General features: G+C 68.9%; 59 protein-coding genes, 2 tRNA genes and 1 pseudogene. 26 read left to right on the plus strand and 36 right to left on the minus strand.

Annotated elements, in window-relative coordinates:
- From TY25_RS22380 to pgsA, 3 genes and pseudogenes are all read right to left on the minus strand, one after another.
- Positions 1-101: pseudogene (locus tag TY25_RS22380) on the minus strand (helix-turn-helix domain-containing protein); the annotation flags it as partial.
- 115 nt (positions 102-216) lie between these two features.
- Positions 217-756, minus strand: a complete 540-nt coding sequence (locus TY25_RS22385) for a CinA family protein (RefSeq protein ID WP_042259036.1) — start codon at positions 754-756, stop codon at positions 217-219.
- A complete protein-coding gene (gene pgsA, locus TY25_RS22390) occupies positions 753-1,412 on the minus strand; it encodes a CDP-diacylglycerol--glycerol-3-phosphate 3-phosphatidyltransferase (RefSeq protein ID WP_088606693.1) in 660 nt (219 codons plus the stop codon). The genes TY25_RS22385 and pgsA overlap by 4 nt, the downstream gene beginning before the upstream one ends.
- 134 nt (positions 1,413-1,546) lie before the next feature.
- Between pgsA and TY25_RS22395 the strand changes: the two genes are divergently transcribed.
- From TY25_RS22395 to TY25_RS22405, 3 genes are all read left to right on the plus strand, one after another.
- Positions 1,547-2,113 carry an amino-acid N-acetyltransferase gene (locus TY25_RS22395; RefSeq protein ID WP_081869018.1) on the plus strand — a complete coding sequence of 189 codons (567 nt, stop codon included), beginning with the start codon at positions 1,547-1,549 and terminating at the stop codon, positions 2,111-2,113.
- Positions 2,114-2,136: 23 nt separating this feature from the next.
- Positions 2,137-2,421 (plus strand): YciI family protein, encoded by a 285-nt coding sequence (locus tag TY25_RS22400; protein ID WP_042258991.1) that lies wholly within the window; start codon positions 2,137-2,139, stop codon positions 2,419-2,421.
- Positions 2,422-2,557: 136 nt separating this feature from the next.
- On the plus strand, positions 2,558-3,100 hold the full coding sequence (locus tag TY25_RS22405; RefSeq protein WP_042258993.1) for a hypothetical protein: 543 nt from the start codon (positions 2,558-2,560) through the stop codon (positions 3,098-3,100).
- Here TY25_RS22405 and TY25_RS22410 read toward each other — a convergent pair.
- Complete coding sequence (locus tag TY25_RS22410; RefSeq protein ID WP_042258994.1) at positions 3,082-4,086, minus strand: TerC family protein; 1,005 nt, start codon at positions 4,084-4,086, stop codon at positions 3,082-3,084. The genes TY25_RS22405 and TY25_RS22410 overlap by 19 nt on opposite strands.
- Before the next feature lie 133 nt (positions 4,087-4,219).
- Between TY25_RS22410 and TY25_RS22415 the strand changes: the two genes are divergently transcribed.
- The 3 genes from TY25_RS22415 to TY25_RS22425 all read left to right on the plus strand — a co-directional run bounded on the left by TY25_RS22415 (position 4,220) and on the right by TY25_RS22425 (position 6,135).
- Entirely contained in the window at positions 4,220-5,044 is an 825-nt protein-coding gene (locus TY25_RS22415; RefSeq protein ID WP_042259039.1) for a class I SAM-dependent methyltransferase, read from the plus strand.
- Positions 5,045-5,145: 101 nt separating this feature from the next.
- On the plus strand, positions 5,146-5,778 hold the full coding sequence (locus TY25_RS43245; RefSeq protein WP_162184219.1) for a hypothetical protein: 633 nt from the start codon (positions 5,146-5,148) through the stop codon (positions 5,776-5,778).
- 282 nt (positions 5,779-6,060) lie between these two features.
- Positions 6,061-6,135: transfer RNA gene (locus TY25_RS22425), tRNA-Leu, on the plus strand.
- Between the two features lie 5 nt (positions 6,136-6,140).
- Here TY25_RS22425 and TY25_RS22430 read toward each other — a convergent pair.
- Together TY25_RS22430 and TY25_RS22435 are read right to left on the minus strand one after the other, a co-directional pair.
- A complete protein-coding gene (locus TY25_RS22430) occupies positions 6,141-6,983 on the minus strand; it encodes an alpha/beta fold hydrolase (RefSeq protein WP_042258996.1) in 843 nt (280 codons plus the stop codon).
- Positions 6,984-7,098: 115 nt separating this feature from the next.
- Positions 7,099-7,587 carry a YkgB family protein gene (locus TY25_RS22435; RefSeq protein ID WP_081869019.1) on the minus strand — a complete coding sequence of 163 codons (489 nt, stop codon included), beginning with the start codon at positions 7,585-7,587 and terminating at the stop codon, positions 7,099-7,101.
- A gap of 121 nt (positions 7,588-7,708) precedes the next feature.
- Between TY25_RS22435 and TY25_RS22440 the strand changes: the two genes are divergently transcribed.
- Positions 7,709-8,275: a CGNR zinc finger domain-containing protein gene (locus tag TY25_RS22440; protein ID WP_042258997.1), complete on the plus strand. Its 567-nt coding sequence runs from the start codon at positions 7,709-7,711 to the stop codon at positions 8,273-8,275.
- On the opposite strand, the gene TY25_RS22445 is transcribed toward TY25_RS22440, so the two are convergent.
- The 3 genes from TY25_RS22445 to TY25_RS22455 form a co-directional block, all read right to left on the minus strand.
- A complete protein-coding gene (locus tag TY25_RS22445) occupies positions 8,272-8,460 on the minus strand; it encodes a hypothetical protein (RefSeq protein ID WP_042258999.1) in 189 nt (62 codons plus the stop codon). The two genes, TY25_RS22440 and TY25_RS22445, sit on opposite strands and share 4 nt — an antisense overlap.
- The gene (locus tag TY25_RS22450) at positions 8,448-8,726 is read right to left on the minus strand and encodes a hypothetical protein (RefSeq protein ID WP_042259000.1); all 279 of its coding nucleotides are present in this window, start codon (positions 8,724-8,726) and stop codon (positions 8,448-8,450) included. Before TY25_RS22450 ends, TY25_RS22445 begins: the two co-directional genes overlap by 13 nt.
- An 86-nt stretch (positions 8,727-8,812) precedes the next feature.
- Positions 8,813-11,179: a DNA translocase FtsK gene (locus TY25_RS22455; RefSeq protein ID WP_226887235.1), complete on the minus strand. Its 2,367-nt coding sequence runs from the start codon at positions 11,177-11,179 to the stop codon at positions 8,813-8,815.
- Here TY25_RS22455 and TY25_RS44785 point away from each other — a divergent pair.
- Complete coding sequence (locus TY25_RS44785) at positions 11,178-11,402, plus strand: hypothetical protein (protein ID WP_226887234.1); 225 nt, start codon at positions 11,178-11,180, stop codon at positions 11,400-11,402. The genes TY25_RS22455 and TY25_RS44785 overlap by 2 nt on opposite strands.
- A gap of 232 nt (positions 11,403-11,634) precedes the next feature.
- Here the strand turns inward: TY25_RS44785 and TY25_RS22460 are convergent, their stop codons facing one another.
- Positions 11,635-12,258, minus strand: a complete 624-nt coding sequence (locus TY25_RS22460) for a TIGR03085 family metal-binding protein (RefSeq protein ID WP_042259003.1) — start codon at positions 12,256-12,258, stop codon at positions 11,635-11,637.
- 208 nt (positions 12,259-12,466) lie between these two features.
- On the opposite strand from TY25_RS22460, the gene TY25_RS22465 reads away from it, so the two are divergent.
- Both TY25_RS22465 and TY25_RS22470 read left to right on the plus strand, forming a co-directional pair.
- Complete coding sequence (locus tag TY25_RS22465; RefSeq protein WP_014986857.1) at positions 12,467-12,820, plus strand: DUF4189 domain-containing protein; 354 nt, start codon at positions 12,467-12,469, stop codon at positions 12,818-12,820.
- 15 nt (positions 12,821-12,835) lie between these two features.
- On the plus strand, positions 12,836-13,402 hold the full coding sequence (locus TY25_RS22470) for a WKL family lipoprotein (protein ID WP_014986858.1): 567 nt from the start codon (positions 12,836-12,838) through the stop codon (positions 13,400-13,402).
- Positions 13,403-13,479: 77 nt separating this feature from the next.
- On the opposite strand, the gene TY25_RS22475 is transcribed toward TY25_RS22470, so the two are convergent.
- Both TY25_RS22475 and dapA read right to left on the minus strand, forming a co-directional pair.
- Positions 13,480-15,522, minus strand: a complete 2,043-nt coding sequence (locus tag TY25_RS22475; protein ID WP_042259004.1) for a ribonuclease J — start codon at positions 15,520-15,522, stop codon at positions 13,480-13,482.
- Positions 15,519-16,427, minus strand: a complete 909-nt coding sequence (gene dapA / locus TY25_RS22480) for a 4-hydroxy-tetrahydrodipicolinate synthase (RefSeq protein WP_014986860.1) — start codon at positions 16,425-16,427, stop codon at positions 15,519-15,521. The genes TY25_RS22475 and dapA overlap by 4 nt, the downstream gene beginning before the upstream one ends.
- A gap of 147 nt (positions 16,428-16,574) precedes the next feature.
- On the opposite strand from dapA, the gene TY25_RS22485 reads away from it, so the two are divergent.
- Complete coding sequence (locus tag TY25_RS22485) at positions 16,575-17,018, plus strand: hypothetical protein (protein WP_042259005.1); 444 nt, start codon at positions 16,575-16,577, stop codon at positions 17,016-17,018.
- Positions 17,019-17,027: 9 nt separating this feature from the next.
- Here the strand turns inward: TY25_RS22485 and TY25_RS22490 are convergent, their stop codons facing one another.
- The 7 genes from TY25_RS22490 to dapB form a co-directional block, all read right to left on the minus strand.
- Positions 17,028-18,227: a winged helix-turn-helix domain-containing protein gene (locus TY25_RS22490; protein WP_042259006.1), complete on the minus strand. Its 1,200-nt coding sequence runs from the start codon at positions 18,225-18,227 to the stop codon at positions 17,028-17,030.
- Positions 18,228-18,286: 59 nt separating this feature from the next.
- Entirely contained in the window at positions 18,287-19,306 is a 1,020-nt protein-coding gene (locus TY25_RS22495) for a DUF8320 family protein (RefSeq protein WP_042259007.1), read from the minus strand.
- Positions 19,299-20,621, minus strand: coding sequence for an ATP-binding protein (locus tag TY25_RS22500; protein WP_226887233.1), 1,323 nt, complete (start codon positions 20,619-20,621; stop codon positions 19,299-19,301). Before TY25_RS22500 ends, TY25_RS22495 begins: the two co-directional genes overlap by 8 nt.
- A complete protein-coding gene (locus TY25_RS22505) occupies positions 20,585-21,274 on the minus strand; it encodes a response regulator transcription factor (protein WP_014986865.1) in 690 nt (229 codons plus the stop codon). Before TY25_RS22505 ends, TY25_RS22500 begins: the two co-directional genes overlap by 37 nt.
- 168 nt (positions 21,275-21,442) lie before the next feature.
- Positions 21,443-21,898, minus strand: a complete 456-nt coding sequence (locus TY25_RS22510) for a flavodoxin family protein (protein ID WP_029899153.1) — start codon at positions 21,896-21,898, stop codon at positions 21,443-21,445.
- 9 nt (positions 21,899-21,907) lie between these two features.
- Positions 21,908-22,417, minus strand: coding sequence for a hypothetical protein (locus tag TY25_RS22515; RefSeq protein WP_042259009.1), 510 nt, complete (start codon positions 22,415-22,417; stop codon positions 21,908-21,910).
- Positions 22,418-22,442: 25 nt separating this feature from the next.
- The gene (dapB, locus tag TY25_RS22520; RefSeq protein WP_042259043.1) at positions 22,443-23,189 is read right to left on the minus strand and encodes a 4-hydroxy-tetrahydrodipicolinate reductase; all 747 of its coding nucleotides are present in this window, start codon (positions 23,187-23,189) and stop codon (positions 22,443-22,445) included.
- A gap of 133 nt (positions 23,190-23,322) precedes the next feature.
- On the opposite strand from dapB, the gene TY25_RS22525 reads away from it, so the two are divergent.
- The gene (locus TY25_RS22525) at positions 23,323-24,144 is read left to right on the plus strand and encodes an alpha/beta fold hydrolase (RefSeq protein ID WP_162184220.1); all 822 of its coding nucleotides are present in this window, start codon (positions 23,323-23,325) and stop codon (positions 24,142-24,144) included.
- On the opposite strand, the gene TY25_RS22530 is transcribed toward TY25_RS22525, so the two are convergent.
- From TY25_RS22530 to TY25_RS22545, 4 genes are all read right to left on the minus strand, one after another.
- Complete coding sequence (locus TY25_RS22530; protein WP_052383120.1) at positions 24,145-24,570, minus strand: type II toxin-antitoxin system VapC family toxin; 426 nt, start codon at positions 24,568-24,570, stop codon at positions 24,145-24,147.
- Positions 24,567-24,842, minus strand: coding sequence for a type II toxin-antitoxin system Phd/YefM family antitoxin (locus TY25_RS22535; protein ID WP_042259011.1), 276 nt, complete (start codon positions 24,840-24,842; stop codon positions 24,567-24,569). Before TY25_RS22535 ends, TY25_RS22530 begins: the two co-directional genes overlap by 4 nt.
- 200 nt (positions 24,843-25,042) lie before the next feature.
- Entirely contained in the window at positions 25,043-26,155 is a 1,113-nt protein-coding gene (locus tag TY25_RS22540; protein ID WP_042259012.1) for an alcohol dehydrogenase catalytic domain-containing protein, read from the minus strand.
- A gap of 51 nt (positions 26,156-26,206) precedes the next feature.
- Complete coding sequence (locus tag TY25_RS22545; RefSeq protein WP_081869022.1) at positions 26,207-27,508, minus strand: DUF418 domain-containing protein; 1,302 nt, start codon at positions 27,506-27,508, stop codon at positions 26,207-26,209.
- 203 nt (positions 27,509-27,711) lie between these two features.
- Between TY25_RS22545 and TY25_RS22550 the strand changes: the two genes are divergently transcribed.
- The 4 genes from TY25_RS22550 to TY25_RS22565 all read left to right on the plus strand — a co-directional run bounded on the left by TY25_RS22550 (position 27,712) and on the right by TY25_RS22565 (position 31,300).
- Complete coding sequence (locus TY25_RS22550) at positions 27,712-28,359, plus strand: response regulator (RefSeq protein ID WP_042259013.1); 648 nt, start codon at positions 27,712-27,714, stop codon at positions 28,357-28,359.
- Positions 28,356-29,438 carry a sensor histidine kinase gene (locus tag TY25_RS22555; protein WP_042259015.1) on the plus strand — a complete coding sequence of 361 codons (1,083 nt, stop codon included), beginning with the start codon at positions 28,356-28,358 and terminating at the stop codon, positions 29,436-29,438. Before TY25_RS22550 ends, TY25_RS22555 begins: the two co-directional genes overlap by 4 nt.
- A gap of 139 nt (positions 29,439-29,577) precedes the next feature.
- Positions 29,578-29,973: a VOC family protein gene (locus TY25_RS22560; RefSeq protein ID WP_042259046.1), complete on the plus strand. Its 396-nt coding sequence runs from the start codon at positions 29,578-29,580 to the stop codon at positions 29,971-29,973.
- Positions 29,974-30,169: 196 nt separating this feature from the next.
- On the plus strand, positions 30,170-31,300 hold the full coding sequence (locus TY25_RS22565; protein ID WP_146153910.1) for an SGNH/GDSL hydrolase family protein: 1,131 nt from the start codon (positions 30,170-30,172) through the stop codon (positions 31,298-31,300).
- Between the two features lie 3 nt (positions 31,301-31,303).
- On the opposite strand, the gene TY25_RS22570 is transcribed toward TY25_RS22565, so the two are convergent.
- Positions 31,304-32,707: a hypothetical protein gene (locus TY25_RS22570; RefSeq protein ID WP_042259017.1), complete on the minus strand. Its 1,404-nt coding sequence runs from the start codon at positions 32,705-32,707 to the stop codon at positions 31,304-31,306.
- Positions 32,708-32,851: 144 nt separating this feature from the next.
- Here TY25_RS22570 and TY25_RS22575 point away from each other — a divergent pair, with 144 nt between their 5' ends.
- From TY25_RS22575 to TY25_RS22585, 3 genes are all read left to right on the plus strand, one after another.
- On the plus strand, positions 32,852-33,259 hold the full coding sequence (locus tag TY25_RS22575) for a hypothetical protein (protein WP_042259018.1): 408 nt from the start codon (positions 32,852-32,854) through the stop codon (positions 33,257-33,259).
- A 117-nt stretch (positions 33,260-33,376) separates the two neighbouring features.
- On the plus strand, positions 33,377-34,309 hold the full coding sequence (locus TY25_RS22580; protein ID WP_042259019.1) for an FAD-dependent oxidoreductase: 933 nt from the start codon (positions 33,377-33,379) through the stop codon (positions 34,307-34,309).
- Positions 34,310-34,476: 167 nt separating this feature from the next.
- Positions 34,477-35,838 (plus strand): ABC1 kinase family protein, encoded by a 1,362-nt coding sequence (locus tag TY25_RS22585; protein WP_042259047.1) that lies wholly within the window; start codon positions 34,477-34,479, stop codon positions 35,836-35,838.
- Positions 35,839-35,842: 4 nt separating this feature from the next.
- Here the strand turns inward: TY25_RS22585 and TY25_RS22590 are convergent.
- Positions 35,843-35,915: transfer RNA gene (locus TY25_RS22590), tRNA-Gly, on the minus strand.
- Positions 35,916-35,989: 74 nt separating this feature from the next.
- Positions 35,990-37,210: an MFS transporter gene (locus tag TY25_RS22595; RefSeq protein ID WP_042259048.1), complete on the minus strand. Its 1,221-nt coding sequence runs from the start codon at positions 37,208-37,210 to the stop codon at positions 35,990-35,992.
- 93 nt (positions 37,211-37,303) lie between these two features.
- Between TY25_RS22595 and TY25_RS22600 the strand changes: the two genes are divergently transcribed.
- Entirely contained in the window at positions 37,304-37,636 is a 333-nt protein-coding gene (locus TY25_RS22600; RefSeq protein ID WP_042259020.1) for an ArsR/SmtB family transcription factor, read from the plus strand.
- A 16-nt stretch (positions 37,637-37,652) separates the two neighbouring features.
- Here TY25_RS22600 and TY25_RS22605 read toward each other — a convergent pair whose 3' ends face one another.
- The 4 genes from TY25_RS22605 to TY25_RS22620 all read right to left on the minus strand — a co-directional run bounded on the left by TY25_RS22605 (position 37,653) and on the right by TY25_RS22620 (position 43,104).
- Positions 37,653-38,948: a M16 family metallopeptidase gene (locus TY25_RS22605; protein ID WP_042259049.1), complete on the minus strand. Its 1,296-nt coding sequence runs from the start codon at positions 38,946-38,948 to the stop codon at positions 37,653-37,655.
- Between the two features lie 86 nt (positions 38,949-39,034).
- On the minus strand, positions 39,035-41,326 hold the full coding sequence (locus TY25_RS22610; protein ID WP_042259022.1) for a polyribonucleotide nucleotidyltransferase: 2,292 nt from the start codon (positions 41,324-41,326) through the stop codon (positions 39,035-39,037).
- A gap of 375 nt (positions 41,327-41,701) precedes the next feature.
- Positions 41,702-41,971 carry a 30S ribosomal protein S15 gene (gene rpsO, locus TY25_RS22615; RefSeq protein WP_014986888.1) on the minus strand — a complete coding sequence of 90 codons (270 nt, stop codon included), beginning with the start codon at positions 41,969-41,971 and terminating at the stop codon, positions 41,702-41,704.
- Positions 41,972-42,135: 164 nt separating this feature from the next.
- Complete coding sequence (locus tag TY25_RS22620; protein ID WP_042259023.1) at positions 42,136-43,104, minus strand: bifunctional riboflavin kinase/FAD synthetase; 969 nt, start codon at positions 43,102-43,104, stop codon at positions 42,136-42,138.
- A gap of 280 nt (positions 43,105-43,384) precedes the next feature.
- Here TY25_RS22620 and TY25_RS22625 point away from each other — a divergent pair, with 280 nt between their 5' ends.
- Entirely contained in the window at positions 43,385-44,053 is a 669-nt protein-coding gene (locus TY25_RS22625) for a metal-dependent transcriptional regulator (protein WP_178075606.1), read from the plus strand.
- Between the two features lie 35 nt (positions 44,054-44,088).
- On the opposite strand, the gene TY25_RS22630 is transcribed toward TY25_RS22625, so the two are convergent.
- Both TY25_RS22630 and TY25_RS22635 read right to left on the minus strand, forming a co-directional pair.
- On the minus strand, positions 44,089-45,165 hold the full coding sequence (locus TY25_RS22630) for a tartrate dehydrogenase (RefSeq protein ID WP_042259024.1): 1,077 nt from the start codon (positions 45,163-45,165) through the stop codon (positions 44,089-44,091).
- Positions 45,162-46,631 (minus strand): NAD-dependent succinate-semialdehyde dehydrogenase, encoded by a 1,470-nt coding sequence (locus TY25_RS22635; protein WP_088606690.1) that lies wholly within the window; start codon positions 46,629-46,631, stop codon positions 45,162-45,164. Before TY25_RS22635 ends, TY25_RS22630 begins: the two co-directional genes overlap by 4 nt.
- A 145-nt stretch (positions 46,632-46,776) precedes the next feature.
- Here TY25_RS22635 and TY25_RS22640 point away from each other — a divergent pair, with 145 nt between their 5' ends.
- Together TY25_RS22640 and TY25_RS22645 are read left to right on the plus strand one after the other, a co-directional pair.
- Positions 46,777-48,018 carry an aspartate aminotransferase family protein gene (locus TY25_RS22640; RefSeq protein ID WP_042259025.1) on the plus strand — a complete coding sequence of 414 codons (1,242 nt, stop codon included), beginning with the start codon at positions 46,777-46,779 and terminating at the stop codon, positions 48,016-48,018.
- A 114-nt stretch (positions 48,019-48,132) separates the two neighbouring features.
- Complete coding sequence (locus TY25_RS22645; RefSeq protein ID WP_042259026.1) at positions 48,133-48,627, plus strand: DUF3830 family protein; 495 nt, start codon at positions 48,133-48,135, stop codon at positions 48,625-48,627.
- A 90-nt stretch (positions 48,628-48,717) separates the two neighbouring features.
- On the opposite strand, the gene TY25_RS22650 is transcribed toward TY25_RS22645, so the two are convergent.
- Entirely contained in the window at positions 48,718-50,103 is a 1,386-nt protein-coding gene (locus tag TY25_RS22650; protein ID WP_201773690.1) for an amidase, read from the minus strand.
- A 105-nt stretch (positions 50,104-50,208) separates the two neighbouring features.
- Complete coding sequence (locus TY25_RS22655; protein ID WP_042259027.1) at positions 50,209-51,174, minus strand: D-2-hydroxyacid dehydrogenase; 966 nt, start codon at positions 51,172-51,174, stop codon at positions 50,209-50,211.
- An 85-nt stretch (positions 51,175-51,259) separates the two neighbouring features.
- Between TY25_RS22655 and TY25_RS22660 the strand changes: the two genes are divergently transcribed.
- From TY25_RS22660 to TY25_RS22670, 3 genes are read left to right on the plus strand one after another with little or no spacing between them, the layout of a single operon-like run.
- A complete protein-coding gene (locus tag TY25_RS22660) occupies positions 51,260-52,000 on the plus strand; it encodes a maleate cis-trans isomerase family protein (RefSeq protein ID WP_042259028.1) in 741 nt (246 codons plus the stop codon).
- Between the two features lie 15 nt (positions 52,001-52,015).
- Entirely contained in the window at positions 52,016-52,747 is a 732-nt protein-coding gene (locus tag TY25_RS22665) for a maleate cis-trans isomerase family protein (RefSeq protein WP_042259029.1), read from the plus strand.
- Positions 52,734-53,411 (plus strand): GntR family transcriptional regulator, encoded by a 678-nt coding sequence (locus TY25_RS22670; RefSeq protein WP_042259030.1) that lies wholly within the window; start codon positions 52,734-52,736, stop codon positions 53,409-53,411. Before TY25_RS22665 ends, TY25_RS22670 begins: the two co-directional genes overlap by 14 nt.
- Here TY25_RS22670 and TY25_RS22675 read toward each other — a convergent pair.
- Complete coding sequence (locus TY25_RS22675) at positions 53,396-54,229, minus strand: hypothetical protein (protein WP_226887556.1); 834 nt, start codon at positions 54,227-54,229, stop codon at positions 53,396-53,398. The genes TY25_RS22670 and TY25_RS22675 overlap by 16 nt on opposite strands.
- A gap of 106 nt (positions 54,230-54,335) precedes the next feature.
- Positions 54,336-54,755, minus strand: coding sequence for a DUF4345 domain-containing protein (locus TY25_RS22680; RefSeq protein WP_042259032.1), 420 nt, complete (start codon positions 54,753-54,755; stop codon positions 54,336-54,338).
- Between the last annotated feature and the right edge of the window lie 85 nt (positions 54,756-54,840).

A 54,840-nucleotide genomic window follows, 5' to 3' on the forward strand; every position in this document is an offset into this window, starting at 1 on the left:
AGACTCACCCGCGCGGAGGTCGAGACCTCGCGCAGCGTCCGGTTCTGGGCGAGACGAGCACGCCGCAGACTGTCCCCGATGGCCTCTCGCAGCAGCGTCATCTCGTTCTCCTTCGCTCCCTGTCAGGGGACCTGCGCGGTACTCACGAGTGCCACGCACGCCGTTCTTTCTCGCACAACGTCGGACCGGTCCCGGTTGGTTCCCGCCCGGCGCAAATCACTCACCTTGCCCATCTTGCCCGCCCGGACCGCGGTCCGGGCGCTGTACGCAGCGCAAGAGTTCGCGTAAGGCGATGTGGGTCGCCTCGAGCCTGATCGTCCACCGCTCACCGCGCAGCTTCCACCGCATCACCTCGGTGTGCCCCGGCCCGGCCAGGCCCAGGAACACCGTGCCGACCGCGTGCCCGTCCTGCGGGTCGGGTCCGGCCACGCCGGTCAGCGCGACACCCCAGTCCGCGCCACAGCGGGTACGGGCGCCGACCGCCAACTGCTCGGCGGTACTCGCGGCGACCGGTCCCTCCGTCTCCAGTACTTCGGAGCTGACGCCGCCCAGGCTGTGTTTGAGATCTGTGGCGTACACCACCAGGCCCCCGCGCAGCACCGCGCTGGCGCCGGGCACGCCGGCGATGGTCGCCGCCACCAGGCCCGCGGTCAGCGATTCGGCGGTGGCCACGGTCTGGCCCGCCGCGGTCAGCGTGCGCACGAGATCGGCGGCCGGCGCGCCGGCGATCAACGGATCGGCCGCGGGGGCGTTCATGCGCCGCGCGATCGACCGGGCCCGCCCGCGAACCACACGCGTGCCGCCTGCCCGACGTAATCGAGTCCGGTGAGCACCGTCAGCGCGACGGCCACGTACATCAGTGCCATGCCCAGGCCGGCGAGCCAACCGGTGAACGGCAGCAACAGGAAGGCGATCGCGATCGACTGCACCAGGGTCTTCAGCTTGCCGCCGCGGCCCGCCGGGATCACCCCGCGCCGCACCACGATCAGCCGGAGCAGGGTCACGCCGATCTCGCGGCCACAGATGACCAGGGTGATCCACCAGGCCAGATCGCCCAGCACCGACAACCCGATCACCGCCGAACCGATCAGCGCCTTGTCCGCGATCGGGTCGGCGAGCTTGCCGAAATCGGTGACCAGACCGTATTTGCGCGCGAGTTGCCCGTCGAAGCGATCGGTGATCGCCGCGATACCGAACAGCGCGGCGGCGGTGATCCGCCAGCCGGTCTGGTGCCCGCCGTCGACGAACAGCGCGACCACGAACAGGGGGACCAGCGCGATCCGCAGCATGGTCAGGATGTTCGCGATATTCATCAGCGGGACCGCGGGCTCGGCCTGCGCGGGCACGAAGCCGGAACGGATCGGGCTCGGCGCCGCCCAGCGCCGGTCGATTTCCTCCGGTTGCGCACTCACGTCCGCACCCCGCTCACCGGCGCGCGACGCGCGTCATGCCGAACCCACTGCCCGCCGCGATGCGGTGGACGGGACGACTGGATGTGTGGCACACGATCAGCCTATCGGTAACCGGCCCGACTACTGTGCACCCCATGAACTCTCGGGGACCACTAGGTGGTTCGACCAGCGACGCACATCCGGGCGTGCCAGTAAGCACGCAGAGCTCCAACCTGGTTGTCCGACGCGCGCGAACCTCCGATGTACCCGAGATCAAACGCCTCGTCGATGTCTACGCCGGCCGGATACTGCTGGAAAAGAACCTGGTCACGCTCTACGAGGCGGTGCAGGAATTCTGGGTGGCCGTGCTGGACGGCCGGGTCGTGGGCTGCGGGGCGCTGCACGTGCTGTGGGCCGACCTGGGCGAGGTGCGCACGGTCGCGGTGCATCCGGACGTCAAGGGCAGCGGCGTCGGCAGGCTCGTGGTGGAGCAGCTGATCGCGGTGGCCCGCGAGCTGGAGTTGCGGCGGGTGTTCGTACTGACCTTCGAGGTGGACTTCTTCGCCCGGCACGGTTTCGTCGAGATCGACGGAACGCCGGTGACGGCCGAGGTGTACGCGGAGATGTGCCGGTCCTACGACACCGGTGTGGCCGAGTTCCTGGACCTGAGCTACGTGAAGCCGAACACCCTCGGCAATACTCGAATGCTGCTCACTCTCTGACTCTCGACCCTTAGGAAGCGACCGTGCCGATCTTCGCCGTGCACTACACCTACTCCGCGGCCACGGTCCCGGGCCGGGACACCCACCGTCCCGAACACCGGGGCTGGCTCGCCGACCAGCTCGCGGCGGGCGCGCTGCTGAGCAGCGGACCGTACCCCGACGGCTCGGGCGCGCTGCTGTTGTTCCAGGCCGCCGACGCGGACGCGCTGCACGCGCTGCTCGAAGTGGACCCGTTCGCGCGCGAGCAGCTGATCGACGACGTGCGCGTGGTCGAGTGGCAGCCGGTGCTCGGCGCGTTCGCCTCCTGAACCCCGGCTCCCGCCCGCGCCGCGACGGGCGGGAGTTCCGGTGAGCGCCGCGATTTTACCCGTGATCAGCTAACTTGCGGCGACACACCGGGCGTGCTACAGAGCTCCGGCGGCTCCCACACGGCAGACTCGCGCCATGCGCACATACGTAGCGGTTTTCGCGTCGACGGCTGCCACCGCCGGGCTGTTGTACGCGTATCTGGGTCCACCGGACAAATCGGACCCAGCAACCTCCTCGTCGGCCCGTCCGCTGACCCGGCCCGGTGTCGCCGACCCGGTCGCCTACCGGAACGCGGACGGCTACTACTTCCAGACCGGCGACCGGCTGATCACCTGCGGCATCCTCGATCAGGCGGTCGGCAGGCAGCGACACACCGCGGGCTGCCAGGGCGCGACCGCGCCCGCGCCGCCGCAGGTGCGGTACTGCTGGAGCACCGACCCGGCCGCCGCTGCCGTGGCGGTGGGCGACGAGGCCGGATACCTGTGTGTGAACCAGGGGTTCTACACCGGCCCGCAGACCGCGCCGGACGACTCCGGCGCCGGGCCGGTGCTGCCCGCCGGTTCCAGCCTCACCGCGCACGGGTTCACCTGTAAGGCCGAGGCGGACAGCGTCACCTGCCGCAACGACGAGGACGGGCACGGGTTCGAGATCGCGCCGGATTACAACCGGGTGTTCTGAGCGTCCGCTTCGCGCGCGGCGCCGCGCGTGCGCAGCAGGCTGGCGACCGTCGCGACGACCAGGATGCCGAGGATGACGCTCAGCGAGATCCCCGTGGAGATCTCCGGCACGCTGACGTGCTCGCCGCCGTTGACGAACGGGAGCGTGTTCTCGTGCAGCGCGTGCAGCACCAGCTTCACGCCGATGAACGCGAGGATCGCCGACAGACCGTAGGACAGATAGACCAGCCGATCGAGGAGTCCACCGATCAAGAAGTACAACTGCCGTAAACCCATGAGCGCGAACGCGTTTGCGGTGAATACCAGGTACGGCTCGCTCGTCAGGCCGTAGATCGCCGGGATCGAGTCCAGGGCGAACAGCAGGTCGGCGAAGCCGATCGCCAGCAGCGCCAGCAACAGTGGGGTCACCGCACGCCGTCCGTCGACGCGGGTGATCAGCTTGTCGCCGTCGTAGCTGTCGGTGGTCGGCAGTATCCGCTTGGCCAGCGCGACGATCCGGCTGTCGCGCTTCTCCTCGTGTTCCACCTCGTGGCCGCTCTCCCGGATCAGCTTGACCGCGGTGTAGATGAGGAACAGGCCGAACAGATAGAAGACCCAGCTGAACGCGCTGATCGCGGCCGCGCCGACGGCGATGAACGCGCCGCGCATCACCAGCGCGATGACGATGCCGATCAGCAGCGCCTTCTGCTGGTAGATCCGCGGCACCGCGAAGGTGGACATGATGATCAGGAAGACGAACAGGTTGTCCACCGAGAGCGCCTTCTCGGTGACGAAGCCCGCGTAGTACTCCCCCGCGAACGTGCCGCCCCACTGCCAGGCGACATAGCCGCCGAAGGCGAGCGCCAGACCGATGTAGACGGCGGACCAGAACCCGGATTCCCGGAAGGTCGGTTCGTGCGGGGTGCGCACGTGGGCATAGAAGTCGAAGACGAACAGGGCGAGGATCACCACGACGGTGATCACCCACTCGAGTGCGGTTACCTGCATGCGGTGTGCCGATCGGCAGCGAGAGTCATGACGTCCATAATGCCCGATTTGTCCGTTCTTGAAGGCTAGCGGGTTGGTTGCTGACCATAATTTCACATGCGGGCAACCGCGCGCCCGTGCCAGAGTGACCTCCGTGACCGACGACTACCTACTGCTGAACAAGGCGAACTGGGACGAACGCGCGCCCGCGCACGCCGCCTCGCGCGACTACGCGCTGGACCGGTTCCGCACCGAGCCCGGTTTCCTCAGCGACGTGGTGCGGTTCGATCTGCCGCTGCTCGGCGATATCGCCGGCTGCCGCGGCGTGCATCTGCAGTGCCATATCGGCACCGACACGGTCTCGCTGGCCCGGCTCGGCGCGACGATGACCGGACTCGACTTCTCCCCCGCCTCGCTCGCGGAAGCTCGGCTGCTCAGCGAAAAAACCAGCGCCGGAGTCGATTTCGTCGAATCCAACGTGTACGACGCGGTAACCGCCCTGGGCGCAGCGCAATTCGACCTGGTCTACACCGGCATCGGTGCGCTGTGCTGGTTGCCGAGCGTGGCTCGCTGGGCGGAAACCGTCGCGGGACTGCTGCGTCCCGGCGGACGGCTGTTCCTGCGCGAAGGACATCCGGTGCTGTGGTCGTTGGACGAAAACCACACGGACCGACTGGTTGTCGGCTACCCGTACTTCGAAACACCGGAGCCGATGGTGTTTTCCGACGGCGGCACCTACGTCGACACCGCGGCGGAATTCGAGCAGATCACCACGCACGAGTGGAACCACGGCCTCGGCGACATCGTCACCGCGCTGCTGGCCGCCGATCTGACGATCACCGGATTGGTCGAGCATCGCAGTGTGCCCTGGGAGGCGCTGCCCGGGCTGATGACGCTCGGGGACGGCGGCGAGTGGCGGCTCACCGAACATCAGGAGCGGGTGCCGTTGAGCTACACGTTGCAGGCGCGCAAGAACTGATCGGGCGCAGCCGATCTGGGCCGACGACCAGGCGTGATCGCACGCGCCGGGTGACGGCGCGTCCCGGCGGCATGCGCGGCGGCACAGGCCACAATGCCGTCATGCAAATCCGAGGAGCTCGTATCGCAGTGGTGCCCTGCACTATCGCGCTGGCGCTGCTGGCCGGGTGTGGCGACGACGACAAGAGTTCGGGCGCGCCGGCCGGCACGTCCGCCCCGCAGTCCGCGGCGACCAGTTCGGCCGCACCGAGTTCGACCGCGGCCCCATCGGCCGCACCGACCACCGAGGCCCCGCCGACCGCGACCCGGCCGCCCGCCCCGGGCCAGGTCGACCCGGCACAGTATCGGCAGCAGTCGGGGTACTACTTCCAGACACCGAGCGGATCGTTCCTCTGCGCGATCCTGGACCAGCCGATCTCGGACAACGCCCAGGCCGGCTGCCAAGGACCGACGAATCCGGCACCGGCGCAATACCGGGACTGCTGGGCGAAGGACAAGTACGCGGGCGCGCTTGCGGTCGGGGCGAAAGCCGAGCCGCTGTGCCTGAATCAGGGCGTATTCGTCGGCGAGCCCCTCGATGGCGGCACCCGGGGCGGCGGCCGGGTACTTCCATATGGTGCAATGCTTACCGTCGGCTCGTTCACCTGTGACTCCACCGAAGCGGGAGTGACCTGCACGAACGATACGGCCGGCACCGGGTTCCAGATTTCGCGCGAGTCCAACCGCACCTTCTGACCACGAAAACCGGTTCCCAACACGAAATCCGGATGTTAGCGTCAACACAAGACACAGTGACCCGACCGGAAGGCGAACAACCGTGACCAGGATGCCGCAGCGACGTCCGTCGCTAAGCGCAACCTGGCTGCCGAGTGCCTTCGCCGCGCTATCGGCCGTCGCCGGCACCCCTCGGTGCACGAGCACGCGGAGTCGCCCCTGACCGTGTCCACCCGGACCCGTCGAAGGGGTCACTCCGCGGCAATCGCCAAGGAGTGACCCCTTTTTCGTTGTCCGACACCATCCCTCGTAGCCCAATCGGTAGAGGCACCGGACCTAGATTCCGGGAAGGTGCGAGTTCGAATCTCGTCGAGGGAACGATGTCAGTGGTCTTCGTTGCCTGCGGCCCGCTCGATCACCTCGGCGACCACGTCGGGGTGCGAGACGGCGACCGAGTGCGACGCGGCCACCTCGGTGACGTGGGCACGCGCCCGCTCGGCCATGAACCGTTGCGCCGCAACGGGAATATTCAAGTCCTGTGTGGTGACCACAGCCCAGCTGGGCTTGTCGGTCCAGGCGGCGACGGTGGCTGGTTCCTGGAGCGCGGACTCGACGATCGGCCGTTGCGTCGCGGCGGCCAAGGCCGCGCGGTCGGCGGGCACATCGGCGGCGAACTGGTCGCGGAACCGGTCCTGCCGAATGTAGAGATCGGTGGCCGCGCGACCGTCGAGGTCGGTGAACGGGACCGGGTCCAGCGTGCCGGCGAGGGTGGAGCCGGGGAACTTCCCGGTGAGCCCGAGCGCGGTCTCCCCCGGTGCGGGCAGGAACGCCGCCACGTACACCAGCGCCCGCACCTGATCGTTCCCCGCCGCGGCCGTGCTGATCACCGAGCCGCCGTAGGAGTGCCCGACCAGGACCACGGGCCCGGCGATATGGCTGATCAAGCCGCGCAGCGTCGTGGCGTCGGCGGCGGGCCCGCGCAGCGGATTCGCCGCCGCGACAACGGGATAGCGGTCCTTGCGGAGCCGGTCGACGACGTCGTTCCAGCTCGAGCCGTCCGCGAACGCGCCGTGCACCAGCACGACGGTCGGCTTCGGCGCGTCCTCGGTGGGCCCGGCGTGGGTGGTGCTCGCGGTGCACGCGACGGCCAGGGCGCAGGCGGCGATCCCGGCCGTGAGCGCCGCGATCGCCCGGGCGGCGCGGTGGGGGCGTCGGAGGTCGGCCATATCGGTATCCCTTCGAGAGACGGTGCGGTGGTGCGGGTTCCACTGTCCGTCGGCCACCCGCACCGCCGCATCCGTCACCTGACGCCCCGCATGACGTAATCGCCTGCCGAACCGCTCAGCCGCGCCGCGCCCGCACCAGGGCCAGGGCTTCGCCCGCGGTGACCACCGAGACGCCGAGCAGCACGAGGTCCTTCAGCAGGAAACCGCCGCCCGCGCCGAGGAACGGGAAGCCGTAACCCGGCTGCCAGACACCGGGGCTGGTGAGCATGAAGCTCAGGGTGGTCAGGAACAGGAGCACGGCGCCCAGGCTGCCGAACAGGGCCGCGCGTGGCGCGAACCGCCAAGTGACGATCAGGAGTCCGACGACCACCTCGACCACGCCGATCACCGCGGAGAGCGCGTCGACGCTCAGGAACTCGTAGAGCCAGGACATCAGCGGCGAACTCGCGATGAGCGGCTGAATGCCTTGTGCCTCGAAGGAAAAGAATTTCATCGCACCGATCCAGAGGATGACCAGTGCGAGGCCGTAGCGGCTGATCGCCGCGCCCAGCTGCGGCAGTGCGGTTACTCGATCGAACGTCGAGGTCCGGGTGATGGTGGACATGTCATGCTCCCTGCTTTCGGTAATACGGTCGTTCCACGATCCGGAAAGTGACCGGCTAAATCGGAACAGTGGTCATTGTGGCCCGGCTCACCGTGACCAGTCAAGTGGGTACACTGGTCTCATGACGACGGAAGGTCCGCCCGTGACGGCGGAACGGCTGGTGGCGTTCATCAATACGCGGCACTGCCCCGACGGAGACGACGTGCTGACCGACGAGCGCGCACCGGGCTGGCTCGCCGGTTGGCTGGGCCGCGACGGTACGGAGCTGTCCGTCACACCGGATGAGCTGCCGGCCTTGCGGGAGTTGCGCGAAGGCCTGCGCGAGCTGGCGGCGGCGAACAACGCGCAGGACCCCGATGCCGAGGTATTACGCGGTGCGGCAACGATATTGGCGTCCGTACCGGTCGTCGTCACGCTCGGGGACGATCAGCGGGGACCGCAGCTGTCCGCTACCGACCCGGCCCCGGCCCGCGATGTCATCGCCGAAATCGCGCAGACCTATCTCACCGCGCGCGCCGCGGGCGATTGGACCCGGCTCAAATCCTGCGCGGCCCGGGACTGCCGCTGGGCGTATTTCGACACCTCACGCAATCGTTCCCGCCGCTGGTGCGATATGACCAACTGCGGCAACCGCGCGAAGAACCGCACCTGGCGCGAGCGGGTACGGACCGCCGAACGCGCGCACTAGCCGATCCGTCGCCGCTCCACCCCGAGCACGCGAACGCGCGCCTGTTCGCGCTCGAGCCGTAAGGCCTTGCCCTGCACGAAATGAGCAAGGCGGTCGAATTCCGCGAGCAGGAACGTCCGCATGGTGTAGGCCCGGATCTCGGCGGCGGGGAGACGGTCCGCCATCAGATCGGTCAAGGTCTCCATCCGGCGTTCGGCGCCGCTGGTCGCGGCATACATCTCGTAGCCCATCCGGGCCCCGCGTACGGCGCACACCAGGTGGGGACGAGCGCGATCACCAGCAGCGGCACCAGGATCGGGTGCAGCACACCCAGTACGCCCGTCACCATGACGACGCCGATCACCCCGGAGATCAGGCGCAGGACGCCGTCGACCAATCCCGAGACCGCGTGCGGGGCGCGCTCCCGGATCCGGTGCAGTGTGTTCTGGAAGACGTCGTCGTCGAAGGCCACCAAGTCACCGCGAGCAAGCGTTCGAGCACCGCGGTGGTGGCCAAAAGCCCGACCGCCGTGCCGTGGCCGGAAACCTCAACCGAATTTCAGCCGGCGTCCTCGTCCGGCGGCGGCTCGTCGCCACCCCCGCGAATGGTCCACAGCAGGCCGTCCAGCTCGTCCGGCTTGATCAGCACGTCGCGCGCCTTGGAACCTTCGCTGGGCCCGACGACACCGCGGGTTTCCATCAGGTCCATCAGGCGGCCCGCCTTGGCGAAGCCGACGCGCAGCTTGCGCTGCAACATCGAGGTGGAGCCGAACTGCGAGGTGACGACCAGTTCCACCGCTTGGATGAACACCTCGAGGTCGTCGCCGATATCGGGATCGACATCCTTCTTCTCGCCCGCCTTCGCGGCGGTGACGCCGTCCTGGTATTCGGGTTCGGCCTGGTTCTTGGCGAAATCGACGACGGCGTGGATCTCTTCGTCGCTGATGAACGCGCCCTGCAGGCGGGTGGGCTTGTTCGCGCCCATCGGCAGGAACAGGCCGTCGCCCATGCCGATCAGTTTCTCCGCGCCCGGCTGGTCCAGGATGACCCGCGAGTCCGTCAAAGACGAAGTGGCGAAGGCCAATCGGGATGGCACGTTGGTCTTGATCAGGCCGGTGACCACGTCGACCGAGGGCCGCTGGGTGGCCAGCACCAGGTGAATGCCTGCGGCACGGGCCTTTTGGGTGATCCGCACGATCGCGTCCTCGACGTCGCGCGGCGCGGTCATCATCAGGTCGGCCAGCTCGTCGACGATGGCGAGGATGTACGGGTAGGGCCGATACACCCGTTCGCTGCCGAGCGGTGCGGTGATCGCGCCCGACTTCACCTTCTTGTTGAAATCGTCGATATGGCGAACCTTGTTGGCCTGCATGTCCTGATAGCGCTGCTCCATCTCCTCCACCAGCCAGGCCAGCGCCGCGGCGGCCTTCTTCGGCTGGGTGATGATGGGCGTGATCAGGTGCGGAATGCCCTCGTACGGAGTGAGTTCCACCATCTTCGGGTCGATCAGGATCATCCTGACCTCTTCCGGCGTGGCCCGGTGCAGCAGCGAGACCAGCATCGAGTTAACGAAACTGGACTTACCCGAGCCGGTGGAACCGGCCACCAGCAGATGCGGCATCTTGGCCAGGTTCGCCGCGAGATAGTCGCCCTCGATGTTCTTGCCGAGGCCGATCACCAAGGGGTGATGGTCGTTTCGGGTCGAGGGCGCCTTGAGCACGTCGGCGAGGCGGACCAGTTCCCGGTCGGCGTTGGGCACCTCGATGCCGACCGCGGACTTGCCGGGGATCGGCGCGAGCAGCCGGACATTCTCCGTGGCAACGGCATACGCGATGTTGCGGGCCAGTGCGGTGATCTTCTCGACCTTGACGCCCGGGCCGAGCTCGACCTCGTAGCGGGTGACGGTCGGGCCGCGCACGAAGCCGGTGACCGCCGCGTCGATCTTGAACTGCACCAGCACCTCGGTGATCGCCTCGATCATCGATTCGTTGGCGGCACTGCGCTTCTTGGGCGGATCGCCGTCGGTCAGCAGACTGAGCGGCGGCAGCGTGTAATCGCCCTCGACCTCGCGATCGGTGACGAACTCCAGCTGTTTCGGCGGCGGCGGGGTCTGATCCTCGACCTCGACCACCTTGGCCGGGCGCTGTTTCTTCGGCTTCGGCGGCGCCGGCGGCTCCTCGGTGACGATCGGCTTCGCGTCGCGCAGCGGGGGTTCGCCGAGCACCTCGGTCACCGCGTCGCCGTCCCCGAACTCGTCGGCGGGATAGTTCTCGGCCGGTGTGCGGCCGCGGCGCTTCGACCGGGACGAGTGCAGCGGGAAGCCGTCCGCGTCGTACTTCGCGGGGTCGTATTCGCCGTCGTACTCCCCGTATTCGTCGCCGCCGCTGCCGGTGCCGAAGTACTCGCGCAGTTTGGCAGGCACCTCGCGAACCGTGGTGCCGGTGAGCAGCAGCACACCGAACACGATGGCCAGCAACAGGATCGGGACCGAGAGCCAGGCGGTGAGCCCGTCGGTGAGCGGGCCGCCGACCACGAAGCCGACGAACCCCGCGGCGTGCGCGCGTCCGTGCGGATCGGTCGGGGCACCGGCGATGACGTGCCACAGTCCGAGCACCGGCAGACCGACCAGCAGCCCGCCGAGCACCAGCCGCGGCCGGATCTCCGGACGCGGCTCGGTGCGCATGAGCACGACGGCGATCGCGGTCGCCACGAACGGCAGCCCCGCCGACGCCGACCCGGAGACCGCACGGATGGCCTCGCCGACCCAGTGCCCCACCGGGCCGCCGGCGGACAACCACACCGCGGCGGCGATCACCGCACTCAACGCGATCAGGGCCAGTGCGACGCCGTCGCGACGGTGCCCGTGCTCGATCTCGCCCGCCCGGCTGACCGCCCTGGTGGTGGCGCCGAGCCCGCGCGCGAGCATGTTCCACCCGCTGCTGATCCCCCTACTGAACACCGCGAGCGGGGCCGTGTTCGACGCGCGCCGGACCGGCCGGCGGGCGGGTTGCCTGCGCCCGCGCGGTGCGGCCGTGCCGCGGGGTGTCGCCGAACGGGTCCGTGCCGTGGTGGTCCTGCCCCGCGCCGATCCCGCCCGCGCCCGAGTAGTCGTGGTGCTGCGGGACTTACCTGCCATGGGTCAAGGCTAGCCGCAAACGCCCCATCCAGACCATCCGCAACACTGGTACCCCACGCCACAACGGCACGTAACTGTGCGGATGCCCAGGTCGGCGGCGATGACGGACCGTCGGTCACAACCCCCGCTCAGCGCCCGCTTCCGCGTGTCGGACGCACCTCGCGCGCTCCGGCATCCGGCCCCGGCTGTCGATCAGGAGCGTCCGACCGAACCAGGGCCGCCGAGCCGGGTGGACGCCCGGCAGGTCAGATCGAGCGATCCAAGTCCAGCACGGCGCGTACCGCCTCCGGCTCGCCGGTCGTCGCCAACCGGACCTCGTCCCGCCCGAACGCGTGCAGCAGCAGTTCCGACGGTTTGCCGGTCAACGTGACCTCGCCACCCGATTTCGCGCCGGCCGTCGCCCGCTTGCCGTCCGGCGTCGCGAGCACGACCCGGACCGGCGCCTTGCGGTAGGAGCGGACGGCCATGCGGCGCACCAGCGCCCACAGCGCGGCCTCATCGGCGGCGGGCAGCTCACGCGGCGCCCAGCCGGGTGCGCCGCGACGCACGTCCTCGTGGTGCACGAACATCTCGGACAGGTTCGCGATCGCATCCACCGGACGCAGCGGCGACCACCACGGCGGGCCGGTGCGCACCTCGTCGAGCAGTTCGGGGAACGGTTTGCGAGCCGCTTTCGCCTGCACCCCTTCGAGATACCCGGCCAGCGGTTTCAGCAGGATGCCCGGCGCCGCGTCCGGCCTGCGCTCACGCACCACCAGGTGGGCGGCCAGGTCGCGCACCGTCCACGAGCCGCACAGCGTCGGCGCCTCCGGCCCGGCCGCCACCATCGCCTGCACCAGCTGCTGCCGTTCGCGCTGCGCCATGCTCATCCGCTGAACATACCGACCACGCCCCGCGGCCGAGACCCCACCCATTCCGAATAGGACCTACTTCTGATTCCGGACACGCGAACCCCCGATTTCCTGGGTAGCGCAATGAGTGTTCGCTATGTACCTTGTCACTCGGTCCATCGGGTCGTGGACTCTTGAAACGAAGAAGGGCAAATTCCCTGTGAAGAAGTTTCTTACTGGTGCGGCCGTGATCGCGGCGACAGGTTGCGCGCTGGCTATCAGCGCGCCCGCCGCGCAAGCCAAGCCGTACAACTACGGTGCGATCGCGTTGTCGACGTCGACCGGGTTGATCGGGTACTCCTACGATTACCCGGATTCCTCGTCCGCGCAGGCGCGGGCGGTCCGCAGCTGCGGGGCGAGCGACTGCGAGACCGTGGTGTGGTTCGCCAACGGATGTGGTGCCGTGGCGTACTCGAACCGGACCGGCAACTACAGCTGGGCCTACGCCGCCTCGCGCCGGTCCGCGCAGAGCAAGGCTTTGTCCTACAACAACTCCGACGCCTACATCGTGCACTGGAACTGCACGTCCAACCACGGCTGATTCAGGGGAAACACAGTGAAGCATCGCACTTTCCGCACCGCCGTGGCCGTCGTGCTGACCGCCGCCGCGTGCACGCTCACCGCCTGTGCCTCGGGCAACGACGACAAGAAGGACGCGTCGCCGAGCACCAGCGCCAACGCCGACACGCAGCCGGGGGAACTGCAGGGCGGCAGCGACAAGGGTGAGAAGGAGACCGGCTCCGCGCCGACCACGCCGTCCTCGCCCGCTTTGGCCAAGCCGTCGGTGCAGCAGCTCAACGACCGTCTCACCAAGGCGTTCGATCCCGCTGTGCCGAACAAGGAGAAGATCAGCTGGATCCAGGCCGCCGAGCAGGATCCGTACCTGGTCGCCAACCTGGTCGACGCCGCCAAGAAGCAGGACGTCAAGGTCGAGGTCACCAACGTTCAGGAACCGCAGGACGGCAAGGTGAAGGCCGACGCGAAGGTCACCATCGGCGGCTCGCCGGTCGACAACGCGTTCATCTCCTTCGTCTCCGAAGGCGGCGAATGGAAGGTCGATCACACCTTCGCGTGCAACATCGTCAAGAGCGCCAAGATCGAATCCGCGGCCTGCCAGGAATGAGCTGGTCCCGGGAATGAACTGAGCCACGACGAAAAGCGCCGGTTGCCAAGGCAACCGGCGCTTTTCCTGGTTCTGGGTCAGACGCCGATGACGGTCGGCACGATCATCGGGCGGCGGCGGTAGGTGTCGGCCACCCAGCGCCCGACCACGCGCCGCACGCTCTGCGCGATGCGATGCGTATCGGTGACGCCCTCGGTCGCCAGGCGCAACAGCTCGGCCTCGACGAGTTGAGCCGCGTCCGACAGCGCCGTCGGGTCGTCGGAGAAGCCACGACCGCTGAGTTCGGGCGGGCTGACCGCCTTGCCGGTGGTCTCGTCGATCGCGACGGTGATCGAGATGAACCCGCCCTCGCCGAGCACCAGACGATCCGACAGCGTCGACTCGCCGACATCGCCGACCGACAGGCCGTCGACGTACACGTGCCCGACCGGTACCCGGCCGACGATGCTCGCGATACCGTCGACCAGGTCCACCACCACGCCGTCCTCGGCGAGCATGACCCGATCCTCCGGCACCCCGGTCGCGATGGCGAGCGCGGCGTTGGCGCGCAGATGCCGCCATTCGCCGTGCACCGGCATGGCGTTCGTCGGCCGCACCGCGTTGTACAGGTAGAGCAGCTCACCCGCGGAGGCGTGCCCGGAGACGTGCACCTTGGCGTTCTGCTGCGTGATCACCGTGGCACCGAGCCGGGCCAAGCCGTTGACCACGGCGAACACCGAGTTCTCGTTGCCCGGGATGAGCGAGGAGGCCAGCACCACCAGGTCGTCCTGGCGGATGTTGATCTGCCGGTGATCGCCGCGCGCCATCCGGGACAGCGCCGAGAGCGGCTCGCCCTGCGAACCGGTGGAGATCAGCACCAACCGGTCGCCGGGCAGCGTCGCGGCCTGGTCGAGCTCCACGACGATGTTGTCCGGCACGGTCAGATAGCCGAGATCCTGCGCGATCTGCATGTTGCGGACCATCGAGCGGCCGACGAAACACACCCGCCTGCCGTACTTCTGCGCGACATCGACCACCTGCTGGATGCGGTGCACGTGGCTGGCGAAGGACGCGACGATCACCCGGTTGCGCGCCTTGCCGATCACCGTGTCGAGCACGCCGCCGATCTCACGCTCCGGCGTGACGAAGCCGGGCACCTCGGCATTGGTGGAGTCCACCAGGAACAGGTCGACGCCCTCGTCGCCGAGCCGGGAGAAACCGGCCAGGTCGGTGAGCCTGCCGTCGAGCGGCAGCTGGTCGAGCTTGATATCGCCGGTATGCAGCGCCACACCCGCCGGGGTGCGGATGGCGACGGCCAGCGCGTCCGGGATGGAGTGGTTCACGGCGAAGAACTCGCAGGCGAACGGCCCGTGATCGGTGTGCTGACCCTCGACGACCTCGACCAGCTTCGGCTGCTGCCGGTGCTCCCGGCACTTGGCCGCGACCAGTGCGAGGGTGAACTTGGAGCCGACCACCGGAATATCGGAGCGTAGCCGCAGCAGGAACGGCACCGCGCCGATGTGATCCTCGTGGCCGTGCGTGAGCACCACGGCCACCACATCGGCCATCCGATGCTCGATAGGCCGGAAATCGGGCAGGATCAGGTCGACACCGGGCTGCTGATCCTCGGGGAACAGCACACCGCAGTCGACGATGAGCAGCTTGCCGCCGTACTCGAAAACGGTCATGTTGCGCCCGATTTCGCCGATCCCGCCCAGCGCGAAGACGCGCAGGCCGTTCTTCGGCAGCTTCGGCGGCGTGCCGAGCCGGTCGTGCGCGGGCGTGACAGCCCGCGGGTCCTGCTGCGCCGGCTGTTCGCCGCGACCGCGACCGGACTGCTGACGACCGCGACCGGACTTCTTGGCCTGCTGGTTGTGCTGCGGCGCCTCGGCGCGCGCCGCCTTCTTCGGCGGCGCGGACTTCTTCGACTGCGTCGCCTGCACGGCGGCCGAGCGCTCGGTCCGCTCGGCGTCGCCGGTGCGCACCGACTTCTCGGAGACCACCTCGGTCACCTCGACCACCTCGGTGACTTCCGGTGCTGCGGCAGGCTTTTCGACCGGCGCGGGCGGCGGCACCGGCGCGGGCGCACCGGCGGCCCGGCTGGCAGTACGACGCGGACGACGAGCTAGCGGTTCACTCATGCGAGCACCCCCGCCACCCGCAGATCAGCGGCCAGGACCTCGAGTTGTTCCGGTGACGGCATCAATTGTGGTAACCGTGGCTCACCCACCTCGATGCCGAGCAGGTGCAGACCCGCCTTGCTCATCGCGACACCGCCCAAGCGGAACATCGCGGCGTTCAACGGCACCAGGCTCGCGTTGATATCGCGGGCGCGCACCACGTCACCGGCGGTGTAGGCGGTCAGCAGCTCACGCAGCCGCTCGGGCACCAGATGCCCGATGACGCTGATGAATCCGGTCGCGCCGACCGAGAGCCAGGGCAGGTTCAGCGTGTCGTCGCCGGAGTAGAAGGCCAGACCGGTGTTCGCGATGAGGTCGGCGCCCGCGTTGATATCGCCCTTGGCATCCTTCACCGCGACGATCCGCGGATGCTCGGCCAGGCGGCGCAAGGTGTCCGTGGCGATCGGCACCACCGAGCGCGGCGGAATGTCGTACAGGGTGACCGGCAGGTCGGTGGCATCGGCGACCGCGGTGAAATGCGCGAGCAGGCCCTCCTGCGAGGGACGCGAGTAATAGGGCGTGACCACGAGCAGGCCGTGTGCACCGGCCCGTTGCGCGTTGCGCGCCAACTCGATCGAGTGGGCGGTGTCGTAGGTGCCCGCGCCCGCGATCACGGTGGCGCGCGTGCCGACCGCGTCGACGACGGCGCGCAGCAGGTCCGCCTTCTCCGATTCGGTGGTAGTCGGTGATTCGCCCGTGGTCCCGGAGATCGCGAGCAGATCGACACCGCGATCGATCAGGTGTGACGCGAGAGCGACTCCGGCATCGACGTCGAGCTTGCCGTCGGCACTGAAGGGAGTCACCATCGCGACACCAACTGTGCCGGACGCACTCAGCTCGCTTTGCGTCGAATTACCGTTCGTCATGGTCAGAAAGGCTACCCGGTCGGGATAACGCCCTCGACACCCTCGTCTCCGAACGGACCGGCCAGTCGGGTGATCCCGCTCCCATTCCGTCACGGTGATGTCATTCTCGTCCTTGCCGGACATCACATATGGCGTCACACTGATGTCATGGATCTGAACAAGTACACCGCTCGCTTGCGCACGGACCTGATCGCGGCCGCCGCCCTCGGCGACGAGAAAACCCAGGCCACCGCGGCGGCGTTGGCCGCGGCGACGGAGAGCTCGGCGCGGCTGGTGTTGCTTGCCGCGCTGTCCGACCTGGCCGCCGAGATCAGCACCGAACTGGGCGATCGCAGCGTGCACCTGTCCTTCGACGGCACCGACGCCAAGGTCGACCTGCGCAAGACGTCATCCGCCGACGAGCATCCGAGCTTCGAGGAGATGACCGGCGATATCAGCCGCGTCACGCTGCGCCTCGTCGAACAGATGAAGTCGCGCGCCGAGGAAGCCGCCGCGCAGAGCGGCCAGTCGCTCAATTCGTGGCTGTCCAGCGCGGTTTCCGGCGCGCTGCGCGACCAGATGCGCGGCTACGGCCCCAAGCGCGACTCCTGAGCCTGTGCGCTAGAGCAGCGGCGCGAGATTGCCTCGATCGCCGATGACCACCTTGTCCAGCTCGAGCCAGTCGGCCATCTCGCGCAACGCCTCGGTGAGCGCGAACGCGGTCGCCGGGGTGTCGTGGCCGGGCTCGGCGAAGGCGGCCGGGACGGACAACCGCCCGGCCGCGCGTTCGGCGCGCAAGTCGACCCGGCCGACCAGCTCACCGTTCAACAGGAACGGGAAAACGTAATAGCCGTGTACCCGTTTGGGTTCCGGAGTGTAGATCTCGATCCGATAGTGGAAATCGAAGAGCCGCTCGGTGCGCGGGCGGAAGAAGATCAGCGGATCGAACGGGCACAGCAGCGCCGACCCTTCGATCCGGCGCGGCATCGGGGTGCCGGCCCGCAGGTAGCCGGGCTTGTCCCAGCCCTCCACCGCGACCTCGGCCAGCTCGCCCGCGTCGATCAGGTCGGCGATGGCCGGCTCGGTCTGCTTGCGGTGCAACCGGTAGTAGTCGCGGAGGTCGGTCTCGGTGCCGATGCCGTGTGCGATGGCCGCGCGCAGTACCAGTTCCCGGATCGCGTCTTCCTCGGCGACGTTGCGCGCCAGCACATCCGGCGGGATCACCCGCTCGGTCAGGTCGTAGTGCCGGGCGAAGGCGACGCGCTTGCCCACCGAGAGCTCCCCCGCCGCGAACAACTGCTCGCAGATCATCTTGGTGTCGCTGAGGTTCCACCAGGAGCCTTTGGCGCGAGGCTTGTCGAGTTCGAGGTGCCGCTCGACCTCGCCCGCCGTACACGCGCCGACCTCGCGGATCACGTCCAGGATGTCGCGCCCGAGCGTGGGGTTGCGGTCGACCACCTTGCGCACGCCCGCCCAGCGGCCGCGCGCGAATTGCGCCATCCGCCAGCGCATCAGCGGCCAGTCCTCGACCGGGATCAGCGCCGCCTCGTGCGCCCAGTACTCCACCAGACGCCGCGGGCGGCGCGCGCTGTCGCGCCAGGCCGCCTCGTCGAGCAGCGACCGGTCATAGGCGCCGATCCGGCTGAACACCGGCGCATAGTGCGCGCGCACCACCGCCGACACCGAATCCAGTTGCAGCACTTGCGTTTTGTCCAGCACCCCGAGCACCGCGCGGCGGGTGGCCCGGGCCGGCTTGCGCGCCGCGAACCCCTGCGCACCCAGCGCGATCCGCCGAGCCGCTCCCGCACTGATCTTCCGCATACCCGAACAATGCCATGCCCCACCGACAACTTCGCCAGGGCCGGATCGGTCTCGAGGTCCTAGGTGGAGACCTTGATGCTGCCCGCGGCGTCGATCTCGGTGCGGCGGTCCTGTTCGGGGGCGTTGGCGAGGATGGTGGCGAGGATGCGGCGGCCCATCGGCAGCACGCGCACCGTGACCGACCCCGCGTTGGCGGCGTCCAATTCCTTTGTCGCGGCTTCGATCACCTGCTGGCGGACCCAGCGCGGCACCCCGGCGAAACCGCCGTCGTCGAGCAGCACCACCTCGACCCCGCGCGAACGCGCGCCGCGCGCGGCACTGCTGAGCTCGTCGGTGACCAGTTGCGGAGCGCGCAGTCCGTCGCGCAGTTCGGCTTCCAGCAGCCGGCACTGTTCTCGTTCGGCGGCGGTGAGTTCGACGCCGTCGGCGATGCGCTCCAGGATCGGCCGGGCGACCTTGTCGAGCCGGGCCAGCTGGCGGTCGCGTTCACCGTTCTCTGCGGCCATCGTCGCCTCGGCGGCGGCGCGCATCGTCGATTCCTCGCGCAGCAGCCGCAGCGAGCGCTGAGTGGGCCGCATGATCAGCGCGAACAGCGACACCCCCGCCACCGTCGAGATGGGCACGATCGCCCCGGCGATCACCCCGCCGCGCACCCCGTTGAGCACGCCGACGGTCGCGATCACGACCGCGACACCGCCGACCCCCAGCCAGGCCGCGCCGAGCCTGCCGCGCAACACCAGCACCGCCAGCACGTAGGACGACGCGAACGCCGTCCACACCTGCTTGGACCAGTTCTGCTCCACCTCGAACGAGGTGAGCAAGGTCGCCAGCGGACCGGAGGCCGCCACGAACGCGGTCGCCGGCCACGGCAGCGGATCCACCGGAATCACCAGCACCAGCACGCCCGCCGCGGCCAGCAGCGCCAGCGCCGCGGCCGCCGGAATCAGCGGCGACTCACTGAAATTGCGCACCATGTACAGCACGATGGTCGCCTGCAGGATCAGCAGGAACAGGCCCGCCGCCGGATCCCGCAGCCCGAGCAGATCGCGCAGGCCGAATTCGGCGTCGGTGTCAGCCATCGCTACCCCACACCAGGGTCACCGTGGTGCCTTCACCCGGTTGCGATTCCACGAAGCCCGCGCCACCGGCGAGCTGGCGCATCCGGCCCAGGATGCTCACCGAGATGCCGAGCCGGTCGGCCGGCACCTGGCTCATGTCGAAACCCGCTCCGTCGTCCCGGAATACGACCCGGATACCGCCCGCGCTGATGGTCACCGTCACCGTGCGCTGCACCTCGCGACCCGGCACGGTGGCGTGCCGCAGGCTGTTGCGCACCGCCTCGGTGAGCGCGGCGGCGATGGTGCCCGCGGCATCCACCGGGAGTCGCAGATCGTCGAAGCCGGACCAGCGCCGCGCGGTGAAGCGGATGCCCGCGTTCACCTCGTGCACGGCCGAGCGCAGGAATCCGGTGGCCGACTGCGCGTCCAGCCGATTCGGTTCCACCTCGCCGACCCGGCATTCGTCGAGCTGTTCGAGCGTCTGCTCGGCCTGCCTGCGCAGCACCGGCGAATCGGTGCCCGCGCGGGACGCGTCGAGCAGTGTGGACAACACGGCATCGTGGATCAGCGCGGCGAAGCGGGCCCGTTCCCGATCGCGCGCCGCGGCGCCGGCCACGGCGGCCGCGCGCCTGCTCTCGATCTCCGACTCCCGATCCACCCGGTCGGCCGCCGCCTTGGCGTAGATCGCGCACCACAGGAACAGCGCGCACAATCCTGCCGCGCGAACGAAGTCACCCGCCCACACCAGCGGCGTCGTGTGCGGCACCACCAGCCCGTTCGACAGCGACGCCACCGCGGAACCGACCACCAGATAGGCGACCGCGGGCAGTGGCCGCCAGGCGAGCACGGCCGCGAGCACGCCGAGCGCGAGCACCCGGTACAACCACACCGAACTCACGTCCGGCGCGGGATGCGGATACGAGAGCGGAATCACCACGAGCGCCGCGAGGAAGCTCACCGCGGCCGCACCGGCGACCAGCTGAATCAGCTGTCTGCTCAGGCTGATCGACACCACGGCGAGCACCGGGAACAGCCCGAAGGCGAGCACCATCGTGACGATCGTCCAGCCGGCATCGAGAAACCGGCTCTGCCCGGCGATCTCCGGCAGCTCCACCACCGCGACGATCACGCCGGCGATGCCGATGGCCAAGCCGAAGCGCCGCAGGATCCGGTCGGACGCGCCCTCGTACGCACTCTGTTTGGACGCCGCCACGATGCCACGGCGCCAACGGCTCGGGCCGGAACGGCCGAGCGAGACAGAGCGGGAGTTCGTCGAGGTGTCCAGCATGCTGGACACCGTCATGTGCGCGAGTTCCGCTCGGGCACCGGTAGCCACCCGTCCTCCACCGCCCGCTTGTACAGGTCGGTCTTGGTCGGCGCCGGACGTCCCGCGTCGGCGTACTTCTGCCGAATGCGACCGAGGTAGTCGTTGACCGTCTGCTCGGACAGCCCGGTCAGCCGCGCGACGCGGGAGGCTTTCTCACCCGACGCGTAGAGCGTGAGCACCTCTTGTTGTCGCGGGCTCAGTCGCAGATCGGACAATTGCGGGTCACCGTCGATGGCGGCGGCCCAGTCGGTGGTCACCACCTGTTCGCCCGAGGCCGCGCGGCGCACGGCCGCGACCACGGTCTGCACGTCCTCGGACTTGCGCACCACGCCCAGCACGCCGGCCCGGGCCGCGGAACGCACCAGGAACGCGTTGTCGGCGCCGGTGAAGATCAGCACCTCGATCCCGAGGCGGTCGCGCAGGGTGCGCACGTTGTCCTCGGGGTTCGACCCGTCGGCCAGTCGTAGGTCGAGCATGACCAGGTCGAGTTGCGGCAAGTTCTGCGCGGCGGCCAGCAGTTCCGGCACCGTACCGGCGGTCAGCACCAAATCGAGATCGGGTTCCGGCGCCAGCATGGCGGCCAGCCCGATCGCGACTGATTCGTGGTCTTCGACCACTCCGATCCGGCGCGACACGTTTTCGCCCCCTTCGGCCAACGTCACCTGAAATTCTCCATTCCCGAGCAAACTCGTTCACATCCCCACCGCGACAACGTTCTGTCAGTATGCAGGTCCCGCGCTCGGAATGGTCAGACACTAGAAATCGGGGCCGCATTCGCGTCGGCTACCGGCAGGTATTGTCACCGCTGGCTACTTCGGAGAAAAAATCTGTCATACGTCCATAAGCTGGGCGGCAATGGTCGCACCCAGTTCCCAGCAGCGCTGGAGGTCGTCCTTTCCCGGTGCCCCAGAGACGATTACGGGCGCGGCAGCAAGCGTCCAGCCGAGTCCGGTGGTGATACTCGTCACGCCGCGTTCGGCGCCTTCGGTGCCCTCGTTGCCGTGCAGATAGAAACCGAACGGCCTGCCCCCCGTGGAATCCAGGCACGGATAATAGAACGTATCGAAGGCGTGTTTCAGTGCGCCCGACATATATCCGAGGTTCGCCGGACTACCGAGCAGATAGCCGTCCGCCGCGAGCACGTCCGAGGCGGTCACCCCCAATGCGGCCCGGCGCACCACCTCGACCCCTGCGATCTCGGGGTCGGTCGCGCCCGACACCACCGCCTCGAACATCGCCTGCATGTGCGGGGACGGCGTGTGATGAACGATCAGCAACTGCGGCACCCGACGAGCCTATGCCCGCTGTTCGCGTTCGAGTCGCTCCAGCGCGACGGCGCGGCGCATGGTGTCGCGGGCCCGCCCGCGGTCCCCCGCGTAGTCGTAGGCGCGGGCCAGCCGGTACGACACGCGCCAATTGTCGGGATCGGCTTCCCATTCCGCTTTGACCTGGTTGAACAGCTCGTCGGCGGCGGCGCGTTCGATCCGGCCGGAGGGGCGGCGCGGCAACTCGCTGATATCGAGTTCCCGGCCTTCGTCGTGCATGCGGCGAGCCAGGTGCTGATGGGCCAGCGCGGCCCGCACGGTCGCGGTGACGATCCAGACGCCGACCAGCGGCAGGATCAGCACGCCGACGCCGATGAGGATCGCGGCGATCTCACCGGAGGCGATGAGGCTGAACGCGATTCGGCCGAGCAGCACGAAGTAGAAGACGAGGACGACGACCAGGACCGCGAGAAACGCGACGACCTTGACCACGTCGCGGTTCTGCTTGTCGCCGTCGGCGGCCGCGGCGTTCACCGGCATACCCCGGTACCGCGCACGTTCGTGTTCACAGGTCGAGGAAGGGGTCGAGGCCGACGGTCAGTCCGGGACGGCCGGCGATCTCCCGGACCCCGAGCAGCACGCCCGGGGCGAAGGACGAGCGGTCGATGGAGTCGTGCCGGATGGTGAGGGTCTCGCCCTGGGTGCCGAACAGCACCTCCTGGTGGGCGACCAGTCCGGCGAGGCGTACCGAATGCACCCGCACGCCGTCGACGTCGGCGCCGCGCGCACCGTCGAGTTCGGTGCTGGTGGCGTCGGGACTGCGACCGACGCCCGCCTTGTCCCGGGCCGCGGCGATCAACCCGGCCGTGCGGTAGGCGGTGCCGGAGGGCGCGTCGGCTTTGTTCGGGTGATGCAACTCGATGACCTCGACGGATTCGAAGAACCGTGCGGCCTGTTCGGCGAAGCGCATGGACAGCACGGCGCCGATGGCGAAGTTCGGGGCGATGAGCACGCCGGTCTCGGGCCGGTCGGCGAGCCAGCCGCGCACCTCGTCGAGGCGGGCCGCGTCGAAGCCGGTGGTGCCGACCACCGCGTGGATGCCGTTGCGCACCAGGAACTTCAGATTGTCCATCACCACGTCGGGGTGCGTGAAGTCGACGACCACCTGCGTGTTCGCCGCGGTGAAGGTGTCGAGCGCGTCGTCTTTGTCGACGGCCGCGACCAGCTCCAGGTCGTCGGCCGCTGCCACGGCCGCACAGATGGCCTGTCCGACTTTGCCGCGCGCTCCCAGCACTCCGACCCGAATGGTCACCACATCTCCTCAGTCCTCGTCGTCGGTGTCAGCCTATCGACCTGGTCGCCGCGCCGGTCCGCGGACCTCTGTGATTTACATTGCTATATGCGCATAATTGCGCCTGTCCGTTTTCTGCCCTACGGTCACCAGGGTGACTTCGATCCAGGCCCGGGCAGCAGCATTTCTCGACGCACACGACAGCCGGAAGACGACTGCCGGACAACATGATTGGCATTACTACGCGGGTGGCGCGGGCGATCCGGTATTGCTGCTCACGGGCGGCGCCGGGATCGGGATCGGCTGGCTGGATGTGGCGCACGCGCTGACGTCGCGCTGCCGGACGATCGCGCCCGACTATCCGTCGAGTATCACCTCGTGCGCCGAGCTGGTCGACGGTTTGGTGGCGGTGCTCGACGCGGAGGGCATCGAGCGGGCGCATGTGGTGGGACAGTCCGCGGGTGGCATGTTCGCGGAGCTGCTGTCGCGCCGGGTTCCGGCGCGCGTCCGGTCGCTGACGTTGTCGAGCACGGGTTTGTACGGCCCCGAGGATGTGGACCGGCTGCGGGGGCGGATCGAGGTCACGTTGGCGACGCCGTGGCCGGAGACCCGCGAGGCGATCCGGACCGCGTTGCGCGCCACCTGGAAGGATTCCGACGAGGCCGAGTTCTGGATCGATCAGGTGCTGCGCGCGTCCGATGTGCACGGCAGTGTCGGCTCCGCGAATTCGTATGGGCTGCTCCTGGAACTCGCCGAGCAGGTCGACGATCTCCTGCGCGGCCCTGCCTGGTCGGGGCCGACGCTGATCTTCCGCGCGGACGACGATCCGCTGATCACCCCCACCCACACCGATCGCCTCCGCGAACTACATCCGGGAGCCGAGTACCGCACGTTCGCCGAGGGCGGCCACTCCCTGGCGATCAGCCGCACCGCCGACTACATCGCCCTGGTGACCGAGTTCCTCAGCCGCACTTGATTATTCATTCCACGGGCAGACCAGCGGAACTCCGGTCGGCTCGAAATGCTTCACATTACGAGTGACAACCGCGAAGCCGTGCGACTCCGCGGTTGCCGCGATCAACACATCCGCCGACTCGACAGACGTCCCACTCTGCTCGAGCCTGGCCGCCAGGCGTCCCCAGGCTTGGGCGACAACCGCATCGACCGGCAAGATGCGCCGCCCGAAGCGGGTGAGCAACGACTCCGTCAACCACTCCACCAGCCGCTGCCGCTTGGGCGAATCCGGCAGCTTCTCGATGCCCTTCCGAATCTCCCCCAGGGTGATGACGCTGAGGTGGAGCCGGTCCTCATCCGCTGTGTGCAACCAACGAATGAGGCCCGGATCCGGTTGCGGCTTCATCCATTCCGACACGGCACAGGTGTCGAGAACGTAGTTCTTCACAGGTCGATGTCGCGCAGTTCCGACCGGATACGTTCGATCTCTAGACCGGAATCACGCAGCGGCGAATCGGCGAAGAACTCCGCGAGACTGCCCTTCCGGCTTGTCTTCTGGTCCCATTCGTCGATGGGCACCACCACCGCGACTTCACGTCCGTGCTTGCTGATCACTTGCGGCCCCTCCCGCTCTACGGTGTCGATCAACTCGGACAGTCGAGCCTTCGCGTCGGCGAGCGGCCACACGATATCCGGGCGCTGCGGCCGCTTCCGAGTCATCCGGTCCCCGTTTCGACTATTTTGACTACTCTGGTCACTGCAACGCTACGCGCCGCCCCCGCCCGGTGCCAGACATATCGGCTGCCATCTTCTGCCACACCCCACAGCGTCTTGGCGCGCGCCGACGCGCGGCCGCCCTGTCCGGCTGGCCCCACGCCGAATCCGCGCGCTCACGCCACCACTTCGCCGACCGGCTGGGTTCAGTCGAAGACGATCACCTGGCGCAGCGCGTGGCCCGCGGCCAGGTCGTCCATGGCGCGGTTGATCTCGTCGAGCCCGATATGCGCGGAGACCAGCCGCTCGACCGGCAGCCTGCCCGCGCGCCACATCTCGACGTAGGCCGGGATGTCGCGGGCGGGCACGGCGGAGCCGAGGTAGCTGCCGACGATGGAACGGCCCTGCGCGACCAGGGCGAGCGGGGAGATGGCGGCGCGCGCGTCGGGTGCGGGCAGCCCGACGGTGACCGTGGTACCACCGGGAGCCGTTGCGGCGACCGCGGTTTCGAAGGCGCGGATATTGCCCGCGGCCTCCACGACGATCTCCGCCTGCACGCCGAGTTCGGCCACCTGCGCGGGGGTGTATGCCGCGGTAGCACCCAATTCCGTTGCCAGGCTCAGCTTTTCCGGCACGGTGTCGACCGCGATCACCTCGTGCCCGGCGGCCGCGAGCGATACCGCGACGAGCACCGCGGCCATGCCGACACCGCCGAGCCCGACCACCATGATCCGGTCGCCCGGCCCCGGCTTCGCCGAATTGAGCAGCGCGCCACCGCCGGTCAGCACCGCACAACCGAGCACGGCGGCCACCTCGGGCGGCACGTCGTCGGCCACGGGAACCACCGATCGGCGATCCACCACGGCGTGCGTGGCGAAGGCGGACACGCCCAGATGGTGGTGTACCTCCGCACCGTCGCGGTGCAGCCGCCGGCCACCGCCGAGCAGTTCGCCCGCGTTGTTGGCGACGCTGCCCGGCACGCACGGCGTGCGCCCGTCCGTCGCACAGCCCGCGCACTCGCCACACCGCGGCAGAAAGGTCATCACCACGCGCTGTCCGAGCGCGAGGTCGCTCTCCCCCGGCCCGATCGCCTCGACCCGGCCCGCCGCCTCGTGCCCGAGCAGCATGGGCACCGGGCGCACCCGGTTGCCGTCCACCACGGACAGGTCCGAATGGCACAGCCCGGCCGCTTCGATCCGAACCAGCAGCTCACCCGGGCCGGGCGCACCGAGTTCCAGCTCACTCACCCGGATCGGCGTCGATTCGGCAAACGGCACGGGCGCCGCGATCTGCTCCAGGACCGCCCCACGAATCTTCATTCCGCCGACGCTACCGCCCGCACTGTCGCCGGCCCAGACCCGCTCGGCCGATCACCGGACCCGCCGGGCCACCGTGGTGGCCCGGTGCAGCAACCATTCGAGCGGGCCGCGGGCGAAGAAGCGGGTCCAGCAGTAGGCGAACATCAGGATGATCGCGCTGAGGCCGAGCAGCACCGGAAGACTGTCCGCGGGAAGCGTGTCGATACCGAGGATCGCCACGGCGACGATGTGGAACACATACGCGGTCAACGACATGGTGCCGACCGCGATCAGCGGCGCGCTCACCCGGCGGAACCAGCCGGACCGAGCACCGGCCAGCACGCAGGCGATCAGGACCGCGATGGCCGCACCGGTGTTCGCGACGATCGACAGCGTGGTCTCGCTGTGCGGCACCGCGACCAGTTGCTCCCGCCAGCCGGGCTGTTCCGCGGCCAGATCCGACCACCACGACGCGTCCATCAGCCCGGCCGACGACACCGTGCCGGGCACCACCCGCAACGCCACCGCGGAGCCGCCGTAACCCAGCACCGCGAGCGCGATCCCGATCGCCAGCACCCGGCGCCGAATCACTCTGTCGGACAGGTCGAGTCGCGCCACCGCCATGCCCGCGAGCACGAACGGCAGCCAGGTCAGCGCCGGATAGCTGCCCGTGAACAGTAGGCCGATCAGCCCACCGGAACTGCCGACCGCGTCGCCGCGACCGCTGGCCCACGCGAGCGGATCGTGGCCGTCGACGGCGTCGAACCAGCCGGGCGGCGCATCGGTCACCAGGAACCAGATCTGCGGCAACACGAGCGCGCTCAGCGCGGCGAGCACCGCCAGCGTCGTGGCGCGCAGCCGCGACAGCGGCAGCGCCAGCACGAAGTACAAGCCGTAGTAGGCCAGGATCACCTCGACCGGCGTGCCGAGCGCGGTCAGCCCGGTGCCGACCACCAGCAGGATGCCCGCCCGGATCAGCACCTTCACCACCGCCTGGCGGCCGTCTCGACCGGTTTTGGGCACCCGCCGCCCGGTGATCAGCACGATCGAGAACCCGGCGAGGAACGCGAACAGCGCGGAGGACCGCCCGTGCGCCAGTTCCATGGCGAACCCGACGACCCCGCCGCGGTCGGGGATCGGCCCGAGGTGCGCCGCGAACATGCCGAGCACCGCGATCCCGCGCGCGAGATCGACCCCGATCAGCCGTCCGGCCGCACGGGCCGTCGCGCCGTCCGCGGGTTCGACCCGTGCCACCTCAGCCGGCGTCATCCCGGCCCGCCCCTGCTGCACCGCCGCGACCTCGTCCCGCCCAGCACCTGCCGCACGCTCCGGTCCGGCCACGACCGACGCGGCCGGAACACCATGGTGTGCCATGTTCTTCAGCCTCGGCGACCGATCGCGCGGCGGGTATCCGGCGCAGGTCCGGAGCCGGTCTGCCCGTCGGCCGCCCCGCTCCGCCGATCGGCTGGTCCACCCCCGCCGTCCGGCTGTGCGCCGGGGTCGTGCGCAGCCCGGTGAACAGGGCAGATCTAGGCTCGACGGGGAGCGGGCAACGACGGCGAAAAGGGTACGAGCGAATGATTCGGGTGGTGGTCGTCGACGACGAGGCCCTGGTGCGCTCCGGATTCGAGCTGATCCTGAACGCCGCGGCCGATATCGAGGTGGTGGCCACGGCGACCGGTTCGGAAGCGGTGGCTGCGGTCGAGCGGGAACGGCCCGACGTGGTGCTGCTCGATATCAGGATGCCCGACGTCGACGGGCTCGCGGTGCTGCGTCTGCTGCGCGCACTGCCCGAGGCTCCCACGGTGGCGATGCTGACCACCTTCGACACCGACGAATACATCCTTTCCGCATTGCGTTCGGGCGCAGCAGGTTTCGTGCTCAAGGATACCGAGCCGGAGCAACTCGCCCAGCTGACACGCACACTCGCCGCGGGCGGTGTCGTGCTGTCGCCGAAGGCGTCCGCGGCACTGTTGCGCAATGCCGAACCGGCCACCAGCGCCGAATTCGACGCCGAGGCCGCGCGCGTCGAGCGCCTGACCGAACGCGAACGCGCGGTGCTCGTCGAGCTGGCCGCGGGCCTGTCCAACGCCGAGATCGGACAGCAGCTCCATCTGAGCGTCGGCACGGTGAAAGACCATGTCAGCGCGATCTTCACCAAACTGCGCGTGAGCAGCCGGGTCCAAGCGGCCCTGCTCGCCCAGCGAGCCGGACTGCTGCCATGAAGCGGATCAACCCGTGGCTGATCGACCTCGCGCTGGTCGTCGTCGCCGCGGCCGACGTGTACGTCGACGGCGACGACGGCACCGTGAGCGCGCGCATCGCCGGCGGTATCGCCTGCGCGGGCCTGCTGCTGCGCAGACGCTTTCCACTGGTGGCCTTCCTGCTGACCTTGCCCGCGAGCCTGCTGCTCGCCGTGCTGGCCGCGCCCGCGATCGCGCTGTACACGCTGGCCGACCGCACCAGGAACCGCGCGCTGCTGACGTCCGCCGCGCTCGCCACCGCCGTCGCCGCGGCGTTTCCCTGGCCGGGCTCGAACGACTACCGCACGCCGGACACCCTCGTCTCGCTCGCCTATTCCCTGGCCTGGGCCGGCGCTCCGGTGCTGCTCGGCCAGCTGATGCGGACCCGCCGCGAGTTGTCCACCCGGCTCTCCGAAATCGAGGCCGCCCGCGACCACGAACGCCTGCTGCACGCCCAAGCCGTGCTGGCCCGCGAACGCGCGCAGATCGGCCGGGAGATGCACGACGTCGTCGCGCACCAGGTGAGCCTGATCGCCGTGAGCGCAGGCGCTTTACAGGTCGCGACGACCGATGCGGCCGCCGCCGAGACCGCGCGCACCATTCGCAGGCTCAGCGTGGACACCCTCGACGAGCTGCGCCACATGGTCACCCTGCTGCGCGCCGCGGGCGGCCAGGGCACCGAGCTGACCCCGCAACCGACCCTGGCCGATCTGCGAAAGCTGCTCGACTCCAGCGGTATTCAGGTCGAATTCAGCGGAGATCTGCCGGCCGACCTCGGCGCGCCCGCGCAGCGCACGATCTATCGGACGGTGCAGGAGGCGCTGACCAACGTCCGCAAACACGCGCCCGGCGCGACCGCCGAGGTGCGGTTGTGGCACGACGCCGACCAGCTCGGCGTCACCGTCACCAACACCCGGCCCACCCGGCCCGCGATGCGACTGCCCAGCTCACGGCACGGATTGGTCGGCCTCGGCGAACGCGCGGAACTGCTCGGCGGCAGCTTCACCTCCGGGCCGTGCGCCGACGGCGGCTATCGCGCCGAATTGCGGCTGCCGCGCTGAGCCGAAACATGGTCTGCGTCACGGGATGCTGGCGAAATCCGTCGGATGTTTGCTAGCGTCGTCGACCGTGACGGTGCTCCCGTTGGCCGCCTTGTACCGAGCCCGGGGTCGGGATCGTCACGACACAAGGAGAAATCCCCTGTCAGTACAGTTCAATCACACCATTGTCGGTTGCCGCGATAATCGGGTGACCGCAGAATTCTGGGCAGACATCCTGGGTACCGAACTCGGCGCCGAATGGGGCCCGTTCATCCCGCTGCCGCTGGACAACGGTGTCACGTTCGATTTCGCGAATGTGCCGCCGCACGTCACCGAGATATCACCCCAGCACTATGCCTTCTTGATCAGCGAGGCCGAATTCGACGCGGCCTACGCCAAGATCCAGCGTTACAAACTGGAGCACTGGGCCGATCCCCGCCAACAGGGGGTCAACGAGATCAACCACAACGACGGCGGTCGCGGCGTCTACTTCCTGGACCCCAACGGCCACTTCCTGGAATTGATCACGGTGCCCTACGGCGGCTGGCCGAGCTAGCGGCGCGGGGCGGCGTCCGCACGGGCGCCGCCCCGGCCCGGCACACTATCCATTTTTATTCTTTTCTATCACTCCACTCGAATTCGACTGTCCCGGTTTGTTTTTCGAGTTCGGCGTGCCGCGCCCGGCGACTGCGTATTCTCGTCATGTCCGGAAGGCCTTGCGCCTTTTTGTATTTGCGATATGCGAGTTTGCCATGCCTACTGCGGTGCAGAATTTGATCGTGCTCGGCGACAGTTTGTCGGACGTCGGTAACAAGCGCGAAGCGCCGACCGGTTTGTTCGCCCGTGCGCTGAAAGCGATGCGGACCAACGAGATCGGGCGCTTCAGCGACGGGAAGAACTGGACCGACTTCCTGGTCGAGTGGACCGGCGCGGACCCGCTGGTCCGCGGCGACAAGGACGCGACGGAGAGCGCGACCCTGCCGCACCGCAGCCTGACCACCCGCTCGATGCTGCTGAAGACGGACACGAACACGAATCCGCCACTGTTCTATGCCAATTACGCCGAAGGCGGGGCGATCGCCGCCTCGGACTGGAAACCCAAGGCCGGAGCGCTGGGTTATCTGAAGAACGAGATCGAGGCGTACCTGGCGGCGCGCCGGGCGATGGGCGCGAACTATCGCGGCCACACCCTGCACATCATCTGGATCGGCTTGAACGACATCGTCACCGCCGAACGCGGCGCGGGCCTGGTGATGGGCGAGCGGGAGGTCTACCGGGTCGGCTACTTCGAGTCGAACAAGGACGGCACCGGCATCACACCCATCATCGAGGAGATCAAGGGCCTGGTCGACAGCATCGCCAACGCCTCGGGCAACCGCGACCAGGAGCATTTCCTGCTCATCGATCTGCCGAGCCCGACCATCTCGATCCGCTTCCTCGATCAGATCGCCGACGGCAAGCGCAAACAGGTGGACAAGTTCGAGGCGAACACGGTCCGCTTCAACGATCAGCTGGATTACCTCGCCACGCATTGGCCCTCGACCGCCGAGGATCCCGGCCCCGGCGCGCAGAAGGACAACATCACGCTGGTCCGGATGAACGCGTGGATGAAGTTCGTCGCCGAACACCAGGACGCGTTCGATCTCAAGGGTTTCGCCCAGGAGCACGGTGTTCCCGTGCACTATCTGGGGCAGCGCGACCCGGTCGAGCCGGTGTTCCGCCGCTTCCTCACCACCAGCGATCTGGCCCATCCCACCGAGGCGGTGTACCAGCTCATCGCGCGAAAGATCGCCGAAGACCTGCTCACCAAATACACCCTCGGCAAGCTGACCGCGCAGACCTGGCCCGCGTTGCGGCCCTACCCCGCGGTCGTCCCCGAGTAGGGCTCACTCGTCGGGCGGCTCCGGCGGCCACGGATTCGGTTTCACGTTCTGCGGTTTGCGGGTCGGGATGTCGTCCCAGTCGAAATGGATCCCGACCCAGGCCTTGGGGCGATCGAAACGCACTTCGCCCGCGCTGAACCGCGCGCCCACGAAGGAGATGTCGCCGAAGAAGTCACCCTCGGTGAAGTCCACCGCGCGGCCCGCGAACGTGGTGCCCGCGAAGGTGGTCGTGCCATGGAATTCCGCGCGGCGGAAATCGGTTTCCCGGGTCCCCCGGTTGCGCATGCGCGCCGGTGCCCCGATCCGTGTCTCGTCGAAGGCGACCGTGCCCGCCTCGAAGTTGGTGCCCGCGAAGGTGATCCGGGCGCTCGACAGTTCCGCCCCGGTGAATGCGAGGTGCTGACCGTCGAGCGTGGCGCGGTCGAACGCGGTGACCTCCGCCTGGAACTTCGTGTCCTGGAACGAGGTTCGCGCCCCGGTGCAGCGCATTCCGGTGAAGCTGGTGCGCGGGCCGAGGAAGACCGCGTGCTCGAACGACACCGAACAGTCGAAGTCCGCGCCGTCGAACGTGGTGCCGTAGCTCGCGCGCTCCCCTTTCTCGCCGCGGGCCGAGCCGAACTGCGCCCGTTCGAAAAGCACCGGCCCGTCCTGGAATCGCGCATCCCGGAACGTGACGTGCGGACCGGCGAAGACGGCGTGCTCGAACGTGGTGCGCCCGGTGAACAGGGCCCCGGCGAAGGAGGTGTGCCGTCCCGCGAACACGGTGTCGCGGAAGTCGCCCTGTTCGAGCACGGCGCGGTTGAACGTGAACTCGCACTGCGACCAGGAGATCTCGGCCGACCGGCGCAGGTGATCGGCGATCACCTTGACGATGGTTCGGCGGACTTCGCGATCGTTCTGCCGGAACTGGTAGACCCGCTCGACCTTCAGCCCGGATTCGTCCACCGTTTCCGCCTGCGAGACAAGGTGGTTCGCCCCGGCGACCGGGTCGTAGGGCAGCCGCAGGTAGCCGCACAGCACATCGACGCACTGCTGGCGCCGGCTCGGCGCGCGGAAGTCGTCGGCGACGCCGGCCATCGCGTAGACCCCGGCGATGCGGACCGCCACGTCAGCGTCGCCGAGCTGCCGCGCGGCGGCGCCGAACAGTTCGGCGAATCGGCCGCGCTCCAGGTCGCGCTGGCGCCGGTAGGCCACCGCCAGCGCGACGGCGCCGCCGGCACCCGCCGCGACCGCCAGCGCGATCTTGGTGAGGTCCAGCCGGTTCGGCTGCTCGGCGGTGGCACCGAAGCCCAGCCACAGCAACCACCAGGTGAGTGCCGCGATGGCGAGCCCGCCGACGACCGCCATCGACACCGCAAGCAGTAACGCCGCGCGGTGCAGTCGGTCGCCCAACCTCCCCCATCGCATTAGCGCATGGTAGCCGGATTGCCGCCTGCCGACTACCGGACAAGATCGGCTACCACAGTGCCCCAACTCATTCCAGCATGTCCTCTTGCCACCGGGTCCGCGTGCCGGGGCATTGCGGTGTGGTTGCTCGAGTAGGGTGCCGTTATGTCTGCTTCCGATTCCCTCGACCCGGTCGCCGAGGTCGAGCACGTACACGCGCTGTTGTCGGCCTGGCTGGGCACCGATGCGGACCAGGAGGTGCTGGAGCAGTTCGCGGCCACCCAGCACGACGCGTTCTCGATGGTGACCCTGGACGGGGCTCGAGTGAGCCAATCGGAACTGCTGTCCGGATTGCGCCGCGCCAAGAACTCCAGGCCCGGTCTCGACATCGAGATCGACGACGTGGAACTGCTGCTCGTCGAGGGCAGCGTAACCGTCGTCCGGTTCTTGGAACGCCACCACTTCGACGGCAAACACACCGACCGCCGCAGCACCGCGGTCCTCACCACCGACGGCGCACCCCCGCGCTACCGCTGGCGGATCATCCAGGAAACCGCGGTACCGACCGACTGAACGGTGGTCCGTCGCGTCCGCCCCGGCCTAGCGAATCTTGATCCCGCACAGAGTCATTGACGTCGCCATTCCGTTCTTTTCAAGTCCGCGAGGGGTATTCGTAGGTACCGTCACGAGATGGCTGATGATGTTTTGGTGCTCGGGGCGGGCGTGATCGGGTTGACCACGGCGGTGTGCCTGGCGGAGGCAGGCCATCGGGTTCGGGTGTGGGCCGAACTGCCGCCCCGGCAGACCACCTCCGCCGTCGCGAGCGGTCTGTGGGGGCCGGGGCACACGCCGCGGGATCTGGCGTGGAGCCGGGTCTCCTTCGCCGAACTCTCCCGGCTCGCCAAGGAACCCGCGTCGGGCGTGCATTTCGAACGCGGACTCCAGGTGTCGAATCTTTCGGCCGAACCACCGCACTGGATGGACGATCTCGGCGAGGCCGAGTTCTGCCGGGCCGACGAGTTACCCGAGGGCATGCTGGTCGGATTGTGGTGCACCGCACCGCTCATCGACCTGCCGCGCTACCTGGACTACCTGACCGATCGGCTGTCCGCGGCGGGCATCGAGATCGAACAGCGCCGGGTGCGCGATCTCGGTGAGGCCACCGCCGCCGCGCCCGTCGTGGTGAACTGCACCGGCGTGGCCGCGGGCAAGCTCGTCGGCGATGCCGAGGTCCAGCCGGTGCGCGGTCAGCACGTCATCCTGCGCAATCCCGGTCTCACCGATTTCTACGTCGAGTTCGTCGAGGAACCGGAGTGGACCGGCATCTTCCCGCACGGTGAGCGCCTGATCCTCGGCGGGGCCCGGCACCCGGGCCGCTGGAGTCTGGACCCCGACCCCGAACTGGCCGAACGCATCCTGCGCCGCGCCATCGAGGTCGACGCGCGGCTGGCCGACGCCGAGGTGGTCGGCCACGAAGTGGGCCTGCGCCCGGGCCGCACCGCCGCCCGGCTGGACGAGGAGCAGATCGGCGGCGCCCGCGTGGTGCACAACTACGGTCACGACGGTATGGGTGTCAGCCTCTCGTGGGGCAGCGCCCGCGAAGTGGTCCGGCTGCTCGCCTGAGCACAGCACACCAAGCCGTCCGGCCCCGCCCCGACCCCCGCCCGGACACGCTCGATCCGCCGGTCGTTCCGATCACCGTCCGAACGCCTATTCTGTGTTCGGGTATGCAGGCAGTCGCGCGTGCCGTGAGCGAGCGGCCGGGCGCGCGCACCGACGACGGAGGATCGATGGCCCCATCGGGCGCCGCCACGCCACTTCGGTTGCAGCCGGTGTCGATCGGCACCGAGACCGCGCGGGTCGGCGCGACCCTGTGGCAGGCCGCCCGCGGCGGCGCGCGCCTGCTGTTCACCCGCCGCGACGGGCGGCCGCTGGCGAATCGAGCGGCACACGAGGCGCGCAACCGGTTCGCCGCGCTGGGACCCACCTACGTCAAGCTCGGTCAGCTCATCGCGTCGAGCCCCGGGGTCTTCCCCGAGACGCTGTCGAACGAGTTCCGCACCCTGCTGGATCGGGTCCCGCCGGCCGATCCGGCGGCGATCCGGACGCTGCTCACCGAGCAGCTGGGCGCGCCACCCGCGCAGCTGTTCGCGCACTTCGATCCTGCCCCGATCGCATCGGCCTCGATCGCACAGGTACACCGTGCGACTCTGCATTCGGGCACCGACGTGGTGGTGAAGATCCAGCGGCCGGGCATCAAGGCCCGCCTCGCCGCAGACCTGCAGATCCTGGAACGCGCGGCGCAGCTGCTCGAACTGTCCGAGTACGGCCGCATGCTCGGCGCGCGCGATATCGTGGCCGATTTCGCGGCCAACCTCAACGACGAGATCGATTTCCACACCGAGGCCACGGCCATGACCGAGTGGCCGGGATTCATCGCGAACACCCCGTTCGCGGCTCAGGTGCGGGTGCCGCAGGTGTATCCGGAATTCAGCACCACGAAGGTGCTGACGATGGAGTACATCGACGCCATCCGCATCGACGATGTCGCCGCCGTGCGCGCCGCGGGGTTCCGCGGCGCCGCGTTGCTGAAGACGATCCTGCTCTCGCTGCTGGAGTCGGCGTTCCGGGCCGGGCTGTTCCACGGCGATCTGCACGCGGGCAACGTCCTGGTCGACGCGGCGGGCAAGGTCGTGTTCCTGGATTGGGGCATCGTCGGCCGTTTCGACGACCGGACCCGGCTGCTGCTGCGCCGGCTCGTGGTGGAACTGATGGTGCACAACGACTTCGAGGCGGCGGGCCGCACCATTTTCGAGATGGGCGCGGTCCGGCGCCCGGGCAACGTCAAACGCGCGGCCCGCGATATCCGGTCGGTCACCGCCCCTTTGCAGAAATCCGATCTCGGCGCGCTGTCCTATACCCAGCTCGGTCGCCGCCTCGCGGAAGTGGCCAGGATTTACGAGGCCAAGCTGCCGCGCGAATTGGTGCTGGTCGGCAAACAACTGCTGTACGTCGAGCGTTATATGAAACTTCTTGCGCCGCAGTGGAAACCGCTCGAGGACCCGGACGTGCTCGGGTTCATGGCCGGCCTGTTGACGAAGGAGGAGATCGCAGCCACGGCGCCACGGCGTAAACAGCGGCTGGTTGAGTGAATTGAGCGGATGACGGGATTCGAACCCGCGACCCTCACCTTGGCAAGGTGATGCGCTACCAGCTGCGCTACATCCGCGTTCGCATCTCGAATCGCTCCGTGATGCGAGATGAAACTCTAGCCGATCGACGGCGGAAAATGCCAATCCGCCCTTACGCGGGCTGCCGGGCCGTCGCGCGATTGCGCCGCACGCCCAGACCGGCCGCGGCCAGGCAGGCCAGCGCGACGACCCCGACGAACCACGGGAACACGGTGCTCAGTCCCCACGTGGTGGCCGCCCAGCCGGCGAGAATGGTCGGCAACGCCATCGCCGTGTAGGCGAGCAGGTAGTACGCCGACATGGTCTCGCCCCGTTTGTGTTGTGGCACAACCTCGGACAGGTGCCGCAGCGAGCCGCCGAAGCCCAGGCCGAACGTCGCCCCGAGCAGCACGCCGGCCGCCAGCACCACGATCCAGTTGCCGGTATGCAGCGCGGGCACGGTGAGCACGAGCGCGATCGCCATGCCGGTGTCGCCGAGAATCGCGGCGCGCCGCGCGGGAATCGCGGTCGCGAACAACTGCGAGGTGGCCCCGGCCACCGCGGTCGAGGCGACCACCGCACCGCCGAAAACCAGGTTGTGGATGCCGGTTTCGGCCGAGGCCAGCGACGGGTACAGCGACAGCAGCACGCCCAGCACCGACCAGGCCGCCATCACACCGAGGGCGGAGAACCAGAAGTCACCGCGGATTTCTTGCGGCACAGCCGGTTTCGCGATCCGGATGCGTCCGGCGATGCGGGCGGTGTGCGGCTCCTCCAGCGCGATGATGCCGATACCGATGAGCAGGCACACGAAGGTGATGGCCACGTACGGCGTGCGCAGCGGGTGCGGGGCGTACTGGGCGAGCAGGGCCGAGCCCAGAATCGCCACGGCCATCCCGACATTGAAGGCCACGCCGCTCAGCTGACCGGAGCGCGCGCCGTGCTTGGGCCGCAGGTCGAGCAGGGCAGCCGCACCGGCGACCACGGTCGCGCCGACCGCGAACCCGTGCAGCGCCCGCGCGAGCAGCAGCATCGCCACGTTGTCGGCGAGCAGGAACACCGCGAGTCCCGCGATCATCGTCACGAACGCACCGAGCAGGACGGGCTTGCGGCCCACCACATCGGAGACTTTGCCGGACACCAGCACCGCGGCCAGCGCCGCGAACGCGTAGACCGCGAAGACGAAGGTCGTCGTCAGCGGCGAGAAATGCCACTCCTGCTGATACATGCCGTACAGCGGGGCGGGCACCCCGGACACCCCGAGCGCCACCCCGCTCGCGGCCAGGACCAGGGCATATGCCCAGCGCTGCGAGGTCCGCTCGCCCGTCTCGGGTGTCGCTACCGGCACTGCCATCGAAACTCCGATCAGGTAGGTTTGATAATGATCGAACCGCGCTCGACCATACATCCGGTACGACGATCATCAAACCCCAATGTGAGGTGGATCATGACCGATGCTAAAGATACGGTGGTCGATGTCCCACCGGTGGCCCCGCTGCCGACCGTGCTCGCCGCACTCCAGGACCCCGTGCGGCTCGAGATGGTGCGCCGCCTGAGCAATGCGGGCGCGGGCACTCCGGTGCGCTGCAACTCGCTCTACGACGCGATCAACAAATCGACCGCGACCCACCATTTCAAGATCCTGCGCGAAGCAGGCGTGATCGAGCGCGTGATCGTCGACGGCCAGATCTGGCAGCGCCTGCGCGCCACCGACGTCGAAGCGGCCCTTCCCGGCCTGCTCCCCTCGATCGTCGATGCCGCGAACCGCGCCGACGCCTGACCCGTCGGCGCGCGCCCTAGCCCTCGACCAACCGCCGCACGGCCGCGGGAATTTCCCGGGTTCGCTTGTACGGACCGGCGATCGAGGCCGCGAAGGGGCGGGCCAGCAGGGTGCGGGCGATCGCCGAGACCTCGTCGGTGGTGACCGCATCGATCCGGGCCAACGTCTCCGACACACTGCGATGGTTGCCGTAGCTGAGCTCGCTGCGGCCGATCCGGTTCATCCTGGACGCCGAATCCTCCAGGCCCAGCACCAGACCGCCGCGCAACGACCCCTTGGCCCGGGCGCACTCGGCATCGGAAATGCCGTCGGCCGCAACCTCTTCGAGCACGCCGCGGGCCAACGAAGCCACCTTGCCGAGGTTTTCCGGCTGGCAGCCGATGTACACCGAGAACGCCCCGGTGTCGGCGAAGGTGTCCACGCTGGAGTACACCGAGTAGGCGAGCCCGCGTTCCTCCCGGATGCGTTGGAACAACCGGGAACTCAGTCCGCCGCCGACCACGGTGTTGAGCACCGAGAGCGGCCAGCGCCGCTCCCCCTCGTGCCGCCCGAAGGCGCGCACCCCGAACGCCAGATGCGCCTGCTCGCTGTCGCGGTGGCTCCACTGCAGTTCGGGATCGCTGTGCGGCCGGAACCGTCCCTCCCGCCGTTTGGCGGGTTGCGCCGCCGGATCGAGCCGATTCTGGAACGCCCGGTGCACCAGCTCCACCGTGTGGTCGTGTTCGACGTTGCCCGCGACCGCGACGACCATCCGGTCCGGCCGGTAGCGCCGCAGGTGAAAGCCGCGCAGCTGCGCCGCGTGCATCGATTCGATGGACTCGATGGAGCCGATCACCGGCCGCCCGATCGGATGATCGCCGAACAGCGCGGACAGGAACGAGTCGCCGACCACGTCCTCCGGGTCGTCGTCGCGCATGGCGATCTCTTCGAGCACCACCTGCCGTTCCACGTCGACGTCGGCGGCGCGGCACAGCCCGTTGAGCACCACATCCGAGACCATGTCGACGGCCAGCGGCAGGTCCTCGTCGAGCACGTGCGCGTAGTAGCAGGTCTGCTCTTTCGCGGTGAACGCGTTGAGCTCGCCGCCGACCGCGTCCATCGCCTGCGCGATGTCGAGCGCGGTGCGCGTCGGTGTCGCCTTGAACAGCAGGTGCTCGAGGAAGTGGGCCGCACCGGCGACGGTCGGACCCTCGTCACGCGAACCGACGCCCACCCAGACGCCGATCGATGCCGAACGCACGCCGGGCACGTGCTCGGTGACCACGCGCAGCCCGCCGGGTAGCACGGTGCGCTGTACGCCGGGATCAATCATGTTCGCCCGCAGCTCCACAGACGAACCCCCCTGCTCGCGGCGGAGCAGAGGGGCTGTCGTCTTCTTCTTCGTCACAGAGACAAGTACTACTCTGCCCCTGCCGCGCCCGCATCAACGGTCTCGGCATCGGCAGGCGCGGCGGCCGCTTCGGCAGCCTCCTCTTCGACCGGCACCAGCGAGATCTTGCCGCGGTTGTCGATATCGGCGATCTCCACGCGCAGCTTGTCGCCGACGTTCACCACGTCTTCGACCTTCGCCACGCGCTTGCCGTTGCCCAGCTTGGAGATGTGCACCAGGCCGTCGCGGCCCGGCAGCAGCGAGACGAACGCGCCGAAGGCGGTGGTCTTGACGACCGTGCCGAGGAAGCGCTCGCCGACCTTCGGCAGCTGCGGGTTCGCGATGGCGTTGATCTGGTCGATCGCCGCCTGCGCCGCGGGGCCGTTGGTCGCACCGACGTAGACCGTGCCGTCGTCCTCGATCGAGATGTTGGCGCCGGTCTCCTCGGTGATCTGGTTGATCACCTTGCCCTTGGGCCCGATCACCTCGCCGATCTTGTCGACCGGGATCTTGATCGCGGTGACCCGCGGCGCGTACTGGCTCATCTCGTCCGGGGTGTCGATGGCCTCGGCCATGACCTCCAGGATGGTGTTGCGCGCGTCGTGCGCCTGGCTCAGCGCGCCGGCCAGCACCTGCGACGGGATGCCGTCCAGTTTGGTGTCGAGCTGCAGCGCGGTGACGAACTCCTTGGTGCCCGCGACCTTGAAGTCCATGTCGCCGAAGGCGTCCTCGGCGCCGAGGATGTCGGTCAGCGCGACGTAGCGCACCTCGTCCTCGCCCTTGTCGTTGGTGATCGTGTCCGACACCAGGCCCATCGCGATGCCGGCGACCGGCGCCTTCAGCGGCACACCGGCGTTCAGCAGCGACAGGGTCGAGGCGCAGACCGAGCCCATCGAGGTGGAACCGTTGGAGCTCAACGCTTCCGAGACCTGACGGATGGCGTACGGGAACTCTTCCTGGCTCGGCAGCACCGGCATCAGGGCCCGCTCGGCGAGCGCGCCGTGGCCGATCTCGCGGCGCTTCGGCGAACCGACGCGACCGGTCTCGCCGGTGGAGAACGGCGGGAAGTTGTAGTGGTGCATGTAGCGCTTGCTGGTCTCCGGGCCGAGCGAGTCGACCTGCTGGGCCATCTTCACCATGTCGAGGGTGGTGACGCCCATGATCTGGGTCTCGCCCCGCTCGAACAGCGCCGAACCGTGCGCGCGCGGCACCACGGCGACCTCGGCGGAGAGCGCGCGGATGTCCGCGAGCCCGCGGCCGTCGATGCGGAAGCCGTCGGTCAGGATGCGCTGGCGCACCAGCTTCTTGGTGACCGAGCGGAACGCGGCGCCCAGTTCCTTCTCGCGGCCGGCGAAGTCGTCGCCGAGCCGGGACAGCACGTCGAGCTTGATCTCGTCGATCTTCGCCTCGCGCTCCTGCTTGTCCGCGATCGAGAGCGCCTCGCCCAGCTCACGCTTGGCGGTGCCTTCGACGGCTTCGTAGACATCGGCCTCGTAGGGCGGGAAGAGCGGGAACTCACCGGTCGGCTTGGCGGCCAGCTCGGCGAGGTCGGCCTGAGCCTTGCAGAGGCGGGCGATGAACGGCTTGGCGGCCTCGAGGCCCTCCGCCACCACGGCCTCGGTCGGCGCCTGGGCGCCACCCTCGATCAGCGCGATGACCTTGTCGGTGGCCTCGGCCTCGACCATCATGATCGCGACGTCACCGGACTCGACCACGCGACCCGCGACGACCATGTCGAACACGGCGCCCTCGAGCTGCTCGACGGTCGGGAACGCGACCCACTGGCCGTCGATCAGCGCGACGCGCACGCCACCGACCGGGCCGGAGAACGGCAGGCCGGCGATCTGGGTGGAGGCGGACGCGGCGTTGATCGCGACGACGTCGTACAGGTCGTTCGGGTCCAGGCTCAGCACCGTGACGACGACCTGGATCTCGTTGCGCAGGCCGTCGACGAACGACGGGCGCAGCGGGCGGTCGATCAGGCGGCAGGTCAGGATCGCGTCGGTGGACGGGCGGCCCTCGCGACGGAAGAACGAGCCGGGGATACGGCCCGCGGCGTACATGCGCTCTTCGACGTCGACCGTCAGCGGGAAGAAGTCGAACTGGTCCTTCGGCGACTTGCCCGCGGTGGTGGCGGACAGCAGCATGGTCTCGTCGTCCAGGTAGGCGACGACCGCACCGGCGGCCTGCCGGGCGAGCCGGCCGGTCTCGAAGCGGACGGTGCGGGTACCGAGCGTGCCGTTGTCGATCAGCGCGACGGATTCGAACACACCGGGCTCGACCTCGACGGCCGAGGACTTGCGTTCAGTTGTTTCGGTCATTCTCTTCTCTCAACCTCTCGTCTTTCGCCGGCTCGAGCGCTTGGGCGGCGCGATCCGGCGCTTCGTCAGCCGTACCTGGGTACGGACGCGCGGCAACCCTCCTGGCTGCGACGCGCAGACCCGGCCGAATCCCCTTGGATCACGGCGACGCGGAGGCGGTCATCGATCGAAGCCCGCCGGCGGTCTATCCCCTGCCGGGAGGCCACTACCGAAGACCGACGCCACGCGGGCGGGTACTCACGGCTGTCCAAATGTCGTCGTGTAGCGGGCGCACAAATCCACTGTCGCCCCCATACACGAATAGCCAACGGGGAGATTGTACGTCTCCCCGTTGGCCGGGTTCCGGCTACCTCCGGTAACCGGTACTACGCGAACTCAGCGACGCAGGCCCAGACGCTCGATGAGCGAGCGGTAGCGCTGGATGTCGTTGGCGGCCAGGTACTTCGAGAGCCGACGACGACGACCGATCAGCGCGAGCAGGCCGTGCCGGGTGTGGTGGTCGTGCTTGTGCACCTTCAGGTGCTCGGTGAGATCGGAGATCCGCTTGGACAGCAGCGCGATCTGGGCCTCCGGCGAACCGGTGTCCTTCTCGTGCAGGCCGTATTCCTTCAGAATCGCCGACTTCTGCTCAGTGGTCAGAGCCATGAGGCATCCACTCCCTATTTCAGTGCCGCGCTCGAATTTCCGGTTACCCGGGTGTGGGCGCCGCCGCGGACCGCAGCAAACCCGAGGATCTACCTTACCGGAACGGGCGCGGTAGACCGAATCGCGGTGGATGCACCCGGTCGAGATGCCATTCACTGCCGGATTCACTTGCCCTCGGCGGCGAGCACCTTTCGCGCGTTCTCGACATCGCGGCCCATGGTCTCGATGAGTTCATCGATCGAATCGAATTTGCGCTGGCCGCGCACGTGGTCGACGAAATCGACCGCGACGTGCTGGCCGTAGAGATCGGCCTCACCGTCGAGCACATACGCCTCGACCGTGCGGGCGCGCCCGGAGAAGGTGGGGTTGGTGCCGACGGAGATCGCGGCCATCGCGCGTTCACCGGGGGTGACGGTGCCGATGGTCGGTCCGGGACCGAGCACGGTGAACCAGCCCGCGTACACGCCGTCGGCCGGGATCGCGGCGTGCATCGGCGGCGCGACGTTCGCGGTCGGGAAGCCGAGCTGACGCCCGCGCCCGTCGCCGTGCACGACCACGCCCTCGACCCGGTGCGGCCGGCCGAGCGCCTCGGCCGCGGCGGCCATATCGCCCGCGTCGACGCAGGCGCGAATGTAAGTGGAGGAGAAGGTGACCGCGTGTTCGCCGAGCAGCTTGACGCCGTCGACCTCGAAGCCCCAGCGCTTGCCGAGCTCACGCATGGTGTCGACGGTGCCTGCCGCCTTCTTGCCGAAGGTGAAGTTGTCGCCGATCACCACTTCGCTCACGTGCAGCCGCTCGACCAGCAGGTCGTGCACATAACGCACGGGCGTGAGCTTCATGAAAGCCTGGGTGAACGGCATCACGCAGAACACGTCGACGCCCAGTTCCTCGGCCAGTTCGGCCCGGCGGGTCAGGGTGGTCAGCTGCGCCGGATGCGAGCCGGGGCGGACCACCTCCATCGGATGCGGATCGAAGGTCATCAACACCGCGGGCACCCCGCGCGCGGCCGCCTTCTGCACCGCTCTGCTGATCAACTGCGCGTGTCCGCGGTGCACACCGTCGAACACACCGATCGTCAGTACACATCGGCCCCAGTCCGCGGGCACGTCCTCGAGACCTCGCCATCTCTGCACACGCGCAGCTTATATCGCGCACGGAAACCCGGTCCGACCGAAGTCGCTCGCCGCAACGGCGGTGCCAGGGCCGACGCCGCCGCGAGGGTGGCTGATGTCACGCGCAGCTTCCGGAGTTGTGTACGGGTGATGAAACCCTGGTTCCACTGTGCGGCGAGCTGTGTCAATCGGGTCTCCTGTGCTTAAGCTCGAGTATGTGCCCGGTAAACGAGACATCGCCACAAGACGCGAGCTGACCGACGCCCCCGTGCCGGGCGAGGCCCGCGGCACCACCGCGACCATCGCGCCGGTGCTCTCCTCGGTGGCGCAGGACTATTTGAAGGTGATCTGGACCGCGCAGGAATGGTCGCAGGAGAAGGTGTCGACCAAACTGCTCGCGGAACGGATCGGGGTCTCCGCGTCCACGGTGTCCGAGGCGGTGCGCAAACTCGCCGACCAAGGCTTGGTCGAGCACGCCCGCTACGGGTCGATCACGCTCACCGAGGGCGGTCGCCGCGCCGCCATCGCGATGGTGCGCCGGCACCGGCTGATCGAGACCTTCCTGGTCAACGAGCTCGGCTACGGCTGGGACGAGGTGCACGACGAGGCCGAGGTGCTCGAGCACGCGGTCTCCGAACTACTGGTGGCGCGCATCGACGCGAAACTCGGTTATCCCGACCGGGATCCGCACGGCGACCCCATCCCGTCGGTGGACGGCGCGGTCCCCACGCCGCCGGCGCGTCAGCTCAGCGACTTCCACGCGGGCGAGGCGGGCCGGGTCGCGCGCATCTCCGATTCGGATCCGGAGATGCTGCGCTATTTCGACTCCGTGGGCATCGCCCTGGACACCGCGATCACCGTGGTCGAACGCCGGGATTTCGCGGGCACAATCGCGATTCGCATCGGCGGCGGGGAAATGCCCACCGACCTCGGCCGTCCCGCGGCCGAGGCCATCTGGTTGACCACCTGAGCAACGGAAAACCGTTGCGGGCCAACTGAACCCGCTCAGTACGGAGGGATGGCGACCAATTCGGCGGCGCGGTCCGCGACGGCGGCGGCGAGTTCCGTCGTGGTCGCGTCGCCGCCCAGGTCCGGCGTGCGCACTTCGCCTTTGCCGAGTACGTCGCACACCGCCCGGTCCACCGCGGCGGCCGCGGCGGTTTCGCCGAGATGGTCGAGCAGCATTGCGCCCGCGAGGATCTGGGCGATCGGATCGGCGATACCCTGGCCCGCGATATCGGGCGCGCTGCCGTGCACCGCCTCGAACATCGACGGTGCGGTGCGCTCGGGGTTGATATTGCCCGAGGGGGCGAGCCCGAGGCCGCCGGTCACGGCCGCGGCGAGGTCGGACAGGATGTCGCCGAACAGGTTCGAGCCCACGATCACGTCCAGCCGGTCCGGGTGCAGCACGATCTCCGCCGCGAGCGCGTCCACGTGCATCTGCCGGGTCTGCACATCGGGGTAGTCGGCGGCGATCCGTTCGAACACGCTGTCCCAGTACGGCATCGAGTGGATCAGGCCGTTCGATTTGGTGGCCGAGCACAGCCGGCCACCGCGTTCCCGAGCCCGCTCGAACGCGTACCGGATGATCCGTTCGCACCCGACCCGGGTGAACACCGACTCCTGGAGCACGAATTCGTCCGCGCGGCCCGGATTGTGCGTGCCGCCGATCTCGGAGTATTCGCCCTCGGAGTTCTCCCGCACGATGAGGATGTCCAGATCCTCGGCGCTGCGCCCGCGCAGCGCCGACTCGGTGCCGGGCAGCAGCCGGACCGGGCGCAGATTGACGTACTGACCGAACGCACGGCGCAACGGAATCAGCAGGCCCCACAGCGAAACATGGTCGGGCACACCGGGAAAACCGACCGCGCCGAGCAGAATCGCGTCGAAACCGGCGAGCAGCTCGGGACCGTCGGGCGGCATCATCCGGCCGGTGGTCAGATATTTCGCACAGGACCAATCGAATTCGGTCCACTCGAGGCCGGGCAGCACGGCGTCGAGCACCGAGACGGCGGCGGCGGTGACGTCCACGCCGATGCCGTCGCCGGGGATGGTCGCGATGCGGTACCTGGGCGCTGTCACAGTCGCACTCCGATGTATTTGGTCTCGAGGAATTCGTCGATGCCGATCATCCCGCCTTCGCGGCCGAGCCCGGATTCTTTGACGCCGCCGAACGGTGCGGCCGGGTTGGACACCACGCCCTGATTGAGCCCGACCATGCCGGTTTCCAAGGCCTCGCACACCCGCAGGCCGCGGCGCAAATGCTCGGTGAAGACATAGCCGACCAGGCCGTAGGGCGTGTTGTTGGCGCGGGCGACCACCTCGTCCTCGGTGTCGAAGGTCGTGATCGAGGCGACCGGACCGAAGATCTCGGTGTGGCACATCGCCGCATCGTCGGGCACGCCGACCAGCACCGTGGCCGGATAGAAGTTGCCGGGCCCGTCGAGCACGGTGCCGCCGGTGAGCACGCGGGCGCCGCGACGGCGCGCGTCGGCGACGAGTTCGGTGACCTTCGTGACCGCGTCGGCGTCGATCAGCGGGCCGACGACAACCCCCGGCTCGGTGCCACGCCCCATCGGCAGGGCCGCCATCCGCTCGGCGAGCCGGGCGGCGAACTCGTCGACGACGCCGCGCTGCACGAAGATTCGGTTGGCCGCGGTGCAGGCCTGCCCGATATTGCGCATCTTGGCGGCGAGCGCGCCCTCGACGGCCTCGTCCAGGTCCGCGTCGTCGAACACGATGAACGCCGCGTTCCCGCCGAGCTCCATCGAGGTGCGCATGACCGTGCGCGCGCACTGTTCGAGCAGGCGTTTGCCGACGGCGGTGGACCCGGTGAAGGACAGTTTGCGCGAGCGCTCGTCCGCGATCAGCGGCGTCATCAGCGCGCCCGGGTCGGCGGTGGACAGTACGTTGACGACGCCGCGCGGCAGGCCGGCGCGATCGAGCAGATCGGCGAGCGCGAGCATCGACAACGGCGTCTGCTCAGCGGGTTTCACCACACAGGTACAGCCGGCGGCAAGTGCGGGCGCGATCTTGCGCGCGCCCATGGCCATCGGGAAGTTCCACGGCGTGATCAGCAGGCTGGGGCCCACCGGCTGCTTGGTCACCAAGAACCGCGAGCCGCCCGCGGGCGCGGGGAGGTAGCCACCGTCCGAACGGACGGCCTCCTCCGCGAACCAGCGGAAGAACTCTGCGGTATAAGCGATTTCGCCGCGGGCCTCGGCCAGCGGCTTGCCCATCTCCAGCGTCGTGATCAGCGCGAGCCGGTCGGTGTCGTCGAGCAGCGCGTGGTGCGAACGCATGAGCAGATCGGCGCGGGTTCGCGGCGGTGTCGCCGCCCAGGCCGCCTGGGCCCGGTGCGCCGCGGTCAACGCGTCGAGCCCGTCCTGCGGGCCCGCGTCGGCGACCGCGCACAACATGGCGCCGGTGGCCGGATCCAGCACGGGCAGTTCGGCATTCGTCGCGCACCACTGCCCGTCGATATACAAACCCGTTGGCACAGTGTCGATTACGGCCCGCTCCGCGGCGGACAAGGTCTCGGTGAGCATCGGCGCCGGACTCCTTTCGCTGCCAGGAGGCAGCCGCAGGCTATTGCTGCGACCTCCCCCGCCATGTTATGCATATTGTCAACAATCCGACAATAGACAATCTCCGGATGTTGCGATCGCACCACTGCCCGGGAGGCGGCTCACCATGACCGAACTTTCGCCCGTTCTGCGCCAGGCCACACCGGTGACCGTCGATCACGGCACCGGCTGCTACCTGTACGGCACCGACGGACGCCGCTACCTCGACTTCACCGCCGGCATCGGCGTCACGAGCACCGGCCACTGCCACCCGCACGTGGTCGCGGCGGCCCAGGCCCAGGTCGGCAGCCTGATCCACGGCCAATACACCACCGTCATGCACCGGCCGATGCTGCAGCTCATCGAGCGTCTCGGCACCGTCCTGCCGCCGGACCTGGACACGCTGTTCTTCGCCAACTCCGGCAGCGAGGCGATCGAAGCCGCGCTGCGGCTGGCGCGTCAGGCGACCGGACGGCCGAATGTGGTGGTCTTTCACGGCGGTTTCCACGGTCGCACCGTCGCGGCGGCCACCATGACCACGTCGGGTACCCGATTCTCCGCAGGTTTCAGCCCGCTCATGTCCGGCGTGCACGTGGCGCCCTTCCCGACGGCGTTCCGCTACGGCTGGACCGAGCAGGAGGCGACCGCGTTCGCGCTGCGCGAGCTCGACTATCTGTTCGCCACGCTCACCTCGCCCGCGGAGACCGCCGCGTTCGTGGTCGAGCCGATGCTCGGCGAGGGCGGCTACATCCCCGGCAACACCGCCTTCTTCCGCGGCCTGCGCGAACGCGCCGACCGGCACGGCATTCTGCTCGTGCTCGATGAGATCCAGACCGGGTTCGGGCGCACCGGAAAGTTCTTCGGGCACCAGCATTTCGACGTGCGACCCGACATCATCACCATCGCGAAGGGGCTCGCCAGCGGCTTCCCGCTCTCGGGTATCGCGGCCTCGCGCGAGTTGATGGCCAAGGCCTGGCCGGGGTCGCAGGGCGGCACCTACGGCGGCAACGCCGTGGCCTGCGCGGCCGCGGTGGCGACCCTGGAGGTCATCGAATCCGAGCACCTGGTGGACAACGCCGCCGCCCGTGGCGCGCAACTGCTCGACGGGCTGCGCGCGAGCGCCACCAAGGCGATCGGTGACGTGCGCGGCCTCGGCCTGCTGGCCGGAGCCGAATTCACCACCGCGACAGGCGAACCCGATACCGAGACGGCAAGCGCGGCACAGCGGCTCGCGGTCGAGAAGGGACTGCTGCTGCTCACCTGCGGCGCGCACATGAACGTGGTGCGGATGATCCCCCCGCTGATCGTCACCGCGAGCCAGATCGATGACGCGCTCGCGATCTGGACCGAGGTACTGGCCGAACTCTGAGCTGGTCGCCACAGCGCGTGCGCCCGGCCTACCGCGGCGATAGCCTCGGATCAGCCGAACAGACGCCCTGTGAGTCCGCACATCGATCCGCGCGACAACAGAAAGCAGACAGCAATGGCTCGCTTCATCACCATCACCCTGACCAAGGCCGCCGTCACCTGCCGCGCCCGGCTGCTCGACGCCGAGGCGCCGCACACCTGCGCCGCCGTGTGGGACGCGCTCCCGCAGGAGGGTGACGCCTTCCACGCCAAGTACGCCCGCAACGAGGTCTACACCCTGGTCCCCCGGATCGGCGCGGCCCCGCATCGGGAGAACCCGACGGTCACGCCGATCCCGGGCGATGTCTGCCTGTTCGATTTCGAGGCCTGGGAGATCGGCAACCCGGCCTACGGCTACGAGCCGGGCTCCACCGCGCACCACGACCAGGGCGCGACCGATCTGGCGATCTTCTACGGCCGCAACAACTTGCTCATCAACGGCGACATGGGCTGGGTGCCCGGCAACGTCTTCGCCACGATCGAAGAGGGCCTGGCCGATATCGCCGCCGCCTGCAACGACCTGTGGCTGCACGGCGTCTCCGGCGAAACCCTGGCCTTCGCCCGCGCCTGACCCCCGCACGCGAATTCGCTGCCCGCGCACGGAATGTGCGCGGGGGCAGCAGAGGTGCGCGTCGGCCGCCACGGCGGCCGACGCGCATTTTCACTGTGCCAGAACGTGTTCGGCGTAGCGGGCGACGGCGAGCACCAGGTCGTCGGAGTGGCGCGGGCCGACGATCTGGAGCCCCACCGGCAGTCCGGCCGCGGTGGTGCCGACCGGGATGCTGATCGCGGGCTGCTGAGTCATGTTGAACGGGTAGGTGAACGGCGTCCACTGCGGCCAGCTCGTCAGGCCGCTGCCCGGCGGCACATCGTGGCCCGCCGCGAACGCGGTGATCGGCATGGTCGGGGTGATCAGCACATCGTGGGCGGTGTGGAAGGCGCCCATCGTGATGCCGAGCTGCGCCGCTTCGTTGCGCGCGTCGAGATACTCGACGGCGCGCACCGCATTCCCTTGATCCCAGACCGCGCCCAGCGCCGGATCGACCCGCTCGCGGGACCCCGCGGGGAATTTCGACAGCATGGTGGCGGCACCCGCCGCCCACAGCAGCTCGAACGCCTCGCGCGGATCGGCGAAGCCGGGATCGGCTGTGGCAACCCGCAATTCGGCCTCGCCGAGTTTGCGGACCGCGGCATCGACGAGGGCGGCCACCTCGGGATCGACCTTCGCATAACCCAGGGTCGGCGAATAGGCGACGGTGAGTCCGCGCACGTCACGCACCACCTGGCCGCGGAAGGTCGTCAGGGGCGGCGCGAGGCTCGTCGGGTCGCGCGGATCGGGCAGCGAGAGGATGTCCATCAGCAGCGCCGCGTCCTCGACCGTGCGGGTCATCGGGCCCGCGTGCGCCAGCGGACCGAACGGGCTCGCCGGATACAGCGGAATCCGCCCGTGCGTCGGCTTGAAACCGACGATGCCGCAGAACGCCGCCGGGATGCGAATGCTGCCGCCGCCGTCGGTGCCGACCGAAACCGGCCCCATGCCACCCGCGACCGCCGCCGCGCTGCCGCCGGACGAGCCGCCCGCCGTCGTCGCCGGATCCACCGGATTGCGGGTGATCCCGGTCAGCGGGCTGTCCGTGACCGCCTTCCAAGCGATTTCGGGCGTCGTGGTCTTGCCGAGGAAGACCATGCCGTCCTCGCGCAGCCGCGCCGCCACCGGGCTGTCCACCGTCCACGGACCCGCTGGGTCGACCGACGTGGAGCCGCGACGCGTCGGCCAGCCCTCGGTGAGGAAGATGTCCTTGATCGAGATGGGCACACCGTCGAGCAGCCCGCGCGCGTGCCCGGAATGCCAGCGCGCCTCGGAGTCCTTGGCCTGCACCAGCGCCCGATCGGGATCGACCAGGCAGTACGCGTTCACCGCCGGATCGTCGGCGGCGATGGCGGCCAGCACCGCCTCGGTCGCCTCGACCGGTGAAAGCGCGCCCGCGGCATAGGCCGAAACCAGCTGGACGGCGGTCATCGCCGCGGGCTCGGTCGGAATATTGATATCGGGGTAACTCATGGCTGCACCTCGCGGGCGCTCGGTTCCGCCATGCCTACGGCGCGCTGGCACATGATTCGCTCACGGTGTTCGCTCATTTTCAGGGCTCCTTCAGCCGGGCACGTACCCCAGCTCTTTGTCGACCACGTTGCGCAGGGGCCGACCGGCGATCCAGTTGTCGAAGTTCTCGGCGAACACGGAGACGATCTCGGTCCGCCAGCCGATGAAGTCGCCCGAATTGTGCGGTGTGATCGACACGTTCGGCAGATCCCACAGCGGGTGGTCGGGGGGCAGCGGCTCGGGCGCGACCACATCGAGCGCCGCCCCGGCGATCGACCCGGCGCCGAGGGCGGCCACCAGATCGTCGGTAACTACGAGTTCCCCGCGGCCCACGTTGACAAACCTCGCATGCGGTTTCATCGCGGCGAATTCCCTCGAGCCGAACATGTTCCGGGTCTGTGGGGTCAGCGGTGCGATCGCCACCACATAGTCGGCCGCCGGTAACTCGGCGTGCAGGTCCGTGCTCACCGCGCCGAAATCCGGGTCGTCCGGGCGCATTCGCCGGCCCACCGCCCGGATGTTCATCCCGGCCGCGCGCAGCAGTCGCGCGATGGCGCGGCCGATCGAACCGGTGCCGACGATCAGCACGGTGGCGCCTGCTATCCGTTCGTTCTCGCGATGTGCCCAGTCGTGGCGCAGCTGCCTGCGCAACGCTCCGGGCAGGTCCTTGGCGAACCCGAGGATCTGCCCGAGCACGTATTCCGCGATGGCCGTGTCGAACAGGCCGCGCGTATTGGTCACCACGACGTCGCTGGCCCGCAGTTCCGGGAACATCGCCGGGTCCACCCCGGTCGAGCCCATGTGCAACCATCGCAGCCGGTCGGCCGCGGGCCACGCGCCGGGCAGGGCGCGGGTCAGGAAGTCGTAGACGAACAGCACGTCGGCACCGCGCAGCGCGGTCGCGAGACCGGCTGCCTCGGTATAGCGCACCGTGGCGCGAGCCGATACGGCGGCCATCAGATCCGCCTCGGGCACGCGGTCACTGTGCAGGACGGTGACAATGGGGCCCGTTTCCACATTGACACACTAAGATCGCATCGTATGATTGTCAACAATCCGATCGCGTTCGGAGGTCTACCCAGCTGAGTGCGAGAGGGGCCGTATGGAACTCAGCTTCCCGGATATCGAGGGCCCGGTCGCACAGCGGGGCATCGGTATCATCGCGCCGTTCGACCTCGCGCTCGAGCGCGAGCTCTGGCGCTGGGCACCGATGGAGGTGAGCCTGCATCTGGCCCGCACCCCGTACGAACCCGTCCCCGTCTCCTTGGCGATGGCCGAACTCGTCTCGAACCCGGCGCATCTGACCACCGCGACCCGCGACGTGCTGCACGTCGAGCCGGAAGTGGTGGCGTACCTGTGCACCTCGGGCAGTTTCATCAAGGGACTCGAGTACGAACGATCCCTACGGGAAACCATCTGCGCCGCAGGCGCATTGGATGCGGTGACCACCTCGGGCGCGCTGCTCGAGGCGATCCGGCACCTCGACATCACGCGGCTGTCGGTGCTGACGCCGTACGACGAGGTGCTGACCGGCAAACTGCACGAGTTCCTCGGCGAGGCCGGGTGCACCGTCATCCGCTCCGACCATCTCGGCCTGGGCGGCGGCATCTGGAAGGTCAACTACCGCACCATCGCCGAACGCATCGTCGGCGCGAACGACCCGCAGGCTCAGGCGATCTTCGTCAGCTGCACCAACCTGCCCACCTACGACGTGATCGAGCCGCTGGAACAGGCCCTCGGCAAACCCGTCCTCACCGCCAACCAGCTCACCATGTGGGCCTGCCTCGGCCGGATGAAGCTGCCGATGATGGGCCCGGGCAAATGGCTACTGAACGTCTTCTGATCGGGAGCACAGCACATGCACACCACCACAGTCGGTTTCATCTACCCCGATCACGCGGCCGAGGACGACTACCCGCGCGCCGCCGCGGTGCTCGGCGCCGACCTGCCGGTGGCCCATATCTACGGCACCGACCTGCACGCCGTCCCCGAGCTGCTGGACCTGGGTAGCCCGGACAAGCTGCGCCACGGCGCCGAACTGCTCGCCCCGCACCGGCCGCAGGCCGTGGTCTGGGCTTGTACCTCAGGCAGTTTCGTCTACGGCCCGCGCGGGGCGCGCGAACAGGTCGACGCGCTGGCCACCGCCGCGGGCGTGCCCGCCACCAGCACCAGCTTCGCCTTCGTCGACGCGGTGCACGCGCTCGGCCTGGACACCGTCGCCGTCGCCGCCAGCTATCCGGACGACGTCGCGCGGCTGTTCGTCGAATTCCTCGCCGACGCGGGCATCCGCGTCGTCTCGATGCGCAGCGCAGGCATCGACACCGCCGCCGAGGTCGGCACGCTGGACGCCGCACAGGTCCGGCAGCTGGCCGTGGCCAACGATCATCCCGAAGCCCAGGCGCTGCTCATCCCGGACACGGCCATGCATACGCTTGCCGTGCTGCCGGAACTGGAAGCCGCCCTCGGCAAGCCGGTGCTGACCGCGAACCAGGTCACTATCTGGGCCGGGCTGCGACTGGCGGGCCGCACCGCGACCTGCCCCGCCCTCGGCACCCTGTTCACAGAAAGGCACGCCCATGCCGCTCGTTGAGATCGAGCCGGTCAGCAGGCAGTCGACGGCCGAGGTGATCGCCGACCGACTGCGCGAGGCGATCATGCGCGGCAGTTTCGCGCCCGGCGACCAGCTCGGCGAGGCCGACCTCGCCGCCCGCTTCGACGTATCCCGCGGGCCGGTCCGCGAGGCCATGCAGCGACTCGTGTCCGAGGGTCTGCTGCACAGCATCCGGCATCGCGGCATCTTCGTCATCGACCTCACCCTCGACGACGTCGCCGACATCTACCACGCCAGGACCGCCATCGAGGGCGGCGCGCTCGAGCTGATCCTGGACGGCCGCCGCGAGATCGCGTACGCGGCGCTGCGCGAGAGCGTCGACCAGATGTGCGCCGCCGCCGAAAACGGCGACGCCGCCGGGCTTTCCGACGCCGATCAGGCCTTCCACGTCGCGCTGGTCGACAGCGCGGGCAGCCCGCGGCTGGCCCGCGCCGCCCGCACCCTGCTGATCGAGACCCGAATGTGCCTGGGCGCCTTGCAAACCACCAATCCGGACCTGCACGAGCAAGCCCGCGAACACGTCGAACTCCGGGACGCGATCGGCGCCGGACCCGCCGCCCGCGCGCGCAAGTTGCTGGTCGAGCACATGCGCTGCGCCGTCCAGGCCATCGCCGCGGATCGGAGCGGTCAGCAGCTGAAGTAGTGCCGCAGGCTCTCGGGCACGCCGTCGGCGGCGGCTTTCGACCAGCACTGGTCGTGCGGAAAGACCAGATAGGTGACCCAGCCGCCGTTGCCGCGCCGGACTATTCGCTGACTGTCACCGGGCGCATCCCAGACGATGACACCCCAGACGCCGTCGCAGTAGTGCACCTTGGCCTGGTATTCGGTCAGCCCGCCGATATCGTCCAGGTCGTGCGCGATCGCCCCGGGGGAGCACTGCGGCTGCCCGGTGTCGTCGAACCGCAGCAGGCCTTCGACCACTTCGGCTTCGCGGACCAGGAAGAGCTGGTGCATCCCCTCCGGAACCGGTTTCGTGCCCGGCGGCGGGGTGCCCATGCCGAACCGATAGCAGCCGAGCGGCACCGCGAAGGTGGCCGAACCGGAGCCGTCGGTGACCGCCTGCCGGTTCAGCACCTCCCGGGTCTCCCCGAGCGGAATATCGTGCGACGCAGGGTCACACGGCTGCACCAGGGTGACATAGACCGGCACATTCGGCACCGGCACCTGAGAAAGAGTCCGGGTCTTGATGATCGCCGTACCCATACCGGGCGGCGGCTTGACCGGCGGTGGGTTGCCCGGCGGCGGTGCACCCGGCGGCGGCGTGACCCGCGGCGGCTGCCCGGGCGACGGAATCGGCTTCGGTGGTTGACCGGGTGACGGATCTGCCGACGGCACAACGGTTGTCGAGGGCGGTGTCGTCGTCTTTCCCGCCGACGGTTCCGCATCCCCACCGCACCCGGTCCCGACCAGCAGCACCGCGGCGAGCACCCCCACCACACGTAACGTCCTGCGACCGACCATCGCCGGCACCTCCCCCGTCAGAGCAACCAGATACCCCGCCTATCGCCACCTTGCACTCGACGGTTACCACTGGTCAATCCCCATGGATCAGGGGCAGCAGCACAACTCAGCCGAAGGCGGGGGTACTGCGCACCGGAGTGGTTGTGCCGAGGCGTTTTTCGTCCGCGCTCGCCAGCCAGAAGTACAGCGGGGGCAGGACGACCTCGATCGCCGTCAGGACGATCTGAAACCAGTGCGGCCAGCCGTAGACGGCGACGGAGATGAACCGGCCGACGGCGCCCAGCAGGAAAATGCCCGCGAGCCAGCGGATCACGGTCGCGGGGATCGGGCGCTGCCGTGCGGCCCAGATCCAGACGACGCCATAGCCGAGGAAGATCGCGCCGAAGAAGCGGGTCTGGCTGTCGGCCGTGACGCCGGACGAGCCCATATCGGGTATCCCGTCGATGCCTGCCGCCAGGTGGAACACGCCGATCGCGACGCAGGCGACACCCATCACGAGGGAAAGCCATTTCAATGCGGCAGCCATATCGTTCCTCCCCGGGAATCCGGTTGCCGGACAGCAGCTCTCTGCGATCACCGGTCCGGACACCGTAGTTGACGTCTGTCTACTA

The sequence above is a fragment of the Nocardia brasiliensis NBRC 14402 genome (genome assembly GCF_000308475.2).
Taxonomy (GTDB): Bacteria; Actinomycetota; Actinomycetes; order Mycobacteriales; family Mycobacteriaceae; genus Nocardia; species Nocardia brasiliensis.

Excerpts from the sequence above, each read along its gene's own strand:
- TY25_RS22670 (WP_042259030.1), top strand. The coding sequence starts at position 52,734 with ATGCCGCTCGTTGAGATCGAGCCGGTCAGCAGGCAGTCGACGGCCGAG.
- TY25_RS22475 (WP_042259004.1), bottom strand. The coding sequence starts at position 15,522 with ATGAGTGAACCGCTAGCTCGTCGTCCGCGTCGTACTGCCAGCCGGGCC.
- TY25_RS22410 (WP_042258994.1), bottom strand. The coding sequence starts at position 4,086 with ATGCAGGTAACCGCACTCGAGTGGGTGATCACCGTCGTGGTGATCCTC.
- TY25_RS22495 (WP_042259007.1), bottom strand. The coding sequence starts at position 19,306 with ATGGCTGACACCGACGCCGAATTCGGCCTGCGCGATCTGCTCGGGCTG.
- TY25_RS22535 (WP_042259011.1), bottom strand. The coding sequence starts at position 24,842 with ATGACTCGGAAGCGGCCGCAGCGCCCGGATATCGTGTGGCCGCTCGCC.
- TY25_RS22455 (WP_226887235.1), bottom strand. The coding sequence starts at position 11,179 with ATGCTCGCGCGCGGGCTCGGCGCCACCACCAGGGCGGTCAGCCGGGCG.
- TY25_RS22610 (WP_042259022.1), bottom strand. The coding sequence starts at position 41,326 with ATGACCGAAACAACTGAACGCAAGTCCTCGGCCGTCGAGGTCGAGCCC.
- TY25_RS22545 (WP_081869022.1), bottom strand. The coding sequence starts at position 27,508 with ATGGCACACCATGGTGTTCCGGCCGCGTCGGTCGTGGCCGGACCGGAG.
- TY25_RS22490 (WP_042259006.1), bottom strand. The coding sequence starts at position 18,227 with ATGCGGAAGATCAGTGCGGGAGCGGCTCGGCGGATCGCGCTGGGTGCG.
- TY25_RS22635 (WP_088606690.1), bottom strand. The coding sequence starts at position 46,631 with ATGCTCACCGAGACCTTGTCCGCCGCGGAGCGGGCCGTAATCGACACT.
- TY25_RS22680 (WP_042259032.1), bottom strand. The coding sequence starts at position 54,755 with ATGGCTGCCGCATTGAAATGGCTTTCCCTCGTGATGGGTGTCGCCTGC.
- TY25_RS22675 (WP_226887556.1), bottom strand. The coding sequence starts at position 54,229 with ATGGTCGGTCGCAGGACGTTACGTGTGGTGGGGGTGCTCGCCGCGGTG.
- TY25_RS22595 (WP_042259048.1), bottom strand. The coding sequence starts at position 37,210 with ATGGCAGTGCCGGTAGCGACACCCGAGACGGGCGAGCGGACCTCGCAG.
- TY25_RS44785 (WP_226887234.1), top strand. The coding sequence starts at position 11,178 with ATGTTCCACCCGCTGCTGATCCCCCTACTGAACACCGCGAGCGGGGCC.
- TY25_RS22580 (WP_042259019.1), top strand. The coding sequence starts at position 33,377 with ATGGCTGATGATGTTTTGGTGCTCGGGGCGGGCGTGATCGGGTTGACC.
- TY25_RS22570 (WP_042259017.1), bottom strand. The coding sequence starts at position 32,707 with ATGCGATGGGGGAGGTTGGGCGACCGACTGCACCGCGCGGCGTTACTG.
- TY25_RS22395 (WP_081869018.1), top strand. The coding sequence starts at position 1,547 with ATGAACTCTCGGGGACCACTAGGTGGTTCGACCAGCGACGCACATCCG.
- TY25_RS22605 (WP_042259049.1), bottom strand. The coding sequence starts at position 38,948 with ATGATTGATCCCGGCGTACAGCGCACCGTGCTACCCGGCGGGCTGCGC.
- TY25_RS22585 (WP_042259047.1), top strand. The coding sequence starts at position 34,477 with ATGGCCCCATCGGGCGCCGCCACGCCACTTCGGTTGCAGCCGGTGTCG.
- TY25_RS22385 (WP_042259036.1), bottom strand. The coding sequence starts at position 756 with ATGAACGCCCCCGCGGCCGATCCGTTGATCGCCGGCGCGCCGGCCGCC.
- TY25_RS22485 (WP_042259005.1), top strand. The coding sequence starts at position 16,575 with ATGGATCTGAACAAGTACACCGCTCGCTTGCGCACGGACCTGATCGCG.
- TY25_RS22645 (WP_042259026.1), top strand. The coding sequence starts at position 48,133 with ATGGCTCGCTTCATCACCATCACCCTGACCAAGGCCGCCGTCACCTGC.
- rpsO (WP_014986888.1), bottom strand. The coding sequence starts at position 41,971 with ATGGCTCTGACCACTGAGCAGAAGTCGGCGATTCTGAAGGAATACGGC.
- dapA (WP_014986860.1), bottom strand. The coding sequence starts at position 16,427 with ATGACGAACGGTAATTCGACGCAAAGCGAGCTGAGTGCGTCCGGCACA.
- TY25_RS22435 (WP_081869019.1), bottom strand. The coding sequence starts at position 7,587 with ATGTCCACCATCACCCGGACCTCGACGTTCGATCGAGTAACCGCACTG.
- TY25_RS22540 (WP_042259012.1), bottom strand. The coding sequence starts at position 26,155 with ATGAAGATTCGTGGGGCGGTCCTGGAGCAGATCGCGGCGCCCGTGCCG.
- TY25_RS22405 (WP_042258993.1), top strand. The coding sequence starts at position 2,558 with ATGCGCACATACGTAGCGGTTTTCGCGTCGACGGCTGCCACCGCCGGG.
- TY25_RS22550 (WP_042259013.1), top strand. The coding sequence starts at position 27,712 with ATGATTCGGGTGGTGGTCGTCGACGACGAGGCCCTGGTGCGCTCCGGA.
- TY25_RS22565 (WP_146153910.1), top strand. The coding sequence starts at position 30,170 with ATGCCTACTGCGGTGCAGAATTTGATCGTGCTCGGCGACAGTTTGTCG.
- TY25_RS22660 (WP_042259028.1), top strand. The coding sequence starts at position 51,260 with ATGGAACTCAGCTTCCCGGATATCGAGGGCCCGGTCGCACAGCGGGGC.
- TY25_RS22440 (WP_042258997.1), top strand. The coding sequence starts at position 7,709 with ATGACGACGGAAGGTCCGCCCGTGACGGCGGAACGGCTGGTGGCGTTC.
- TY25_RS22515 (WP_042259009.1), bottom strand. The coding sequence starts at position 22,417 with ATGCCGGTGAACGCCGCGGCCGCCGACGGCGACAAGCAGAACCGCGAC.
- TY25_RS43245 (WP_162184219.1), top strand. The coding sequence starts at position 5,146 with ATGCAAATCCGAGGAGCTCGTATCGCAGTGGTGCCCTGCACTATCGCG.
- TY25_RS22430 (WP_042258996.1), bottom strand. The coding sequence starts at position 6,983 with ATGGCCGACCTCCGACGCCCCCACCGCGCCGCCCGGGCGATCGCGGCG.
- TY25_RS22600 (WP_042259020.1), top strand. The coding sequence starts at position 37,304 with ATGACCGATGCTAAAGATACGGTGGTCGATGTCCCACCGGTGGCCCCG.
- TY25_RS22640 (WP_042259025.1), top strand. The coding sequence starts at position 46,777 with ATGACCGAACTTTCGCCCGTTCTGCGCCAGGCCACACCGGTGACCGTC.
- TY25_RS22555 (WP_042259015.1), top strand. The coding sequence starts at position 28,356 with ATGAAGCGGATCAACCCGTGGCTGATCGACCTCGCGCTGGTCGTCGTC.
- TY25_RS22665 (WP_042259029.1), top strand. The coding sequence starts at position 52,016 with ATGCACACCACCACAGTCGGTTTCATCTACCCCGATCACGCGGCCGAG.
- TY25_RS22460 (WP_042259003.1), bottom strand. The coding sequence starts at position 12,258 with ATGAGCATGGCGCAGCGCGAACGGCAGCAGCTGGTGCAGGCGATGGTG.
- TY25_RS22575 (WP_042259018.1), top strand. The coding sequence starts at position 32,852 with ATGTCTGCTTCCGATTCCCTCGACCCGGTCGCCGAGGTCGAGCACGTA.
- TY25_RS22445 (WP_042258999.1), bottom strand. The coding sequence starts at position 8,460 with ATGGAGACCTTGACCGATCTGATGGCGGACCGTCTCCCCGCCGCCGAG.